Raw genomic sequence first — 57671 nt, forward strand, 5'->3', positions numbered from 1 at the left:
CAGGAACAGGGCAGGGACTTGCGGCGTGGCCGCCCACGTCGGACAGCAGCAGCACCTGGTGGAAGGCGCCGGCGCCGCCGGCAGCAGCTGCAGCGTTGACGGTAGCGCACCACACCGTGCCGGTGGCGCGATACGTCTATCAATCCGGTTGACAGCGTCGTCCGCTCGTCCTATTGTTGATATTGAATTTGCTCGCACCTGAGCAACCGCGGTGGGTCAAACTCTTGCAACCCACACGTCCTGGCAGCCTTACCAGGATCAGAGTCTCTGTAGTGCTTCTACCACCCCGATCGGGAAGACTTCTTCTCGATCCCCTGGGGCTCGGATGGTCTTCCTTTCGCTTTTTTTAACGGAGATCATCATGGAAATGAATGCAAACACCCAGCTGTATGACAACAACATTTGTCCTATTGGAGCAGTGCTGGTGACTGATGTCGACGAAAGAATGGAATGCCTGCCCAACGTGGCGGGCATGCGGTGCGTGCTGTTGGAATTCACCGTTTACAGCATGCTCGGTCGCATGAGCCAAGACTACGCGGGCGGATATTGGGATTTCTACAAGTTGTCGAACGGCGGTTTCTACATGGCACCGCAAACCGACGGTACCTTTCGGATGCGCTGCGAAAATATGTTCGAAGCGGAAGTGAACGCCCAGACGGCGGGTCTCATTGCGTGCGCCATGGCCTATAGCCATCTGTCTTTTTCCGAGGAAGCCGGTTGCTTCGGAGAGGCATATATGTTGCTGTGGCAATACCTGGCCCAGCAACCGAACGCAGCGACAATTTTCGCGGCTTTGGACTAACTGGCGCCATGGCCAAGGATATGTTCCCGACCATCGCCTCCAGTCCCATACCTGCCGCATGATCTAGCCTGATTGCAATCGAGGAAGCTGGCTTTGATTCTCAAGAATCAAATGCCAGCTTCTTCAATGTTTTTACCGGATTCGAGCCATTCTTTTACCCATTTCGGCTGGCGGCCACGGCCGCTCCACTGCAGCGCCGGATCAGTTGGATGGCGGTATTTGACAGCAACTGTTTGCTTCACCTTCGCAGGAGCACCATTCCCGACAAGGTCTCTGAGCGATACACCTGCTCGTTGTGCAATTTCCAGAATTTGCGCGCGAGCATCGTTGATGTCTTTCTGTTCCTTTATCTTCAATTGTTTCTTGACCTGATCTTGCAGTTCGCGAAGTTGGGAAATAGAGAAATTTTCAAGATTCATATGTCATTTTCCTGACGTTAATATAGTCACTAAGTTACCACATGTCCCAATCAGCCATGCTTCATTTTTGGATCTACGAGCACGGATAGCACCGTTCCAAGCGCGGGTAGGCACGATTTCTCGCCAGCATGGATGAGTAATGGGGGCTAAACAAGGCATAATTACTAAAGTCTGCACAGTTGCAGGTGTACGGCTATGGCAAGCTTACACACTAGAGGTAATCAATGCCACGACCAAAGCGGAGAATGAGTGCGATCGAGTTTGACGCGACCCAGGTATTGCTGCCTGGTATCAGCAAAAAGCGCCGTGCGGCCGCCAGGGCGGCATTGGTCGATGGCGAGACGCTGGCCGTCGTTGGTATCAGATTCAACTGCTCACGCCAAGCAGTCAACACGTTGGTCAATATTTTTTGCGACGGCCTGGCTCGATTTCATGAGGCTCAGCGGGTGATCAATGCCGGTGAGTTAGTGTCGCCCGGGTGGGAAAGGGCCACGCTTATCGCTCCAAATCATCTGATCAAAAAATTGCGCGCGGATCTCAATGAACTGCAAAACACCAGTTAACCGGCTCTACCGAAGCAGCACTGGGCTAAAGGACATTCTGGAACTGGAACGGGGTAGCACGGTACCGGCGGCCACGAGGATATACAGATGCAAGGTAGGAGCTGGTCGCAGGTGTGGACGAACAATAAGCTTTGACATAACTGCAGCGACTGCTGAGGGGCGTGACCGAACGCTTCCGCCTCAAAGCGAACTGTCACGATTCCTCTGAGATGCCCCAAACATAATATGAAGATAGGTAGGCTGCATTGAATAGCTTTCTGCCATTTTGCTGAGCAGATGGCAATCGGCCAGAAGTAATTTTTCAGCGGATGCCTAAGATTCAGAAGTTTTCACAACTATCCAGCTGATTACGGAAAATCTGAGAGTACGCCACGCTCAAGAAAATCCATCACATCGGGATCCTCTAATAACGAGCGATATACGACAGCGTCCCAGCTGTTAATACCTTTGCAGGCTTCCAGCGAATACGCGCTTTGAATGGCTGTAGTCACTGTGATAATACCAGCCGCTCGAGTGTCGCTCGCTATACGGATAATATTTTGGTAGCTATTCTCAAAGTACTCCTTGAATCGCTCCCAAAAATCGATCCCTTTCAAATGAGAGGCTACGAGTTCTTTCAGCTCTTCTGGAAGGTTGTTTCGTATTTCAAAAGAGATAACTGGAGTGAGGTAGGGTGCTTGTAGTAGTATTGTATAGAGAGCCTGATTGACCTCATCGTAGTACGGATGCAAGAAGCTCCTCGCACCCGCCGCGTTTTTGTAGTCCGTAAGTTTCTCACCTTGGCACCAATCACACGCGGGTACGAGGTTAAGTAGGTGTATGGCGAACTCCGGGTATGTTGTTTTCGGCAGGCAATGATCGAGTGTTCGAGGTCTTCCGAGCTCACCGCATACAGGGCAGGCTAGAAGTTTATTTTTTTTTCTCAGCTTCTCTAGCTCATTGAATGGGTATTTATCGGTCTCTGGATTGTACAATCCGATTAATGATTTTTTTCGGTCAATGGCTTCGTTATCAGTATCGGCGTAATTTCTTAGCACCAAGGGGGGCATACCGGTTGGGCAACCTTTTTGGACATCGTACTGGAGGTATCGTGCATTCAAATCTTTTGTGATTCGACCATAGAACTTTTTGAACTTGACTCGCTCACCTAGCACAAGATTCAAGATATCGATACTGTCATCATCCGGCTTCGGAATTTTAGTGACCATTAGATACGCTCGAGTTAAGAATTTTAATGGTCATTTCTTCGTTTAGCTCATCTTTGAGCTTCGTCAAGAGTTTTTGAGGCCCGCCAACTTCTTCAATAGCGCTTTCTATCCACTGCGCAAAAGGCTTCGTTACTTTACTGTCTCCGAAGACATAGGATGAAATTCGCTGCATGTTACCACCGAATGTCTCAAATGGCGGATGATCAATCTCTACGCCGTACTGCCCAATACGATAAACATGCATGCAATTCGCTGGAATTTCACGTGCGACGGCAAGAGAGTGCGTCGCAAGAATTGCTTTGGAATTAAAGGCGGCCAAGACTTTTTTGAGGAGCGCGATGAATTCGACCTCAAATGTTGGGTGAAGGAAGAGCTCTGGTTCGTCTACGACGATCAAGCTCTCAGCTTTAATCTGTCCGACAATATTGATTACCATATAGACAAAGAGACGCTGGCCGGAGCTTAGGTCGAGCTTTTCATTTCCTACAAGAAATACAACACCGGCCTTAACATTAATTACATTAAAAAGATCTTCTTTAAGCTTGAGGAATTTTGGATGTGTAGTTGGCGTCAGCTCGATATATTTTTTTCCGTCGGCACCTTCGATCACAAGAGATTCAAGTGAAGAAGTAAGGTCTGCCTTGGGGATGATCTCAACTACAAGCTTTTCAAATTTTAGCGCTGGCCGCAATACATCCAAAATGGTATCCGCCTTAGATGTCCAACTACCAAGGAATTCGTACGCATCGTCGTCAGCCAAAGCTTTGAACATTGACTCGACTGAATCGCTCGCGGGCTGGTTGCGGCTGATGGAACTTTGCCGCCTTCCCGATGCGGACATTGACCCTCTCCTGAAACCGAAGTACCTATAGGCAGTTTTATCCTTCAGTTTGGTACCAGATAGGTCTAATACAAAATCTTCGAATGGGCTATAAGACATCAAAATCAGGCGTGAAATATTCGGGTGAATATCAAACGGCTGGTGCTTGGATTTATTAAGCTGCGTTTGCGATCCAATATCCATCCCTAACCAGTAAGCGACCAAGCTTTTCAGTGTGTGGGATTTACCGACGCCATTCGGCCCGATCAGAACGTTGATATCGTACGGAAGAGTATCGGAGTTGAATCTGAACCTAATTGAAGTCACCCCCTCCGCGCCGCGACCTGGCAAATTCAATGTAAAATCTCCGATTGACTGAGAATTTCCAGAGAAAGCTTTCCAGCCATCAGAGAAAGATTTTCGTGCACCGGCTTCCCGCAGTGGCGATATAGAGAAATTTTCCCTTTCCGTAAGTTCTTTTGCAGCCTGGTCCTGAGCAATGTTTACAAGATAGCCTGCGTCTCGAATCAACACCAAGGCTTCCCTAGCGTCCTGGATACCCAGTTTAGTAATGAGTACGTCATAAAATCCAATGTCACTTGGGACAGAAACGTAGTTTGTCGTTGGTATCGGGAAATAGCCGTCCCAGCCTTCTTCGCGAAGTTGGTTGAGTTTAACTGGTGAGTTATTATCATTCTCAATTAAAAGCTTGAGATTGAAATCAAAAATTTGCTTCCCTTCGAAATAAAATACCGCATTCAGAGTTGTGCGTACTGAATAGTCATCCCAGTTATTATAAGAGAGGGCTAGTAACGTTTTTTCTGTTTTTTTCGCCTGCGGAATTTTGTTCCAATCATTACCAGCGTGAAAAAATACTTTCAAGAGTTACCTTTCGTGTAGTTAATTTTGAGATGATATTGGTGTAGCGCTTACCCGCAAGGGCGGCTCGCCTTCTAGCGCCGAAAATTTGACAGTTTTCTACTTACGATGCTCCATTGAGGATAGTTTGATCTGACGGCGACCGCCATACCGGCGCTATCACTTACGAAAACCTGGACGGCCGCTCATGCCGATTGCTGTCCATCGCTGTCGATTGTACGCGACGAAAAAACTGGCGCCTGCCAACCTAGCGGTTATCGCCTCATTTCGGACACTGCCAATCGAATAAATTAGGAAGGAGTGCTGGGCGCTAACAGATTCGAAACTTTACTCTCAGCAAAAAGCGCTAAGAGCAACCGCGCCATTCTTGAGCCTGCGTCAGCGGAAACAATTTGGCGAGATGCTTCGAGAAAATTGCTTCCTGCACTGCCAAAGTGTTTTTCGTACATCTGGTTGTGCTCAAGGATATCTAGACTTTTCAACATGAATATTTTGAAGTTATGTCCATTCAATGCTCCCATCGCTGCGAGAAAGTCCTGGACCGTGGCCGTTTTTAAGATGGCTTCATCTTTATGCCCCCAGCCATCTCTCACCGCGAGGCTTAACATGACCTCCTCTAGAGTACCACTTTGCATATGTTCGCTTCGAACGGCGTCTAGTGCTGTTTTCAGACGAGGGTGTAGTTGTAGGAAGGAGGTTGGTATGCGAGACTCTCTAGATTCTAATGTTTCTTTGACTTCTGCGAGGTGGTCAATCCAAGCGTCGAGCATTCTTTCTGCGATTGAATGACCATCTTGTAGTTCGCCCACTACCTTGTATAGCGAGGTGACTGTACTCGCGTCGAGCACGCGGGCATGCGGAATACACCGCTCGGCTTCTAACAGAAGTTCGGCTTCAGTAGCATTCATGTCCCATTGAATCCTTTCACGAAGCAGATTTGCTGCAGTTTGAGCTTCAAGGAGAGTTTGATCTGCACGGTAGCCTTCAATGACCCGCTCGACAGCCTGTGCGTCATGGCGGCCTTCACGAACGTAAGCAACCACAAGTTCTTCGAACTTGTTTGCAGAGTAAATTTGAAGTGAGGACATCAACAACTTCCAGCTAGCTGGATTTGCATGTTCCGAAGGTTCGTCGGGCTGCGAGTTACTGTTTGAAAAGTGACGATTTAGCCAAGCCTGCTGGTCGCGGTTGAAGCTAGCAATGAAATCGACATCTGGTCCGTCTTTAATAGCTTTGTTGTGAGCCGCTACGATTAGCACTATGGAGGGAACTGTTCGGGCTTGAATGGCTACCGCTAGTTCCGAAGTCGTGCCAAGCAACCGAGTTACCAAGCGATATGCGAGTCGAATTACCCTAATGTTCGTCAGGTTGCATACTTCTACTGCGTTTTGGACTGCAGTGCGATACGGGACATTGGAATCAGGAATCGCGATGTCAAAAGCTTCAATTGCAGTTGGTGTTAAGCGTAGTTCTTCGTCAACAACCTTCTCACGGAATGATGCCCACAGGGCGTTGTCCTGAACTTCGGATAGCTTTTCAGAATTCAGAATCAAAAGAAAGCGAGTGCCAAAGCGTTCAACATACTCATCTACGAAACCCAATACCTCATCTACGGTAAGCGCAGAATGTTTTCGTTCAAGATCATCGATCACGACAAACTGATTTCTGAGAGCCGCTGGCACGGCAACAAGTGCCAACTCGTCCACCGCGGTAAACGCTGGATGCACTTTTTTTAGCGCTTCCTTTCCTGCACTCCATAATTTTCCAATGCTCTCTGTCACAAAGTTGCCATGGGCGATATTCGGAAGCATGCTTTGCACGATTTTTAATTTTAGCTGCCCGATATCACGAACCCCAAAGAGTGATACGTAGCGAGAAGCGCTAATTGTAGTGTTAGCTGACTCTCGCCGAATCTCATTCCATAGATGGGTTTTTCCGGTGCCCCACGCGCCGGAGAGCGCAATAACCTTGAGGTCTGGCTGAGAAACTAGTTTGGTTAATTGTGCTTTAGTATGTTCAAGCGTCATGTTTGTGATATGTACTTTTTTATGGGGCTTATGTCGATGGCCGCTTTTGGCCCGATAACGGGCATTCCTGGAAGCATCGTCGCAAGGACGCCCTGTGTCAAACTATATTTGTCTCTGACTAACTTTTTTGCTCGTCGACTGCAGGTAGCCATTGGTACAGATCCCAATATTTGGTGACATCGAATAATGCGGCGATGTGGCCGTGCCGAAACCGATTACTGCTCTTCGTCGTCATGCAATTTGTAGCCACATGCCGGGCAGGAAATTCCGCTATGTTGATTGATGGCCCCCGATTCTGCACTTTCCCATATGCGGTACCGTGCATGCTCATAGGCACAAACCGGACAAATATCTTCGAAATGCATATCCTCCAGCTCCATGCCACCAGGTTCAATGCCTTTGCCGAATACAATCGTTGCCATGATAATCTCCCGGACACACTGCTTGTCTGTACCTGACGGCAGAAGCGGTGCCGATATAACCTGCGGAATTCGAGCTGGAACTCACGATCATGGCAGCGGTCCCGAAGGATCGCTTTTTGCGCTGATAAATGGGTTCGGAGGGGGCACTGGCATTACCCAGAGCCTCGGATCTTTCAGCACGACTGCCGCCAACTTGTTTGCCGCCTGTCCTCCTTTTTTTGAAACGTAGAGAGTCCAGACATTTTTCCCACCAGGCGCAGTGGCATGCCACTGCGCCCGCAGGAGCTCCCGCTGAACACGCATCGCGAAATCGCCGTCATCTTCGGATGCAGCACTTGCTTTTTGGCCTCCGTTTGCTGCCGCATACAGCCGGAAAATCAGCGGAGATACCAGTGCCATACCGTATTCGATGAAATGAACCGGCGCGCCAGCTTCGTTGTGCTTCATCGAACCGTCCGCCAGATTTTGCTGCACCCACTTCATGAAGTCGACCGCGAGCGCCGATGGTTCCTTGTTTCCTTTTTGTTTCAAAGCAGGTAGCTTTTCGATAGGCAACGGAACCGGAAAAGGATGAGCAGACGTTGCGTCAGCCATGTCCTGTTGTCTCGGGGCCTGCTCCGGGTTGGCTTCCTCGGCATCGTTCTGATGGGCAGGACCTGTTTCAGTCTCACTACCTGCTTCCTGCTGTCGTCGGTCTTTGTCGCGGCGTGCATTCCGTGCTTCCGCTTCGGCCGTGTCCCGTTCGTCCAAAAGATCGTCGGTGTCTGCTGTAGTCTTTTTTTTGCTAGTCCTGTTATCCCTGGTGACAAACTTAGGCGCTGGTACCTTCTTCCAGTCAACAGGTTCCGGGGAATCACCCGGCATGGGTACCGCATCACAATCTTCCAACGGGCGCTGGGATTGATGATCTCGACTGGTTTTTCCTTGCGATGCGGCGGGCAACACCTCGATCGTGCCCGACATCGCTTCTGGAATTTGGGAAAGATCAGTCCATACTTTTGCGACGGGAAAGCACAAAACACTGAGTTCATGACTATAGGCGATCTCACCGGCCTGGTTTGTCCCAGTCACGACTACACGCCATATCGCTTGACCAGTCGCTGGATTGATACGGATGTAGCCATATTCTTGCCATGCATCGAAAAGTCGATCATTTTTTGCGTCGCCCGGAAAACCGGCTTCCTCATTCTCTTCTTGGCGCAAGACAAATTCACGCACGCTGTCGGCCAACCGCTTCGCCACCAACCACACGCAGTCGTCGTACACCCAGCCCGCCGCCCCGTCACGATTGAGCGGCAGATGGCTACCTTCCACGAACATTGAGGTCATGGCCCCCATGAGTCGTTCGATCAGGGGCACAGCCCTGGCAGAGCTGAACCTTGCGCGCGAGCCGGTGGCCAGGTTGCGGCGTGTTGATTCCTGGTCGGCTTTTTGAACAATCTCATGCAGTGCGCCCCTGCGTTCGCCGCCCAGGTATTGGTTCAACTCTTGAAGCCCTGCTGGCACGTGCGCCATCGATGCGAGCGTGGGGCCAGGAACTAACCGCTGGAGCAGCATGGCGCCAAGTTTTGCATGGGAGTCGTAGTTGCGCTCACTCTTCTTTTTGAAACCAACGAAATATTCGGTGGCTGCACAGTCGTTCAACGAGCCGGCGGTTGCTGACCAGAGCACAGGTTCGCTGGTTTTTCCACGCTTCCATTGAATTTTGAGATCCGTCATTGGCTTACCGACGTCGTGCAACAGGGCCGCGAGAAACACGGCATAGGTCCAGAAATCCCTTTGAGCGGCAATAACTTCGGCGCTGGCGCCAAGCGGTAGCAAGTAGCCGGTGCGGATAGTCAGCGCGTGCAAAACAGTTTCAAGCGTGTGAGCCAGTAGGCCGCCTGGATTGGCGTGATGGTGGGACTCGGATGCCGGCAGCAATTGGACGAACTCCGCAAAGTGCAATAAAGTCGGATGAAGATCGTGCGCAAAGATGTCTGGTGCAACGCGGGAGGCGCGGATGATTTTCTTTATAACCTCATCGCCTTCGATGCAGGAGATGAGAGCGTTCGCGGGAAGCACGTTGTACCATCCAGCTTCGGATCCGCGATAGGCTATGCGCACGTGGTTCAAAGCCGGGGCGCTGTGATGAATAGTACCGGGAATTGGGATGTTGTCCAGGGGACGCTTGTCACTGGCATCGTCTCTGTGATGCGCTGGCGCTCCGCCGTCCATGTATTGGGAAATGTCTCGGAGCATTTGCGCTAATCTTCGCAGTAAAGTCTGTTTGCTGGCCCAGCGAATCTCGATGACTCCGAGCGCTGCTGCAGCACAGATTACCGTGGCGATCGCAAAGGAAATTATCCATCCTGACACAACACCCCCGAGTTGGGATACCGTCACACGAAGCCATTTACCTTGACATAATTTGCCAAAAGATGCCTTCTCACCTCGTCCAGGCTAGGATTGACCACTGAGTCTTTCCAGGCTTTCCAATTGCCATGAGGCCCCTGCAGCGCCTTAAATCGCCTGAACGTCATCTGGAGCGGGTTCCAGGTTAGTACAGGAATTGCTGAGCCAGGTGTAAACCAGGCTGCGCCATAAAGCAAGATTTGGAGGCTGCACAAATCATCTGCGAAGTTCCCTCCCCGGGGGGGGCTGCCGTTCAGGCTATATCGTTGCAACAAAGACCGGACTGCTGGTAGTGGATCATCATTCGGAGCGAACACTTCGATTTCTGCATAGGAATCAAGCAAGATCAGCAGTGGGTGCATCCACGTGGCAAGGCCAGTCTCCCCCAATAATTCAGCGATCTCAAAAATTTGAATTGATCGACTGTCCGAGACGACTGGAGCGGTACTGCGCGATCCTTGTGCGATGGGTAATCGAGGGGTAGATGGCTCGAATTGCATGTTTCACCAGTATGACGATATAGGGACACAGCGTTGACTTCATCGTGAAACGAGACTTCGAAAGGTTCCCTTTTTAGTTGTGACGCAAACCAAAGCATGGTAACGCGTGCATGGCCGGGGAGCGCCTTCGATTTTTCCTTCTGCGCCTTGCTTTGCTCCCGCCCGCGGGAGAAAAGCGTACCCGTATGTCGGGTACCGGTAGATCCCTTTGCCGCACGCTGCGGGGTTAAAGCAGCGTGCGGCACCCTTTTAGATCAGGCCCTTAACCAGTCATGCCCTTTCCCGTAATCCATACGACGTTCCATTTGACGCCTTCCCCCCGCTTTGCCATTACAGGATAGCACCACCTTGACAACTAATAAATAGAGGTATGGCGTCCCGTGGGTGCCACAGCAGCGCCAGATATTCGGATTTGCCTCGCGTGGAGGTTCAATCTGGCGCTTTCCAACGAAAGGCATTGCCAGCGGGAGCGCGTATCACATTCAGCCCACCATGCCAACTATTTAATGGCACAACGTGGAACCGATTTGCCGGGGACGGTACTGGCGATATTTCCTATGCTGCGACGATCAGATACCCGCTCGGCGTCGAGGAACTTTGTAGGACTCAGCGTTTGGAGCATGGGCAGCGCTCGATGTTTGATGCGCGTGAACACACTGCAGTTACTTTCGGGAGACGTATATGCATCAGCGTCCGGGCTTGCTCAGTCCCGTTCTCATCGCACTGTTACTGGCGGCCGGGAACGCGCTGGCTGATACGCCGATGGTATCGGCGGTTGCAAATGCAGAAATCTCGCTGCCAGGCAGGATGGCCGGGCGCTCCAGTGACGACGAAACGTTGGTGAATCGATATACAGCGATATCGCTGCAGCCTAGTGCAGCCGACATTGATCCCATGCGTATCGTCGCTCAAGTGAATTTTCCCAGGATGAATACCAAGACAGTTGGCGAGGCAATCCGCTATCTCCTCATTCGTACTGGATATGACTTGGTCGAGGAAAGGCTGCTGGATCCACAGGTGGTTTCATTGTTCGCCAAGCGGTTGCCGGACTCACAACGAACGCTGGGACCTTACCACGTGGACACAATGCTAAAAATCTTGATAGGCCCCGCTTTTAAGTTGAGCACCGATCACGCCAGCAGGCGTATTTCCTTTCATCCTGCGGTGCCAACCGAGGCCGCAGTCACGGCACTAGGAACCGTCGGGGAGCGAAGCAAGCCGGATGCGTCAGTCACATCCGTTAAAGCTGCGGACTGATTCCCATGCAGGCAACTATGGAAGAGGATATGCCATGACCCAGCCGAACACTACAGCCAACACTGCGGGACCAGCGGCTCCTGTGGGCAGTTCTGTCGCTCCAGAAGCACCTGTCACAGGGCGTTGGAAAAAGCCGCTGCTGTGGGCCGCCACGGCATGCTGTGGCTTAGTGGCTGTGCACCTAGCGATGAACGGGCGCGCGCCGCAAGTGCCTGCAAAGCTTCCCGATCCGGTCGCCAGTTCTCAGGTGGTGCCGGTACCCAGAAAGGCTGAGGTTAATCGTGCACACGCATCTACCCCAAGTGCAACAAACGTGATGCCAGCTGCGTCAGCCGTAGAAAATTCCGCCTCTGTGGATACCGCTGTGTCGCCCCCAGTTGCCGAAAACGATGGTGCGCGATACCAACAGGGTAATCCGGTTGATCATGACGGCTCGAAGGAGATTCTGGACGCCTTGCAACGCAATGCCGACACGCTTGCCAACCTCGAGCAAGGTGTCGTCGAGTTGAAGGAACAGATAGCAAAACTGGCTCATGTGCCTAAGCGGCCGGCCAAAGCCATTTCGGCTGCTGCGCCAACGCGCACAGTGCCTGCGCCTCTACGCGCGGATCCTGACTCGGCCCAATTACTATCCATCGATCTGTGGGGCGGAAAACCTTCCGTGGTGGTGGGCCGCAAACGTGGCGACGGCGCGGAGGTGACATTTTTGAACGAAGGCGAAAAGCAAGGGCGGGTAACTGTCAAGCGCGCCGATGTAGACAGTCAACGCGCAATCTTGGCGACCGACCGTGGCGATGTGGTGTTGAGCAGAGAAGAATAACCTCCGACGAGTTGGCTATGAAAACTGCAATTTTCCCGTTGCTGTTGATGGTTGCAAATGTGGACGCCCAACCATCGTCGAACACGACTATCGCTATGCGCTCGCAGCAGCCGACAGCGGTGGCTCAGATGGAAGCACAAGCGACCTCAATACAGGCTTCGGACCAGATCGCGCGGCAAGTTTGGGGACTCACTGCTGATGAGCTTGAGCGCGCAAAAATACTGCTAAAAGGCCCACGTGCGAGTTTCTCCGTACCGAATCTCTCGCCGGTCGAAGCGCTGGGGATTCACGCCCGTAGCGACGCCGAACGGCGAAAGTATGCGGAAATGTTTGCCAAGGCGATGCATGAGGACACCGAACGTGTACTGGCCTGGGCAGCGGCTTACCAAGTTGCGATTCAACGCCTGTATCCAAATGAGAAGGTCATCGACTTCTCGGGCCTGCAAGCCGGCGACGTGTCCAACGGTAAAGCTGATGCTGCCAACCTGCCACGTCAAACCACGCGACCGACCCGACCTACAGGTGGGGGGAGGCCATGATTACCAGGCGCAACTTCCTGGCGTTGGGCGTCGCCCCTGTCTTGGGCGGCGTATGGGCCAACGACGTAATCGCGAAGAGCAAATCTCTCCGTCCCGCTCCGATACCACCTGGATATCTGCATGTGGCCAGGATGAAGCGTGTTCCTGCACCAGTACTGTATGCCGTTGCGTTGCAAGAATCGCAAATGCGCTTCGGAAATAACGTTCTGCCTTACCCGTGGACACTCAACATTCAAGGCATGCCGAAGCGGTTCGACAGCTATCGCGCGGCTCTCGCTGCGCTGGTCGACTGTTTGCGGATGGGGACCTTGCTCGTCGATATCGGCCTGCTCCAAATATGCTGGTTATATCACCGTTCGAAGCTGCGCAGTCCGGCCCGGGCGCTGAACCCCTATCGCAATATGGAAGTAGCCGCAGAGTTGCTGCATGATCATTTCAAGAAGTCCGGAAGCTGGTTTCGTGCGGTAGCCAATTACCATAATGCCGAACCCGCCATCGGAGTTCCTTATGCCACTTCGGTATTCCGGCATCTTGGTCGGATCCCGTCGATTGCGAGGGGCTATGATGGCTAGGATCTCTTGCGGCGTACTACTCGCCTCATTCTTTACCTGTTTTGGAACCACGATTGCTGGCCCACAGGTGCTGTTTGATACGGGGCGTACAGTAAGCTCCGTCCAGTACCTGGTGCACGCGCTGGACAGTTCAGAAAGCGACACTGAAACACCTCTCGTCTCTTTCCCAGTGCGCGCCGAAGGAATGTCACCGGGCAGTTTTGAAGACATCAAACACGTTGTCGACATGCCCAAATGGCTCACGCGGCCTATCTTTATCGTAGGGAGCGATCCGCTCTCTTCACAATGGCTCACCGAAAACCATGCTGCGCTGGTGCGCTATGGTGCCGCCGGCATTGTGGTCTCCGTCGGAGATGTTTCAACATTCAAAGCGATGCGTCGCACCAATTCGCTGCCGATGGTGCCGCATCCAGTACCGCACCTGATGCGGCTATTGCAGGCCAATGGTATCCACCGCTATCCGTTGCTGCTCCTCGAGCACGGAGACGTGCTGCAGGACTTGCGTGGCCTGGTTCCAGCTGGCCAGTACGTTGGGAGTGGACGATGACCAACCCATCGTACGTGTTGGAGCCTTTGCTCCGTCCCAAGGTCGAGTACCAAAGCGCCGCTGTGGCGGCAGCGTGTGGCATCTTGGCATTGTGCGCGCCGTGGGCGTTGATGTTGCCGCCACGGCTGGGCTACGCGGCCGGCACCATCGCGCTCGGCTTTGCTGCGGTGAGATTCCAACAGGCGCGAAATATCGCCAAGTACCAATATGGCTTGAAACACTACAAGATTACGTACACGAAGTTGCACCGCATTGCGCGCAGCAAAGACATGCTGTACCTGGGCGAAGGGTTTCTGTGGACCCAGAAGCACACCCAGCGCAAACTCGACGCGAATCGCCCGGAAGCTGATCCATTCGTCAATCTGTCGCGCAAACGCCTACTGCTGGATCAAGCCATGCGACGGTACGAGCGCTGGATGCTCTCGACCGGCGGCGGCCGAAGCTCGCCATCAATGTTCCAGAAGGTTGCGACGCTCACCAAGAGCGATGCGCCGTGGAATCCAGTACGGCCACTGATCGATCTCGGCGGTTCTCGCGTGTTACATGGTGTGGAACCGAACGAAAAGCCAGTGTTACTGCGGCAAGGGGCGCGAACAGGCCACGTCCTGGTCAAAGGGACGACTAGGGTCGGGAAGACGCGGCTGCTCGAATTGCTGGCCACTCAGGACATCCATGACTGCTATGTCGTCATTATCATCGATCCCAAAGGTGACGCCGAGCTGATGATGCGTGTGTACGCCGAAGCATCAAGGGCCCGGCGGCTCGATCACTTATACCTGTTCCATCTCGGTTATCCGGACTTTTCGGCACGCTACAATGGAATAGGCAACTTCGCCAGGATCACCGAAATCGCCACCCGAACGACAAACGGGTTGCCTTCCAGTGGAAATTCGGCCGCGTTCAAGGAATTCTCCTGGCGGTTTACCAATCTGGTAGCGCAAGCCCAAGTTGCGCTGGGCCAAGTTCCCACCTACAACGGCATACTGCGCAATATCACCGACATCGAACCGCTCTTCATAGCATATGCCAAACTGTCGCTGGATCGCGCGGAAAAAGACGGGAGGATCCATGGCTGGGAACATGTAGTCGACAACTGCGCGACCGAGATATCGAAAAGAAAAATTCCTGTACCACGTTCGCTCCAGGACCGCCAGCCGATCCTTGCGGCCACAATTATCGTGGCCCGAAGGTTCCAACAACAAATCGAGGACCCAATTCTCGATGGTCTGTCGACTGCGGTCAGCTACGAAAAATCGTTCTTCGAAAAGATCATTGCCTCTTTAGGACCGTTCCTGGAGAAGCTCACGACGGGCGCCATTGGCAAGTTGATCAGTCCAGACTATTTCAATATGGAGGATCCTCGACCGATCTTCGATTGGATGCAGGTGATCCGCCAAGGAGGTATTGTCTATGCTGGCCTCGATGCGCTATCCGATCCTGTCATCGCGGGCGCCGTAGGCAATTCAATGCTCGCAGATCTCGTCTCGATTGGCGGCAAAATCTACAAACATGGCATTGATCCGGACAGAGCCGACGGCAGGATACTACTTCCGCAAATTTGCGGCCATTTCGATGAGGTCGAATCAATACTCGGAGACGAGTTCATCCCCATGGTGAACCGAATGGGCGGCGCTGGCATGCGCGTGACCGCCTACACTCAGACCGTCTCGGATCTGCAAGCGAAATTGAAAGATTCTGCGAAAGCCAAACAGCTGCTGGGGAACTTCAATCACGTTATCACTTTGCGCACCAAAGACCTCGACAGCGCTAAATTCATCGCCGACCAAGTACCGAAGGTAGAAGTCGCCACCCTCACGCTGGTGTCAGGAGTTACCGACAAGGCTGCAGAAGGGGACGGCATCGACTTCATCTCCAACAACCAAGACCGTGTGGCGACCAAGGAAGTCCCACTGATCGATGCCGCCGACATCATGCAGTTGCCTACCGGGCAGGCTTTTGCGCTTCTTGAGGGCAACCGCCTCTACAAGCTGCGAATCCCGTTGGCCGATCCGACCGACGACATGCATATACCTGCCTCGTTGAAAGCAGTCTGTGAAGATATGCGTAGCCGCTATCGGACCTCAGAGCAATGGTGGAAAGAAAATGACTGGTTTGCCGATGCGGATGTCACGCTTCCGATTGCAACACCTATTTTCGTGCCGACTGAATTAGATGCCCAAATGGCGCAGCGGCAGGAGACTGTGGAACCTGAAGTAGATATGCCTGTGCTGGCATCGCTGCGCGATGTCGGCATCACCGGGGCCGCTGGCACGACTGCGTCTGGTGAGGTGCTGGATGATGCTGACGGAGATCAGACATGACAGCCCACGCAGCGAGCGCCAGGACCACTGCCGCCACGGTGGGGCCGGTCAGCAGAGGGCCAATAGGCATTGTCATCGAGATCGTTTTTGGTGGCGCGCTGGCGACGATTTTTGCTTGGGGGATAGGGGTCATGATTGCTTACGGGGGCATGCAGACCTCGTGGCTATGGGCCGACAAGGGGATTGATCACGCCCGTGGGCTTGTCGAGGAAAATCTTCGTTTTATCGCCGAGTATCCGCGGTCGGTCTTGATCCAAGATACCTTGGCATTCGAACATAAAGTCATCAAGGCTGTGTCCCGCCCATTCATCACGATGGGAGCCTTGAAATATTACGAAGCCAGTTTAAAACCGATACCTGACTCAGCCGACAGTCTCGGCAAAACCCTGGCGTTGCTCAAACGGGAACTTGCCAAGGTTTTCATGGTGGCGATGTACATCGCCATGGATACAGCGATGCGACTGTTCGTCGTCCTGTTCGCGCTGCCTTCGTTCCTGCTTGCATGCTTGCTGGGGATCGTCGATGGCCTGGTGCGCCGTGATCTACGCCGCTGGGGCGGTGGGCGTGAGTCGAGCTTTGTCTACCATCGGGCAAAAAAAGCAACGGCCTGGTCGATATCGGGTGGCTTCGGAATATACCTGGCGTGGCCTTTTGGCGGGTTCAACCCGGCGTACATGGTGCTGGTATTTACGGTGCTGGTAGCAGCTTCGCTGTCCATGTATGTCAGCACGTTCAAAAAATACTTGTGAGGGGGAGGTGTGATGAATTTTCCATCCATGGTGCTGATAAAGAGGTTCCGATCGGCCGCGTTGCTGATCATATCGATTGCAATAACCGCCGCCCCTGTCTCGCATGCCGACGAAGATGCTGAGCGGGAGAATCTGACGAGGATCAGCTATGAGCTGAGCCAGCTGCAAAGAATGATCAGCGATGCCGCTAAAGAAACGGAAGCCAGTGGCGGGGCGCGCTTCCGGTATGACTTGCTCGCGCGTGATTTGCGGCTGGTTCGTGCTGGTGTGGATGACCACTTACAACGGCCACGCCAGCCGCAACGTGTGCAGCCGCTGGCGGGCGACTACAGAAACTAGAACGTAGATGGAGAGGCCTTCGCCATGACCGCGACTATGCGCATTGCCTTTGACGCCGCATCAGGCGGCACCGCGGCAGGCGTGGCCTTGGTCATCGGTCTCGCATTGGCCGCTTTTCTTGTTGTGTGGGGGGCGAACGCCGTCCGCATGCTGCTCATCGAAGTCATGCATCACCCCAATCTATTTGCCCGCAATGGCTGGCTGGTGATGCGGGTCGTAACAATATTAATGGTGTTTTTCTATCTTTTGAAGTGAACGTGCTGAGCCAATAGGGGACCCAGTCGCGACTATCCGATTGGTGCTAAACGCGGTGGCGCCGATGTTTTTGATGACCGCGAAATCTTTGATGTCAATCCGGGCCAAAGGCAAAAGACGGTTCGACGCCTGGCGCTTACTTGGTCCCTAATAGGGGGTTATATGTCGTACTTGAAAAAAAAGAGGGTGGTATCAACCGATGTTCGCCCAGTTTCCAGCGTGAATCGCCGTGGCATAACCGCCGTGTTGTTATTGCTTGCTGCGGCGTCCGTGGCAGCGCCGGCAATGGCGGATCTCCCTGCTGCCGTACAGCCCGCAGGCGGTGCCGCAGCCGGGGACTACACGCTGCTGCTGCGTCAATACTGGAAGTCAGGCGTTGCCGTCCTTGTTCTCTTGGTGGGTACCTGGGCGTTTATCGAAGTCGGCGGGGGAGGCATCGCAAAATTTAACGAGTGGCGAAGAGGCAAGGTTGAGTTGAGCGAGCTGAAATGGTTCTTCTTCATCGGTGTCGTGATGTTGGTCTTGGTGATTTACCTGCTGACGACTGCAAACGGCATTCTCTGACTTCGTTAACAACGCAATCCTGGGCTTGATCATGGACGATATTTCCGACGGCGCACAAACGGACACCAACCGTGTCCATGCACCATTGACCGACAGAGCAAATCGGGAACCAGCCATCTTGCGCGGATTGACGTCTTCCGAGGCACAGATGGCCATTTTTATCGTGATGCCGATTTATGCGGTGATAGGCCTGGCGGTCGCATTTGCGACGAAGATATGGGCGCTGGGGGTGCTGATCGCATCGCTGGCGCCCATGCTCACTGTGTGGGCAGTGGCAGGCTGGATGGCAAGGGTGAAGCGCAACAAGCCCGACTATTATTATCAGCACCGCTTCAAACTGTGGCTCGCGGAGAACGGCCTGATCAAAAGTCGTTTCATCGACCATGATGGCTACTGGGAGACTGGACGTGGCGTGCCCTTTCCACGTCGTTCGGCGAAGGGAAATCGTTCTAATCAACCCGTCAAAAAGGTCGGAGTCTAGTCATGGCACGCTACACGGACGCCCTGGCGCAGGCCAACTGGTACATCAAGTGCCTCCTCGGGGTGGTCGCCGCATCCATTACGGTGGCGGTGATGGCCTTGTTTGGTTGGCGCAGCGCTGAGCGGGATGTAACGGTGCATATCCCGCCGGATCTGACGACGGGGGCACAGATCAAAGTAGGTCGGAAGGAGGTACCTGCCTCGAATGTGTACCTGTTCGCCTTCTATATATGGCAGCAGCTCAATCGCTGGAGTTCGAACGGGCAACAGGATTATGGCAGCCAAATCTACAAACTGCAGGCGTTCTTCACGCCAGCATGCCAGCAACAGCTGATTAGCGATATGACCACTCGTGCGGGGCAAGGTGAACTCGATCAGCGCACGCGCTCCGTCATGGAGATTCCTGGGCTGGGATATCGCGATGGCCGCGTTCTGGCTCATGCCGACGGTTCGTGGAACGTGCTAATCGACACCCAGATCATCGAGTCCTCGCGCGGCGTCCCTGTAAAGGACGCGTATGTGCGTTACCCGCTCCATGTGGTGCGCTATGACGTCGACCGAGAACTCAATCCATGGCAACTGGCGATCGATTGCTATTCTGCGCAAAAGAAACCGGAGCGGCTGGATCCTGACGCGGTGGCTGTGGCAATCAAGGGCAATCGTGCTGTGGTGCAGAACAGCGACGAGTATGCGAATCGCAGCTTCGCGGAAGGTGGCGTGTCGCAAACGCAGGGGGCGACGACAGGCCCGACTTCGCCACCCTCCGGCACTTCCGGTGGGCAGCGTAAGCCGACTCCTCAGGATCTGGCCCCGGCGACATTGCCGCGCGTGCCCCGCTAATTGAAGGAGAGAATGGCATGAACGGTCGACTTTTTTCAACGATTGGGGTGCTGCTGGTGTCCCAACTATCCGCGGCCGATTTGGTACATGCGCAGTCCGCCACTGTCGTTCCCCCTACGTTGGAGTTGGGAGAAGTGCACACGCAACCGGTCGCACCTAACGCTGCAATAAATGCCTCTTCTAGCCCGGTCGTAAGGCCCAGCGGCGGCGACCTAACGTCAGAATCGCGCCCAAGTATCCCGGCGCCAGAAAAGCGCGCCGGTGCAAACTCCAATCCTGCCCCCCGCAAAGCAAAGGAGGCTCGACAACGTCAAGTGACAGAGCGTAGCGTCAACGCAAAGCCAGAACGCATCGAATTCAAGCGTCACCCATTGAAGATATCGTTGGGAAATACCGAAAGGCTGGTCACGTTCCCGAATCCCGTGGCGGTGTCGCTGCCATCCGGTGCGGAAGCTGACGTTGATATGCAGATTATCGGGCGGACTGCGTACTTTACGATGTTGGCACCACGCAGCGCGCCCATCCGGGTGCTGGTGGATGATCTTGTCACCGGACAAACAATTCCTATGGATTTGCTGGGTGTGGGTGCTGTCGACGGGCTCAGCTCGGAAGTCGAGGTCCATTATGAGGACCAGCTGCCGGCAGACCAGCAGCAGGTGGATCGCGCGGAAGAGCAATCACCTGTACTCGATATGGTTCAACTGACGCGGTATGCGGCGCAGACTGTGTATGCGCCGCGGCGTCTCAAACCCTTGTCCGACGGCGTACGCAGCATACCGATGGACAGCAAAAGCATCGAGGGACTGTTTCGGGGTGTGCGCACTAGAAGTCGCCCGATCGGGCAATGGCGCTCGGGTGATCTATATGTCACCGCCGTTCAGGTAGTCAACTTGGAGGGCCGTTCCGTCTCGTTGGACCTTGAGCAGATCAGGGGCCGCTGGATCGCTGCGGCCTTGCAGCATCATCACGTCCTGGCATCAGGATCCGATTATGACAGCACCACGCTGTACCTGGTCTGTGGCCAGCCGTTCCATTCATGCAGATGAGGTGATACTGTGCCAGCGATAACCCAGAACAAGCTCACACCGATCTTCAGCGTATGCGCGGTGCTGATCGTGGCATACGTCCTGTTTGCCCGATATGGTGGCGGACAAACAGCACCTGTCAAAGCAGCGGATCCGCTACCGGCGGTACCCGTGGCACCTGGTGATGAGGCGCCCGCGCGTTCGGGTGGGCTATTTGGCGTGGGGGCGCTGTCAGCGGCACCACGCCGTGCGGATGCGGATAGCCCCAGCGAAACCTTGAAGACTGTTACAGCAAGCAACAACGATCTGCGCGACAAGGTGCAAAAGGTCATTGAAGCCAACGATCTGTTGAAGCAGGAAAACGCAAGGCTACAGAACAGCCAGGCTACTATTGTTGCGCAGGTGACCGAGCGGGTCTTGGCCGAACAGCGATTGCACGCTAATGCGGTGCCGGAATCGGGAGATACCGAGCAACCAGGACAATCGAAGGCAGGGAAGCAATCGCCAACGGCGCTAGGCGGCATTGTGGACGCGGCCACTGGCGGCTATTCGACGATGGTCAACTCGCTTGGTACAGCCAATCCCAAGGGCATCCCAAACGGTTTGGGCTACGATGATTCCCGCATGGCGGACGTAAGTACTGCCTCCAACGGTAGAGCCATTACTACTTACACCAGGCACCTACCAGTAGGCTATAAGGAAGCGAAGGCGGGCGACGGTACGGTCGCTATCATGGATTCGGTGGGGCGCCCAGTGCGCCAGGCGGTATCAACTCAGGCGGCCGTCGACCCCGGTGCAGGCACAAATCGGGCTGCCTCCAGCAATCAAGAGAAGCATACACCGCGTCCCTTTTACACCATCCCCGAAAATGCCACCATGACCAAGGCGACGCTCATGACCGCACTGGTGGGACGTGTGCCGATCGACGGCAAGGTACATGACCCCATGCAATTCAAACTCCTGATCGGAAGGGATAATTTGGCCGCCAATGGTCATCATGTGCCGGATGCGGTGGCTGGCATCGTGATGTCGGGTATCGCGATTGGCGATATGGCGTTGAGCTGCTCGGAAGGGCTGATCCAGTCTCTCACCTTTGTGTTCGATGACGGCACCGTTAAAACTGTGTCGATGAAAAGAGATGGGGCGACTCCAACTCTTGGAGGGTCGGGTGGCGGTCAGGCAACTCAGTCGGTCACGCAATCGAACAAGTTGGCGTGGATATCCGATGAATATGGCAACCCCTGTGTCAACGGAAAATTTGTTACCAATGCCCCGTCCTATCTTGCCGACATGGTAACTATGAAGACGCTGAGCATCGCCGCCCAGGCGACTGCATTGGCACAGACCACGACGGCGGAAAATCCGTTTGGATCAAGCACAGCTGTGACGGGAAACAAAGGCACTTATGTACTTGGCCAGGCAGCCGGTTCCGGTATCAATGAAGTGAGCAACTGGATCATGCGGAGGCTGAACAATTCGTTCGACGCGGTTGTGACGCCGGCTGGTGGCCGCCTGGTGGTGCACTTCGAGCAGGAGATAGCGATCGATAAGGCGCCGGATGGGCGCAAGCTTGATTACGGTAACAGCGAGGCGCCCGCCGGCGCCCTTCAATTGTTAGATTGACCGGGAGGGTCCACCATGAAGCTCACTTCTATTCTGGCCCTGCCGGCTATCGCGGGACTTGTATCGCTGCAGGGCTGTTCGGTATCTGGACCGCGAGAGAGCCCATTGCCGAAAAACGGACCCAGAATGATCGACATCTATGAGCGGCACATCGAGGAGAATGGGGGCAATGCCCCATCTGGCCAGTCCGAGTTGCCACGCCGTCCGTATGACGAACCTGCGCGCTCAACTGGTTCCAGCGACGGCCTGATCAGTGCAATGAATAGCCGCTTTGTCCGGCTACCGAACCCGGATCTCGAGATGTACGTGTTTCCGCATCTAGCAAAGGGGAAATACCCTATTCCCGGGTATGTAACGGTCTTTCCGATGTTCGAGTCTGTCCAGTACGCCTTGCCTGGGGAAGTTGCGCCCAGTGCACTTGGAGCATCGCGCTCGCTGGGTGGCACCGTTCCTGCTGGGCAGATTCCAAACTCACACTGAGGTTGATCGGTCTTTTGGCGGAGGCTATATGTTTGGACGGCGAGAAGCGAAGGCTACCTGTTTGGTGGAGAACCACACGGATGTGCGGAGCGGGAGTGCGCACGACGGCGCTGGGGAACAGCTCTTGACGACCGCGAAGCGCAGGCATATGGCAAACCGATCGCCCTCGTTTACAGAACTGTTGCCATGGCGCGACTACGAGCCATCGACACAAGTGTTCGAATTGAACGACGGCGTGAGCGTAGGCGCGCTTTTCGAACTGACCCCGATACCGACCGAGGCGCAGGCCGAGACGATGCTCAAGGAGTATTGCCGCAAGGTCCAGGCTGCATTGCAAACTCTGCCGGAATCCGGGACGCCAGACTGGATCGTTCAATTCTTCGTCAACGACGACCGCAATATTGAGCAACTCAAGGACGACCTGGAGGCATATATTGATGAGGTTCATGCGGCCAACCCCGATCGTGGGAAGGCTATTAAAAACTCAAAGCTGACCCAGGCCGTGCTACATGAGTATGCCCTGCACGTTGCCAACGTCTCCCAGGATGGCGGCTTATTCGAGGACACCCAAGTATCCGGCCATAGCTGGCGTGGCCAGATCAGGCGGGTGAGGTGCTGCCTATACCGAGTCTACCCGACGGGCTATATGGCTGTTCCGGGCGTCGAGTCGCCGTCCGATGTGCTCAACCGAGCAGCCGACAGTCTCGTAGCCAACCTCGAGGAGGCTGGCGCGCGGATCCGTCGATGCGGGGGAATCGATCTGTATGAATGGCTGCTTCCTTTCTTTAACCGCAGCGGCAGATATGGCACGACTGCCGAACTATTGAGGGCATTTCCCTATCCCGGCGACGCGCCATCCCAAGCTGACGGTGAAGCGCCAGTCTTCGGACGCGACTTCGCAACCTTTCTCAATCTCAGCTTGCCTGAATCGGACCCGGTTTGGGGGGGCTTCAAGTTCGACGGCGTGTTGATGAAGGCACTCACGCTGCAGCAGATCACCTCCAATCCCGAGGTGGGCCACCTGACGGCCGAAAGGAAGCACGCAAAGCATCTGTTCGCCCGCTTTGATCGGATGCCCGAGAATGCCATGCTGTCGATGACGATCGTGGTGACTCCACAGGACGTGGTTCGAGACCAGGTGGAACGGATCCGAGATCGCTCTAAAGCCAAGAGTCCCGATGCCGAAAAGACGTCGGATGAATGCAAACAAATTTTACGGCACATGCAAACGGGTGACTGGCTTTTGCCCACTTTTACGGTGCTATACCTATCAGGTACCAGCGAGAAAGCGCTGCGCAAGGATATTGCGGCAGTCAACGCCCGGATGGGGACCTCGGGTTTTCGCTTCATCGAACCGGCACATGACTTGACTTCACTCGATGCCTTTGTGCGGGGCTTGCCTATGTGCTTTGACCCGCAATTCGACGCGAAGAATATGAAGCGTACACGGTACCTCTTTGCATCGCAGATCGCGGCCATGTTGCCGGTGTATGGACGGCAAAGGGGGACCGGCCATCCCGGCTTTCCTTTCTGGAATCGGGGGGGCGAACCTCTATGGATAGACCCGCTGAATCCACGAGACCGGAAAAAAAATGCTCACATGCTCACCCTGGGGCCGACGGGCGCCGGGAAATCAGCCACGTTGAATTTTCTGGCACTGTTCCAAATGGCTATCCACCGACCACGGCTCACTATCGCGGATGCGGGAAAATCATTCCAGTTGCTCAAGGACTACTTTGCATCGATGGGCTTGACCACGCACTCCGTCGAGCTTACGCCCAATAACGATGTCTCGCTTCCACCGTTTGCCATGGGCGCCAAGCTGGTCAGAGATCCCGAAACCATCGCCGCTTACGCCGCCGCGAGGACATCGGCGCATGTCGCCAAGCAGCTCGAAGAAAAGATCGAACAAAGCTTGATGGAAGGCGCACTGGACCCGGGTGAGGATGCTGCCGGGCGTGACTCCATGGACCATGATGACGAGAAGCGCGACTTTCTCGGAGAGATGACCATCGCCGCGATCATGATGATCACCGGCGGCGAGCAGAGGGAGGTCGAGCGCATGACGCGTGCAGACCGATACGTGGTGAGCCGCGCGATCATCACCGCCTCGATTGAGGCACAGAAGGGCGGTAAACCGCATCCTCTCACGCAAGACGTGGCCAAGGCGCTCATGGACATGAACCAGGATGGGACGCTGCCGCACGAGCGCCGCGAGCGTGCTTACCACATGGGCGAGTCGATGATGGTCTACACGATGGACCTGAGAGGCAAGCTCTTCAATAGATACGGCCAACAATGGCCGGATGCTGACGTCACCCTGGTGGAACTAGGCACGCTGGTCAAGGACGGATACGAAGACGCACTGGCTGTCGCTTACACGGGCCTGCTCGACCATGTGCACGCCAACGGCGAGGCCCATCAGCATGAGGGGCGGCCCCATATTTTCCTGACAGACGAAGGCCATCTGATCACTACCAATCCGCTGCTGGGGCCGAAAATCGTGAAGGGTACCAAGATGTGGCGAAAGCTGGACCTTTGGTTTTGGCTCGCCACGCAAGATATGAAGGACTTCCCGGAATCGATGAGCCGGGTGTTGAACATGTGCGAATTCTGGTTGCTCTTGACCATGGAAGCGGAAGAAGTGAAGCAGGTATCGCGGTTCAAGTCGCTCACTGAAGAGGAGCGGCTGTTGATGCTGTCGACGCGGAAGGAGCCACCCAAGTACACCGAAGGAGTGTTGCTCAGTAGTACACACAAGGCGCTGTTCCGGAACGTTCCGCCGCCCTTGGCTATAGCACTGGCGATGACGGAAGGGCACGAGAAAGCGTGGCGCCAGCGGATTATGAATGAATTTGGGATCACGGAGATGGAGGCGGCAATACGTATCGCGCGTGAGCTTGCCGTACGTGCAACGTGAGCATGTCGCGCGGCGATACGTAAAGGACGACGAGATGGACAGGAACAGGTCTGATCTGTGGACCGGCATTGGCAGTGCAATTGTGCGAACCGAAGGACACTCACCGATTGTTATCGTGGAGCGGGAAGAGTCGAGGTTCAGGGCGGCATTGGCGGCACATTTCATCGGCAAGGCGCTGGCCGGGCACGACACCCGGCGTGCATGTCAGTCCTACGTGAGCATGTTTGGGCACCCACATCTCCCAGCCGCCATTGTCAGCGGTGGTAGACGAAGTTCGTTAGCTGATCTGGCCAGCGTTCCGCTTGGAGCGCTGTATGGGGTAGAGCTGATCGCCATCGACGGGCCGGAAAGTATGTTGGTCACCATGCCGACGAGGCTTAAACGCTTCATCAACTGCTGTGCGCAGCGGGCGGATGCGGTGGTGGTACTAACGGAAAGCGCAAAGCGTCTTGTCGAAGCCGGGATCGATGGCACGCTGATGATTGTTGGGGCAAGTACCGATCAGAGACTCCTTTCCCGGTCACAAAATAGCAGTGGAGAGGGGGCGGAGATCCAGATGGCAACGCTTATACGGCTATGTCATAAGCGGAAAGGGGACAGAGATGATGACCAATAGTCTGATAGCGGTTCTATTTGCGGCTGCGGCCAGCACGCAAGTGGTGCCAGGAACGGAACTCACGAACACGCAGCCCGCGAAGGTGGCGATTGAGGGCCCGTCGATTGGTACGGGGAGTACACGTTCAGTAGAAACCGTGGAAGTTTTTTCGAACTCGGCAATCTATCTCACCAATATCCGCGACGCGCGCGTGTTTGTTCTGGACGCGATGGAAGTGCTCGACAGCGAGCTTTCCGCTCGATTGCCAGCGAACGAGCTCGAGGCGCTGGCCATTTTGCGCCAGCGCCTGCATGCCATAGGTGCTGCAGAGCTTGCACGCCGAACCAAGCCGGCGGCTGAGGGGATCGTTCAAGCCGCACGGTACGGTGTTGACCGCATTCCCGCGGTCGTTATCAATGGCGAGGCGGTGATCTATGGGGTGACCGATATCGATGCGGCGCGATCAATATTTCAGCGTAGTCATCTGCAATAGTTTGATGGGGGGAGCAAGTGAATACTCTACTACCGGTATTGCTGACGGCTTTAGCGCTGCCCGGGACGGTGGCTTGGGCGCAAACCAATACCGCGGAAATCGTGGCTAATACCCTGAAAGCGGTGCCCGCGTGCAGTAACTACAGGGTGGCGGGCGCGTGCTTTTGGCTAAAGTGTGAAGCATTTCCACCGCATTGCCGCGTGATCAGCAATGTGAGAATCTCCCATTTTTCCCCCGAGGTCGTTGTCAGCACCTGGCATGATGGGGCTAACCATCCCTGGGCCGACTATGGGCGCGTCGTCACCAAAACGGTAGGCGGCGCCGCGTCCGGCCTCGTTGGTATGGCCATTGATTCTGCAGGCACTAGGTTTGCGGGTGAGCGAACAGATCGCAATATCCTCTATAGAGATACCGATGCCATCGGCAATCCTGCATCGTTGGTCAGCCTGGGCGCATCGGCAAGCCCGGACAGTGCCGGCCGTGCAGTGCCAGCAATACCCGGCGTGGACGAGTTGAGAAAGTTTTTGCGGAGTCCACCTCCCTTAAGCAATCGCGGTGATGTCGGTACCGCGACAGCATTGGCGGATATCGCGGCCCTTCGGCACGGCGCGGACATTTACACACGCGGTGCTGCGGCAGTGGCGCAGGTACGTCAAACATTGGCATCTGGCGCTTCGACTGCCACCGCTCCTGCCGGCGGCTTTGTGCGTGCTGCAGGGTTTGCTGCACCTGCCGCCGCAAGCGGTTTGATGTGCCCGTCAACGTCAAAAGGTCTGATGGTGCACTTCCATTCCTATCTTGATGCGTTGGTTTGGCGCGGCATCGTGCCGGCCGAGCTGTTGTATCCGCAGACATATCTGCCCGGGGTGCAAGAAGTTGGCATCTCGGGGCTCAACACATGGGGGAGCCTGTATCCCAGGGTGGGTTCGGTGACGCAGCAAGTACCAATGAAGGGTGCCGCGGTACTCGCTCAACGGGTGGCAAACATCATTTCGCAATCGGCACAACCGCATGTTTACGCGGCGCTCTCACCGGACTCGGGCTACCGGTACTTCGGACTTGGGCCGGTGCTTCCCAATGATTCCAAAAACTCGAAGTGGCAGCGCCTGTATCCGCATGCTTCCGCGACATGCGAAGTGCTCGGCAGCAATGACACTATGTCGCTGACCACTTGGGGCGATGGTCAAAGTTCGCCCGAAGAGGCCTATAGCTGGAATCTGTGGCGGCGCCTGGAGTGCTGCAAGGTAGAAGGCATATTTATCGGATCAATCGCATTTTGAAGAGGGGGAGGCAATGAACTCATTTTGCCAATATCGCATGTTCATCGTGGTGGTTGCTGCATGTGCAGGGTCAACACCTGCGATGGCTCAAACGCAGGATGTACCAAGATCGCAGTCCCAGCTTTATTACCGCATTGGTGGCAGTGCGCCTGCCGGTAAATCGCCGAATCCGAACGCCTTGGCGGTCAAGATGGGATTTGGCCTCAAGCTCAACGCCAACTACACCTGCGGCAAGTTCGACGTCGGACTTAGTTGGGCCAATCTGATGAACGGATTCAGTAGCCTCGGCACCCAAATCACGGGTGCTGTCAAAGCTGGGATCAGCGCCCTTCCGCTGTACGTTCTACAGCGCGCTCAACCGGGCTTGTATGAGCTTTTTCAGACGTATGCCAAAAAGGCCGAGATCAGCGTGAATGCGGCGCTAGACAGCTGCGAACAGATGGAAGCGCAGATCAAGCAGGGGAAGGATCCCTATGCGAAGTGGGTAGGCCTGGCCAAGGGCGAGGGTTGGAGCGGGGAAGCCGGCACGAATGGGGATGTTGTATCTGCGAAAAGCAAAGTCGAAGCGGACAACGGCCGAAAGGGGGTCACTTGGATCGGCAATAAGGTTGCTGGCGGCTTTACGCAACCGGCTATTCGTCCCGTGAACGATATCGTTATCGCTGGCTACAACCTGACGATGATGCAGCCTGTCACCGCCTCCAATACGGCGAACTACTCGACAGGCGGCACGCCACTGGGGAAGGCATTTCCACGCCCGCAGGACGCTGCGGATTTCGCCGTCTCTGTGCTTGGTGACCATTTGATTGCCACGTGCGACGAACCGTCCTGTGCCCAAAAAGGTGTTTTTACGGCAATCGGCCTGCAACCGAAATATGACGCCGAGATCCCGACCGCGCTTAACCAGGTGAAGCTTGCAATCAGTAGCAGTAGCCCAACGTATGCGGCCCTGGCTGCATCTGGCGCGCCTGATGTCTCGATCACAACGGATGTAGTGCGCGCGATTCGTGAGCTTCCGGCCGATATGCAGGCGATTAGTTCCGAACGCATCGCCAAGGAGATAGCACTTGCCCGCACCATCGAAAAGGCACTGGCAGTGCGCGCGGTGCTGATATCGGGAATGAGCCTGCCAGAGGTGCAAAAGCATGAGCCGGCCGTGGCGATTGCGAAGGAGAAGGTTGATCAGTTGACCCAGTTCATCCAGGACCTGTTGTTCGAGAGCCGTGTTCGACGCGAGATGGTCTCGGATACTGCCGGCTCCTTGCTGCAAGCGTATCAAGGGCGGCGGGCCATAGCTGCGCCTTTACCGACCCAGCAACCGGCGGATAAAAACATCATGAGCAACGGTCGAGTGAAGTGAGGCTGACATGTTCAACAATATCCATTTACTCAAACAGGCAAATGTTCGGCTGAGGAACACGCCGTATTTTACGGTCCTGTGTCTCGCGGGCGCATTGCTGATGGCGATGCTAGCCATGGTCGTTCTGGGCGGATCGGGAATGGTGCTAGGGTGGCTAGCAGACGAAGCCTGGGCAGTTTTTGAATCCTTTGCCGTCCAATTCGTCCGGCAGTTGAGGTGGTGAGGCTGAAATGTCCGACAAGATCCACTCCATTAAAGCTGCACAGCCCCGGCCGAAAAAATCGTTATTTCGCGGCTTTCTGCGCGCTGCGGGCATGTTACTTGTGACGATGCTGGCCATGGCCGTGCTGGTTGTATTGGCTGTGCTTCTCATGCTGGTATCAGACGAGGCCCGCTCGTTGTTCCAATTCATAGCTCGTTACCGCATAGTTGCCTACTGTATGCATCTGGTTGTCACGGTATGCCTATGGCTGGCATGGGCAAAGATCGTTGCGTGGTTGGTGAAGCGCAGCTTGGTGCCGGAACCCGCGCGCCAGGTCCTGATCGAACGCAAGGGTAGGTGGTTTGCCGCGTTGGTGACGCTTCAACTCATTTTGCTGGCATCTGCGTTTGGCCAGATTGCGTAGCGGAGGAAATATGGGTGTCGATAGTTACCTTGAGTTGTACACCACGCTCTACGGCTGGTTCTTCAGCGGCGTAATCTGGAGCGTCCTGTCGGCAAGCGGGATCATCTACATTCCGTTTCTGGTGACAATTGTGCAAGTCTGGCGCGAGGGGCACGAGATGGACGACGATGCGCAAGGTACGGCCTGGATGATCAGACGGATGGAAGTCGAGTTGTTTTCGGCGATTATCGTGTTTGCACTTTGTCTCGTTCCCTCGTCCATTACATCGCTGTCGAGCATGAAACTGTATTACGCGCCCACGGCCACTTCGCTTGAGCCGGCCCCGGCAAAGGCCACGCCCACTGCATCGGATAGCAGCTACGGCCGCCCCGAGGTATTCGGCAACACTGTGCCAGGCATTTCGGCAATTCCTCCGTGGTGGTATACGGTGCTCGGTATCAGTAGCGGTATTAACGCCGCCACTCGCGCCGGAATCCAAGGGGGTATTCGGGATTTCCGCCAGCTGCAGGATCTGGCCCACATCGCCACCGTCCAGGATCCCCAACTTCGCTCCGCAGTGCAACGTTTTTATAGTGAGTGTTTTGTGCCGGCCAGATCCCGATTCCTGACCGCCGGAACCCCGTCGGCTGTCGCAGCTGCGCAGATCGCGAAGTACGGGCAGGCGGATACTGACTGGATCGGAAGTCACGCGTTTCGTGATGATCCCATGTTGTATGCCGATTTGTATGCAAGAAGCGAAGTGGCCGGCTTCCCATTTAACCCTTCTCGCGATGTGGATGTCAATACGTCCGCAGGCAGCCCGGCTTTGGGACGGCCGAGCTGCAAGGAATGGTGGGAGGCAAGTACTCACGGACTGCGGGACCAGTTGAGTTCAACTATTGGCGGGCTTCAGGGGCTGGGTGCGGCGGTTCGGTCCCTGACGCCTGGTATCTCGGAAGAAGATCACAGGGACTGGGAGGCTCGGCTGGCGTACCAGAAGACCGCGCCTACATACGTCGACAGCGAATCGATGACAAACGGGATCGGCGGAGAGGCGGGGGGAATCGGATGGCTTATGCATCTGCCAGCCAACATCGCTGGCGCGGCCGGTACCGGCTGGCAGGCGTTCCAGGCGTCGGCATCGATGAAGCCTTTGATCTATTTCATGACAATTGCGCAACCGCTTATTCTGATGGCGATGTACATTTTTCTGCCCATCATCTTGGTGTTCAGTCGGTACAACCTGGCCGTCATGTTCGTCGGCGCCATTGGCATTTTTTCAGTGAAGTTCTGGACCGTGATGTGGTACGTCGCGCGGTGGATGGATGACAACCTGATCGCTTCGATGTATCCCGGCATGAGCGGCAACGCGTTGCTGGAGTTTGCACTCGACAATCCCACGACCGAAAACACCTACAAGCGTATTGTGCTCAACATGGCACTGATGCTGATGTTCATCGGCTTGCCGATTCTTTTCAGCGGCATGATGGCGTGGATAGGCATCAACGTCGGCCATGGAGTGCAACGGATGCTTGGCGATGCCGTCACTGCCGGACGTGACTCTGGCCGATCAGGAGCCAACATCGGGGCCGGTGCGGCAAAAAGGTTCACAAAATGAATGCTACTTCATTTCGTCCGGGCGCCCTTCCCAGCTATAGCCGTCGTTATCCCACGAGTGACGCCGTTCGCGTGCATCCCTTTGCGGGCGCTCGGCGTTGTCCGCCGCACAGAGCGCCAGTAGCTGAATCAGAATCCTGCCGGCCCAAACCAGCGCGAGCACCAAAGTGCCTGCGAACCAAAATAGTAGTCGAGAAATTTTCTTCGTTTTCATCACGATGCACCTCCCTCGTTCTCAAGCATACATCTTCCGTCGAGGATGTAAACCCGAGGTTGATAACTCACGTGGAGCCAACATGGACGACCAGACCGAACCTGTTGTGATCGAACCACCCTTCGCTAGCGCCCCAGCGATGCAGCCGGAGAGCGCTCCTATTTGGAAAGCAACAGAGGGACAGATTGTCAACGCCAGATGGATATTCTTTTCACTGATCGGATTCTGGCTTCTGCTCCCAGTACTGTGGACGGCATGGCGAATGATTCGGACGGCCTGCCATACCTACTCGCTGACCACTCAACGCCTCAGGGAGCGTTCTGGTGTACTGGCGGTCCAGGTAGATGAACTTGAGTTGTACCGGGTCAAAGATATTACGGTCTTCAACCCCTGGTGCAGCGATTCCTGGGGCGTGGGCAGATAGTATTACTGACCTCGGACCGATCGACGCCCCGTATCGTGCTCAATGCGATCCCTGCCCCGGCGAAGGTGGCCGATCTTATTCGGGCACATGTGGAGCAGTGCCGTGTGCAAAAAGGCGTGAGAGAAATTGACTGATACAGATCAAAAGATCACCACATTGGAGGTTCTATGCTGCGATCATTTATTCCGCTTTTCGTACTTGGCTTAGGCTTGCTACCCGGCCCGGCGGGTGCCGAATCGAATGGTTCCGTGATACCGGACACGGGTTCTATTAAGGGCGCGATTGAGCGGCGCACGGACATGGGCGTTGTGATCGATAGAATCACTCCGACACCTATCGCTGGACTGTATGAAGTGGTCGCCGGTTCGGATATTTTTTATACCGACGCCCAAGGACGCTACGTCATTTTGGACGGCCGGTTAATGGACCTGACAACCAAGGAAGATCTCACCCAAAAGAAGATCGATGCACTGAGTAGCGTCGATTTCGGCGCCCTGCCCTTCCACCTTGCGCTGAAGCGGACTCAAGGATCGGGTAAACGCGCCATCGCAATTTTCGAGGACCCGACATGTCCCGCTTGCAAGGTGGTGCACAAATTCCTTGCACAGCTGCCGGATTTGACAGTGTACACATTCCCGCTGCCGATCGCCTCCCCAGGGGCATTGCCGCTTGTGCGATCGATATGGTGCCAGGCTGACCGCTCCAAGGCCTGGGAGGCCGCGATGGCCGGTCGACATCCAGCAGTGGCCGACGCATGCGATGCGTCGGCGCTTGACGAAGTAATTGAGCTTGCCGCTCGGCTCAAGATTGCTGGCACGCCGACTATTGTCTTGTCCGACGGGCGTCGAATTGTCGGCGCGCTGCCGCCTGGCCAGCTGGTGGAGATGATCGATCAGCTAGGGGCAGCGACGCGCTGAATGGAGGGCGTGATGAGATTTATAATTCGCTTGCTGCTCGGTGTGCCTTTTACGGTGTACGCACTGAACAGCTTTGCCAGGCCATTGGATGCCACCGGTACCTGTCCCTCTGGGGGAGCGCTGTTGAAGGCCGAAATGCATGTCGATCCGCGATTGACGGCCGAGATCCTGCGCCGCGCGGCGCAGCTGCCTCCTTGGTTTTCGAGCGTTGACCTGTCAAAGAGCACCGCTCGCGTGTTCAGGACGGCGAACTCCGACGTTTTTGTGCTCACCCATTGCAACCCGAGGAACTGCGAGGCGGAGCGGGCCTACATTGGTTTCGCGCCACGCTCGGTTGGCTGGGGCGCGAGCCTTTATCTGGAGAGGGGGGTAGTCGAGTTGGGGCGCCCAGTTGTTCCTGGTGCTGCGCAGGAGATCATGCCGGACGAGGTCGCACCGGCCGTTATTTGTGCTCAAAACTTGGATTGGGGGAATTGATCATGCGACTCCTATTGTGGCCCAGTTTCAACCTTGGCCGGCAAACCTGGCGCTCCGGCGTATTAAGCTGGCTGATATTCGGGATGATCGGCTTGGCCGTGGCCGCCACTGGCTTCGCTGACTTTCTAAAAGCAATTGCTCAACGCGAATCCAGCCTCAACCCCGGTATTGTCAATAGTCAAGGTTATGCGGGTCTATTCCAAATGGGCACCCTGGCGATGACGGATGCCGGTTACTATCGATCGAACGGGACCGCGGTCAACAGCTGGGGCGGGACATTCACTGGTAAGAACGGCGTGACGTCGCTGAACACTTTTCTTGCCAATCCTGACCTACAGGTCAAGGCAATCACGGCTTACTATGGAAAGCTCCAAGGCTATATCGATTATTACGGTTTATCCCAATACGTTGGTCGAACGCTCAATGGTACCCAGATCACAGCCTCGGGTTTGATCGCAGGGGCCCACCTGGTAGGAATCGGCTCGCTCAAGCACTATCTCGACAGTGGTGGTTCCGTTATTCCCCGGGACGGCAACAATGTGCCCGTGACTCAATACATTGCACAGTTTGGTGGCTATGCGATTGCTGCGGTTGCGCCGACGTTTGCGGAGGTACTCGCTGCGAGCCCTACCGGCGGTACTGGTTCTACTCCACTGCCGACGACGCCAGGGGGAGGATCGCCGTCGGCACCCAAACCGATATTTCCAACAGCGCCCTCCTTCTCAAATCCTGATGCAGCGTTCGCTGCTGGAAGCGGCTATTCCTTGGCTGAGTTTGCTGAACTGTTCAGGCTGCTGTTCGGAGCCGTGCTCTTTCTATGGGTAGCTTACATGTTTGTCGGTGCATATCGCGGATATGCATCAGGAAAGCGTACTCCCGTTTTTGTCGGCAAGACACAGATCAAAGTGGTCATTGTGTTACTCGTGTTTATGGCACTGTTGCGGTGATGATCAACAGTCCTCTTTTGATGAATTATTAGTAGGCCGGTCGTGAAAACCCTGACTCATTGCCGTGTTGAAGATGGCATAGACCATCTGATGATCGAAGTTGAAGTACCAATCAACCAATCAACCAACCTGCCGTCGTGTTCTGTCGAGGCTGGCGGAATATCATTTTTTTAGAGGAGCCTCAACCATGGAAAAGTATATTTACGCAATAATTCTTATTCTGTCTGCTTCACAAGTTCACTCAAAAGCGTCGCGTGCGGAAGCTCCGTTGACGAACCGTGAAGTGATTGAGAAAGTGTCTCCGGTTGCTGCGGAGGCTTTGCGTCGCCTGGAGGTTCGTCGTGGTGTTTCATACAAAGATGACCAGCTAAATTCCGTTATGCAGAATTCTGAATTTAAACGCGAACATGTCGCAGTTCACCACGAATTTTGTGACAAGAAGGAAAACGCCACCAACCTTTCGTGCACTCCCTAAAAATGGTCATCGAGGCCGACTAGCATGAACACTCAGAACTCTGCAGTCTGGGTGTAAAAGGGATGCGCTTTCAGGCGAACCCTCTTTAAGAGACGCAGTCGCTTTTCCGGGGAAATTTCATCTTTTGATCTACAACACGACATAGTCGAAATAACATTGGAATATCAAATTAAAGATTGTGATTTGCAAAGGTCGTTGATACTATAAATGATGAATGAAACGGATCTGATGTCGGTATTGAGAGTTAGTTTTCCTTAGCTGAGACATTCACGTGGGAGTTCACAATCGAAACCAGGAACCTTCCTATGCCGTGCCCAGCTTGCGGTTCGTTGACACAGCTGGAGAACCAGCTCGTTGATCCGGAAGAACTCCGCTTCCTTCGCGGTCGGAACGTAGCGGCATATGTAATCGTCACGATGTGTGCCGATTGCGGTTTGATTCGCAGGTTCCTGCCCCCGCACCTCCTACAACTGCTTAAAGAACAGTTTAAAACAACTTCAAAGTCCGTCTAGTTTGTGACCGTTTCCGGCTGCTGGAAGGAGTACAGATGTTCAGTTACCGACGTAAGGTTCGTACCACCCAAACGACCACCATCTGGGGCTCCGGTAGCGGAGCAACCCGAGCCGATGCGTGCAATCGCATCACGCTGTGCGTCCAGGTGGAGGAGTTTGGCGACGCTGTCGTCCTTTGCGTCTACGAAACTAGGTTCCTGTTCTTTACCAGGTCTCGTCATATCCAGTTGCAGCCGGAAGATGTATTTTCGATCGACTTGGCTTGCGTCTTCAAAGTCACCGCTACTAGCACTCAAGCGGGCGACACCTTCCTCAATTGCGCGCTGTTGCCTTCCAAATAGCAGACCATATGAACCCAGCGAAACTACGCTCCCTGTCGGTACGGCCGCATATGTCGGCCGATCTCACTTTCCCCGTGCCGGGGATACTTGCTCTGCAAGGACCTGCTGCTGCGCTTGGGAAAACAGTCAGCACGATGGCCGGTCGCTTGGATGCTATGCGCGATAAACTAAGTGAGCGCGTGCTTAGCGGTAGCGCCAAAGGCCGCGTGGTCGCCAACTCGGCCTGGATCGAAGCGCAGTTGGCCCAAGAAAGCTTGTTCACGCTTCGCAACGGCAAGCTGGCAGCCGAACTAGATCAGACGATTGCCAATCATCATGGCGAATACCTTGAGCGTTTTGCCGATTCGGCCGCTGCCGGCCCCATCCTGCGTGCGGAAAACCTGCGTCGCACGCATGACTTAGGCGAGCTGACTTTGCTGTTCGAAAAGCGCCATCAGGAACTGGTCGAATCATATGCCTGCCTACACAACACGGTGGTAAGTTCGACCTCCTCGCACAGCAGGCACGAAGACGACACGCCTGCGGTAGTGCGTACCTACTCGGCGCCAACTCAGCTACAAACACCTAGCTACAGCATCAGCATTCAGGGTGGTGGGATCCCGAGCCCACCGATGACGCATAAGGTCGATGAAGTGCTGGTCAACCCACGCACGTTCAGGGGCGGCTCTTTTCAGCCTGTAGACAAGGAGCTGACCGTCACTTTCGGTGCCAGCCATCATCCTAATATCGTCGGCATTTTGACTCAAGTGAGTGAGACGGCCCAGAAACCGGTGATAACAGTGACCGACATTCCGGAGCACGCCCATCCATCCATTGACGAGCGCATCGGCTCGGTGACTGCGCTGGGCGAGATCGACGCCTCGCACCAGAGCCGTATCGTGCGCGATATGCGGCTGGTCCACTACGAAACCGTCATCGATAACGAGGATGAAGTCTTGCTGCTGGATGTACGCAAACGGCAACTGGCATATTTGGACACCTTCCTGGTTGCGCCATTCCGTGGCCGCATCGCGGCAATCTACAAAGACATGGGTGAATATGTGCAAGCGGGCGAGCCTGTCCTGCGGATCGAGAACGACGAGCGCCTCCGGCTGGTCGGGCGCATCCAGTTCAGGGGCTTGGTCAGCGTTGGCGACAAGGTGACCCTTAAGGTGCGAAATCTGTTCGAGGGCAGTGACGAACTTGCAATGGCGGGCGCCATTGTCTCGGTCAGGGGGCACGACGCCGACGATGACGAGTGGGACGTGATCATCGATGTTGACAACAGGGATGGCCAGCAAATCACGCGTAAGGATCGCTCGGTGGATCGCATCTTTCTTCCGATTAACCTGCAGTTCGATCGCTTCGAAACCGAGATCTCGATCGGGAGACCGTGATGCCGGTTGAGATCCCCGCCAATGTGAGCAACGATCCCGTGGCTGGTCGCGCGCTAGACTCACTTACTTTCAGTTGGGATCCGGTGCTGGATGTTTCGTCCTACCAAGCAAGACTCACCGGCGCGGGCGCAGCGATCATGCTAACTTCGCTGTCGAACCACATCACGTTTTCCGGCCTAGTGGCGAACCGGGACTATGTATTTCAGGTACAGGCACTAAAGGATGCGGACTCGTCGGATTACACCGAGCCGATAGATATCTGTACGCGCATGCCCACGCCGCCCGCACCTGGTGTCAGTCCACTACCGGGCATGGCGGCAGGTGTGATCGTCCACTGGGACTGGTCTGGGTTGACAATCGATGAGAGCGATCCGGTGCAGACAGAAATCCTGCGCGAGATCGGTTCGTACCAACAGACTATTCACACTGAATTGACGCGCGCTGGATACCTGGTCGACACCGCAAGCACCGGTAGCTGCACATATATTATCGCATTGGTATCGCACAAGCGCGGTGCGCCAAACGGCATCAATCGTGCGCATGGCATCCCGCAGACCGCAGTGCTGGTGCCGATGGCGGACCACCCGGCATCGAATGGCTTGCCGCATGAAATGCTGATGAAATTGGCATGCTGGCGGGTCTGAATACGATGCCAAATCCTACGACATCCTCCAGACCTGAGCCGGGAAATAATCCGATTGTGGCAGACAAGAGGTCGGGAGATACCTCCGTCGGTGACAAAGGCAAGCAGGAAAAAAACGAACGGAATACCAAGCCGGAGCGAGTTGATTCCAAATCTCGCGACCATGAGAAGAGCGAGAAGTCGCGCGCAGATCGCCAACGTGCCGAGCAGGACCGCAAGGTAAGGGAGACCCAACAGCGGGTAAAGGATACTGGTGCGAGCGCAAAAGGCCATGTCCAACGCAGAGAGAATACGTCGGGCATGCAGGACAAGCAGAAGCAGGCCAACCGCAAATATGCCAAGGAGTCTGGGGAAGCCGCGCAGCAGAAGTCAGATAGCAAACGCGCTGGACACCAGCCAGAAAAGGCTGCAACGTCATCTAATCTGCCGAATAAGGCCGGCAAACAAAATGGCAGATCCATCAACAAAAAGCAGCAGGAACTCGAAAATCTCGCCAAGAATCCTGAAACACATCCTGAACTCGTGCGTAGCAGGATTGGCGGCTCGCGGCCTAGAGTGAGTCCTCCCAGTCGCAAAACGGACGGCACAACCAGCATCCGCGTTACGCATCAAAGTGGCGACGGTGAAGTCACAATGGTCGAGGTTACACGCGACCTGGCCGGTAACGCTGAAACAATGGGTGTGACGATCCACAAAGATGGATCGTACTCGGGGTGGGCGAGCGTTGAATCGCGCGGCAGGAAAGTCTCCGAAATCCAGTTCGATAAAGGGCGAGGGACCTATGGACGTAGCCAACTCGGTGGCATCGAAAATACCCGCTTGTATACTGGCCAGGAAACTGATCATGGTGGTGTAACTAAGGAAAACCAGGTACGCCGACCGGAAAGGGCGCCCCAGACGAGCCCTCCGCGTCAATCGCCGGCACAGCCCCGCCCGAACGCCTCAGACGATAAGGCGCCGCGCTCAAGACCCGAATATCGTCATCCGCCGGATACCGTCTCCAACGACGCTATCGATCCCAGCAAGCGCTACTTTGGCAAGGTGCCGGTCGACTACGTGGAGCGTCCTCAGGACTACGAGGTGCAGGCCACCTTCGAACGAGTATCCGGCGTGGAAGGCGGCACTCTGTACGTCGAGCGGGGCATGTTATCTGTGACGGCTCTTGTTCACAGCGGCATCACCAGAGTCGATACAGCATTTGGCAGCATTCCTATTCCCCTCCTGAACGCAGCGCCGGAGGGGAATTACGACCTACTAAGTGGTGGAGAGATCCGCTCTGACCGGCCGGTGGACAGGTTCCGGCTCGAGAAGCACGATTCCATCTACGGTAACGATGAAGCGGACTCGGACCAGCTGTTTCCTGCGAGCGGTTGGTTCGGCTTTAAGGATTTGAATAAACTCAGGCTGCACGGACCTGGTCTAAGTGGGGAGAGTCTGGGTTGCGTGACTGGGGGACGGTGGAACGGCGACCACAGCGACGAGGCCCATCAGGCGTGGACCCAGGTTCTTCGTATCGTTGGTATGGCGCCAGTTGGAAAGAGAGCCGTCTGGAAGTACGACCGCTTTACAAAATCTACGATGCTGGGGTTCTTCCGCCGCGAAGAGGTTGACTATTTCGGCACACTGACTATCAGAGAAAAACGTTCTAAGAAAGTCGAACCAGACGACGAATAGTCATGTCGGTAGGCGTACGCTCAGGGAAGTCTTGAGTACAATGGCATTTGGTAACAGCAGCAACATGGGGCCGGAACTCGGTGCAAGCATGCTGCCAGTCCAACGAATGCGCCGAAATCGTCTCCGCTATGGACATCAACAGTGAGCCACCGTCAGCATAGCGTGCGTCTCGCGGTCAATATGGGCCGCTAGACCGATTGATCTTCGCCGGGTCCCGGAAATAGTTCATTAAATACTGCTCGACTCGGCCAGGAGCTAGATTGACATACACTCTAGACTGGCCTAACATAATTAGGTGATGATCTTTTCAGATCACCAAGTGCAAGTTGCTCCCGCTTCCTTGCACGTGCCCAGCGCACGGGAGTTTCCCTCAATCTCAAGAGCATTCCGCTCTTAGCGTTCCCTTCTCATTTGCACACTGCTGCCCATCCTGGCGGATGCGTGGTTTCGTGCGTCGTTTGTTCAATCTGGTCACTTCCCGTGGCCATTTTTTTTGGGAGTTCAACATGAAAAAAGGATCAAACTATTGCGATGATGTCGCAAAACAATTAATCACCCTCCTTGAGAGGGGGACTGCTCCATGGCAAAAGCCTTGGGCTCCATCCTCGCGTGGCACAACACCGTACAACATTGCCTCCGGGCGAAGATACAAGGGTATCAATTCCTTGAATCTGATGGCCCAGCCATATGAAGATCCGAGGTGGATGACGTTCAAGCAGGCTAATTTCAAAGGAGCGCGCATTAGGAAAAACGAGCGTGGAACCGCTATTCGACGGTGGATATTCTCCGAGGCTACCGCGTCCGAAGATTCCGACGATTTCCCTGCATCCGATAGTACGCAGCCGGCAGGCCAGAAGCCTAAGATGTACTTCACAACGGTTTTTAATGCTGAACAGGTCAGTGGGTTAGATCCCCTTCAGCCAGCTCAGCTTGAATTTGATCCAATCGAGAGGGCTGAGCGGATACTGTGGCAATCCGGTGCTACCATTAAACATGACCAGCGCGATCAAGCCTACTATGATGTGGTCGATGATGAAATGCATCTACCGCCGCGTCGTCAGTTCAATTCCGCCGTAGAGTATTACGCCGTCGCGATGCATGAACTGGGGCACTGGTCCGGGCACTCGTCCAGGCTCAATCGCGACCTTTTTCATCCATTTGGTAGCCAGGAATATGCATACGAGGAATTGTGTGCCGAAATCGCGAGCATGATGCTTGGTGACGAGCTCGCGTTAGGCCATGATCCGAGCCAGCATGCAGCTTATGTTGGTAGCTGGATCAAGGTCATCCGCGACGATTCAAAAGCCATTTTTCGCGCATGTAACGCTGCAGAGAAGATCCGCACATTTGTGCTTGAACTGGGCAATAGCGAGGGCGAAATCGCCGACGAGCGTTCTCTCTCAGGCATTGAAATTAACGATCTGTCCTACCAAAAAAGCAGTGGGCGGCAGTCTGCGCGATAAGCGTAAAATCGGGTTGACAGCGTCCTCCTCTCGTCCTATTGTTGATATTGAATTTGCTCGCACCTGAGCAACCGCGGTGGGTCAAACTCTTGCAACCCACACGTCCTGGCCAGCCTTGCCAGGATCAGAGTCTCTGTAGCGCTTCTACCACCCCCGATCGGGAAGACCTCTTCTCGATCCCCTGGGGCTCGGATGGTCTTCCTTTCGCTATTATCGACTGGAGATCATCATGATGACCAATAACAACCGCAACAATTCTTCGAAAACGCCTGGTTCGCTGCGTCAAGCCGAGCAGGGAAAAGCTCCTGATCCTTCAGGGTACTTTGATTTGCACACCAAAGGTTGCGGCTATATGAACCGGATCCGTTGGGTAACTCCCAAGGGTAGCGGCCGTAAAGCAGAAAAGTTCCTGGCGTGTGCCATAAATGCCTTACATGGGAAAATCGTCGATCCGCAATACAGTTATATGGATCTGCGGGTCAGCGGACAAGAAGCGATCAATCTCGTTTCTGAGCTGATGGCCGATTGCGAAGCTGGTCGTAAGATATTCGTCGCCTTCACCGTTGGTGACATCTATGCACATACGTACCTTCGCGATATTAAGGAGCAGGGTAGAAAAACTGGTGAGCAGGAAGCGGCCGCCGTCATCAAAGGGCGTCTGCTACTTATTACCCATATTGCGATCGATGACGTCGTGGTCTATCACCTCGAGCATGACGGGCATGCGGATGCTTCGTCCGCCAGCCAGCAAAGTGGTGAACAAGCCGGCGGCGGCGATGACCATGAACCGATGGATGAGGATCATGGTTCGCAGGAAGGCGCCACGGAAGACGGCCCAGCTGGTCGTGTTAGCCACTTTCCTCCACGCATAGGCGGGGGGCTAAGGCAGCCGGTCAGGGATCCCCGTAGCGTCGCGGAATCAGCGTTCCGCGGCAGCTTCCGTGGAGGCGCCTGAGCTTGAACGAGAGGCCTTTCGAACCTTAGCAAGTCTTATTTTGCTTTCAACCGAGTCCCCTCAATATGAGGGGATTCTTTTCATTGCAGACTTGATGGGAGTCTGCTATGGAAAGAATCGCACCGATTTCACCACGTGTTTTCCAGTTTTTGACGCATAAAAAAACTGGGTTTTTGCAACGCGTCAACTCCTGGAACGCGTACGGTCTTCGGACCTGGAGTCCTTGTGTAATGAGCGATCCGCTCCGGCCAACCCCGCAAGTTGACGGCATGGATCGTGAGCTCCGAGTTTGGAATCTCGAAGCAAAGTCCAATCTGCAGCCAGTCTGGAACTGGCTGCTTTCGCATTGGAAACAGGGTCCATTCACGGTCCCCACTCCTTCGTCCAGCCAAAAGCAATCACGACGTCCCCGCGGCTTTCGAATGGCGGCGGCGCAAGCGGTAACACGCTCGCCATTCGAAAGCCGCGGGTTCCGCTGGAAGCTGAAAACTGGGCAGCAGCCGCCCCCAGAGCTGTAGCCTTTGCTGCTAGGATTTCGCTAGCGCAACCCTGTTGCCACCCTTGGCCTTCGCGTTCGGGTGACCCGAGAAGCACCGTCGCATAATGTCGATCACCGCCAGATCTTCATTGGCACTGGCCGCTGCGGAGAAGGCAAATTCCAAACTGCATCATTCCCAGATGGGTTCCTGGAAGAGGCATTCGTCTCTTCCAGGGAAGCACATGGCAATCTTCTCACTCATCTTCCCGGCACGGTCCTGGCGCGCCAAGCGCCCCCTCATTTTTTCTTACTGCGAGCGGCTCAGTTGAAGGTGATTTATTAAATCCATTCGCTACCAGATGCTCGCGTCGATCGCAAGCGCATAACAGTTCCTTGTATGCCATTTTTTCCAAGGACCTGATGCCTACCTCACGCTAAGTTAGAAGTGTGCGGCAGGGCAATCCACAAACGATTTTTCTGCAGCAGCGTCAAGAAGTTTTCTCGACGCGAAACCGGTCATGGTGTTCCGATTTTTTGTGATGAAAGGAGATTATCGATATGGATACGTTTTCAAGTCGGCATCCCGTTTTAGTGATCCGGCCGACGAAGGAGCAGGTACGGCGCTGGATGGAGGATCGGCGGTGTTCTTCGTTGCCGCCGCCATCACAGAGCGAAATTCGGCGTCAGCTCGGATGGGAGCTCGTCCATCCAGAAACATGGGTGACGCGTTAGAAAGGTAATTTTTACAGGAGGTTATGATGAAAATACTCGCTAAGGACTTTCATGGCGCGGCCGTCACGCCAAATACCAGCTGCGGTTCGACAAAACGTGCTGGACAGCGGGAGAGGAATGACTATGTCCATTATCGCGTTGCGAAACGCGTCGAGGATTTGATCGTGGCTGCGGGTCAGATCACAGGCAAAGATCTGGCGGCCGAGATGAAAATGTCCATGGACCAGCTGCGAAAGTACACCAGATATCTGCAAGCCGGCGGCCGTGCGCACAAAATGCGCGGCCTGCAGTATCCGACCGGCGTGTGGATTCCTGGTCCTGAAACTGCCCACGAACATGAGCGGGGCCAAGTGCCGGTGCACTTGCGTGTGAAGCACTGGCAGCGCTCCGCCTGTCGAATTGAACTGGCTGAAGCGCTTTTGTTCAACCGCTTTCCTGCACTGACGGCTGCCCTGCTCGACGACAAGAAAAGGATGGCGACCACCATTCGCTTTCCCAAAGCCGAGTAGGATTGAATTTGCCAATGTTTCTTGCTGGATTTTTCTAAACGTAGCATGTCATTGTAGTGGACGATTTTGGCCTCTGCGACTACACTGACTTTCGAGGTACGCTGAATTTCGATTCGGCGCAAGCTAGTCAACCCCTGAAACTAGCGCAGCTTTTTGCTCGGGGTACATGTCCACCATCACCGCTCCTTAGGCAAGCCCTAAGGGCGACGCTCCGGGAGTTTCTCTGACCAAAGGAGCTTTTATGTCGAGCTTTCAATTTGATTCGTTAGGGTATTCCGAGCGTCTTCAAGAGGCCGGCGTATCCGCCGCACAAGCTGCTGTTCACGCAAAGGTCATGGCCGAAGTTCTGTCCAGATCTGTTGCATTTCCGGAGGATATGATGAGACTTGAATCCTCACTATTGCAGAAGATCGAAACCTCGCAGTTGAAAATGACAGCCGAGCTTGAGAAGCTTCGTAGCGATACGACGTTGCTCAAGGCAATGGTGGTTTTCCTGATCAGCTTGCAGCTTCCGGTTCTCTTTAAACTTTACTTCGGCTAGTCGCCGACGTAATTCCCGCGTAGGAAGCCTTCTACGTCTTGCATGGCCGATACCGGTGTTTTTTGGTATGTGAGCCTCTTTTGACCTTCCTTGTTCAATGATTTTCCAGCGCATTATTGCGTGTGGTTAATCACTTGCGCACTATTTTTAACAAGTTTTTAGCTGACGTATGTGCCCGGCCGGGAAGAACTCCTTCCCATCCGGGACTGCGTTCTCCCGGCCATTTTTTTACCTTCAGGAGAATGCTATGTCATCGATGACCCGTGAACAAATATCCGTAGTGGAAAACGAAAGCATGTTGCTTGCAGTCGATGCGTTTGCCGGCACAGGCAAGACCACTACTCTCGTTGAGTATTCGAAGTGCAGGCCGGATAAACGCATCCTGTACATTGCCTTTAACAAATCGGTCGCATCGGAGGCCTGCGCGCGGTTTCCGGAAAATGTGCAATGCCGAACCACCCACTCCCTGGCATATACGCGGGTGGGAAAACGTTATCAGGACAAGCTTGGCAGCCCAAAGGCTTGGGAAATTGCGCAGACATTTCAGTGCAATACCACACGGGCCAAGGATGCACTGCAGACCTTGTCCAACTGGTTTTGTTCTGCCGATTCTATGGTCGCGGAGGACCACCTGGATGTGGAGCTGCAGGGTGATCCGGCCGCCGCGGCCGACATCGTGCAACTCGCCGGAAAAGTGTTCGCTGCAATGAAGGATAAGCGGTCACCGATCAAGATGCCGCACGACGGGTATCTGAAAATATGGGCCCTCGAACTTCCGCTCTTGGCATTCGACATTATTTTGCTCGATGAGGCCCAGGATACGAATCCGGTGACGTTGGACGTGGTGATGCGGCAGGACTGTCAAAAAGTGTTGGTGGGCGATCGGCACCAAGGGATCTATGGCTTTCGCCGTGCGGTCAACGCGATGGAGAGGGTGCAGGCCAAATCTCGCGTTGCGTTGACGCAGTCGTTCCGATTCAGTGAGCAGATCGCGGATATCGCCAGTGCACTGCTCGCTGACTTTAAAGGGGAAGACAAGACCATCGTAGGACGTGCAGATATGACCAATGCCTGGAGCGTCGATCGGTCGCAACCATTTACGATCATCGGCAGAACAAACGCTGGCTTGTTCAGCAGTGCGGCGGAGCTGGTACTGGGCAACGACGTGAAGCTGCATTTTATTGGCGGCTTCGACAGTTATGTCTTCGGGAAGGTACTCGATGCCTATTTTCTATGGGCGGACGAACGATCAAGGATCACAAGTCCAAGCATCGGCAGGTTCAATTGTTTCGGGGATTTCCAGCAATACGGGGTGGAGGCTGGGGACCTTGAGATTGCGGCACTGGTGAAAACCGTCGAGCAGTACCAGAGCCAGGTTCCACGCATCTACGAAGCCATGAAAGCATCGCAGGTTAGCCTGCAAGAGAAGGCGGACGTCACTTTGACGACCGCTCATCGAGCAAAAGGCCTGGAGTTCGACCAAGTGCATATGCAGGATGACTTTATCGAGCTGCCACCGGAAAAGCAATACGATCCGGAGGAAATCAACCTCCTGTATGTGGCTTTAACCCGCGCAATCCACGCAGTGCGGTTGCCCGATAGCCTTACCCGTTGGCTAAGGGACCGGGCGCAACGGACGAATTCGGTGAATGCCACCGAAACGGTCGATGGCACCGAACGGTGGTATTCCCTGCAGGGCGAGATGTCCGAACGGGAGGCGTGGGTACGAGAAAACGTTGAGGCGTTTGATCGTACGTCGGCCGACGTCATCCGGTTTCTCCTTCAGAAAGTCGACATTCTGAGGGATGCGCTGGATTGATGTTGCATGGAAGACGCTTCTTTCGAGGCGTCTTCCCTTTTTATGTTGTTTTTAATGAAACTATTTGAGCTGGGAGGCTGTGGATATTCGAGCAAAATCGACATCTGTGCAATATTTTGCTTGTAAACCTAGAAAAGTTATATACGTTTTTAACTGTAAACGTTAAGATCCGGTCGCGTCATCGCTTTTTGATTTTTTTTGCAAAAAGCGGCGACGGTGACACAAACCACCAACCATTGAGGTAAGCGCATGTCCGCCAAACGAATTCTGCCTGCACGAAACATCGTCGATATCGACGGGTTGATCCGCATCGCTGATCGCGCGGAGGCCACGCTGCTGCAGCTGCGTGACGATCTGTTGGCACCCTGGCCAAGGAAAACGTCACCGATGATATCTGGCACGCGATTGGCTCAAATGTGCCATATCGAGCGCACGAAGCTCAATCATCTCTGCAGCAAGGGCATCATACCAGCTGGTCAGCTGAAGGGTAACGGCCGTAGCCGCATGTTCACCCTGGCCGAGGCGCGCGCCATCGTGCAGCAGATCGGCCCGCACAAGCGGCGTCCTGCCGGCACTCTCGGCCTTGTCGTCTGTTGTGGAAACTTTAAGGGCGGCGTGGGCAAGACCACCACTACAGTTGCGGTGGCCCAGGGGTTGACCTTGATGGGACACAGCGTCTGCCTGGTCGATCTGGATCCTCAGGCATCCACCACCACGTTGATGGGATTTGTGCCGGATGCGGAAGTGACCGAGGATATGACGGTGATGCCGGTGGTCTACGGCGACAAGGAAGATCTTCTGTATGCTGCACTGCCCAGCTACTGGGACGGTATTGACCTTATTCCATCGTCGCCTGACCTGTTTGGCGCCGACTATTACTTGCCCAACAAGCAGGCCAGTGACCCGACGTTCCAGTTTTGGGACGTCCTGAACAAAGCCATGCAGCCGTTGCGCGAAAAATATGATGTGATCATTATCGACACGCCTCCTACCTTGTCGTATTTGGCGCTGGCCAGCTTCATGGCATCCGACGGCATGATCATCCCCCTGCCCCCGGAAACCTTGGACTACGCTTCGTCGACGCAATTTTTCCGACAGTTTTCCGAGCTGTTCAATTCGATGCGACACGGAAAGCAGATCGACAAGGAATTCGAGTTCATCAAGATCGTGTTGTCGAAGGTGAAGTCGTCGGTCTCGATGACCGATATCGTCAAGACGTGGATCAAGCAGACCTACCCGGAGCTGCTGGGAACGGCCGAAATTCCGGAGACCGATCTGGTAAAAAACGCCTACGCGGAGTTCAAGACCATTTACGATCTCGAGAGCTATGACGGCAGCCAGCGCACTTACAACCGTGCGATCGAGGCGTTCAACGCCGTCGTGGCGGAACTCGACGTGTCCCTGCAGACCTGCTGGGCACACCGCGAAATGAAGGAAGCAGCATGAGTAACAAAGACGACAAGCGCCCACCGCGCGTCAATAAGTTGGCGGCGCGGCTGCTCGGCCAGACCGCCAACCTGGAACGCAATGTCAGCGAGAACCCTCCAACTCCGATCGCCAGCCAGCGCAATGTGACCATGCCCGGCCAGCTCGGCGCCTTCCGCATTGAGGCCCAGAAGTACCAAGCCAAGATTGACGAGCTGCAACGGCAGCTGGACGAGGCGGTGGCCAAGCAGGCTGACGGCGGCTCGGACGTGGAGTCCGCGGAACTGCGTGCGCGCCTTGAGCAATTGCAGGAAGCGAGCCGGGCCGAAGTTGAGGCGCTTAAAGCTGCGCTCGATGAGGCAGCTTTAAGTGCGGGTGTGCCCTTCGAGGCACCTGTAGCCCGTATCCGCAAAATTCCTGGGCGCCAGCGGCAACTGACCAATGCTGAGAGGGACGCGCTGTACGCTAACCTCGATAGCAACAAGCTGGTCACGCCTGTGACGCTCCGCCCTACCCCGGATGGCTGGTATGAGGTGGTATCCGGACATAACCGATTTGATTTTTACGTCGATCGTGGCCGTGCAACCATCCCTGCCGTACTCGATCTATCGGACGATGTGCACGCGGACCGTGATGCCTTTTACGCAAATTTGCTGCACAACAGCCTGACAGATTATGCGAAGTATGTGGGTTTCAAGAAACTGCTGGCCGAAGATCAAACGCTGACCGTTGCCGATGTCGCAAAACATGCCGGTTTGCCTCGTACTACCGTTGCCAATCTGATGGTGTTTGATGAATTGCCAGCCGCCGCAGCCCCCCTGCTTGATGCGCATCCAGATAAGCTCGGTCGCAATGCCGCCGCCGAATTGGCTGCGCTCAATGCCAAAGGCCATACCGAAGGGGTCATGGAGGCCATTCAAGCGATCATCAGCGGCACGTCCTCCCAGGCCGAGGCCGTGGCAATGGCGACCAGGTCATCTCGGCGTGCAGCTGCGCCGCGCGTAGCGCCGGCACCAGTGACCGTACGCTCTGGACGTAGCACGTACTGCAAGGTCCATCAAGCCAAAAAAGTGCTGCGTCTTGAATTTACCAGTGATGTCGATGCGGAACTGGCGATGAATGAAGTTACCAAGGCGCTACAAGTCCTGGCCGATCGCAGCAAGAAATGAGTGTTCGATGAACGAATTATGAGGACTGCGATGAAGAGCTAATCTGAAACGCTGACAATTTGATGCCCTAAAAAGCAAAGGGCCCGGCGGGAACCGGGCCTCTGCTAATGCTCTGGCAGTGCCAAAACATGAATCACGTACTCTTCAACCGTGATTCTAGTTGGGTGCTCAAGCCAGTGCAAGGGATTTTTTACGCCTGTCACTAGGCAACTGGAGCTCCCATGAAGAATCATGGCCGAGGTGAGTACGTGCTCGCCCAAAAAATTGAGCGTTGTACCGTGCTTGCGCTACACGCTGGCACCGTCTTGCTGCCCCCTGGGAGCAAGTGGTGAATAGCGTCGCTGAGCCCGATGTTCGATACTTCGAGCACGGTACCGCCCTGCACCGGGTGCTTCAAGAGGCGCCCTATATTCCGCGCTGCAGCGACAACAAAACGGCCACCCGCACTCGCCCGCGTGAGTACGCGGTGCGCTATCCGTACATGCAAATCAATCGGCCAGGCCTTGTCAGCTGGCTGATCTTTGACCTCGACCATGCAAATTCCATGGTCTGGGAAGATGTGGGCCTGCCGGCGCCAAATTTGATCGTACGCAATCGCGTCTCGGGCAATAGCCACCTTTATTATGCGATTACCCCGGTGTGCACGACCGAGGCCGCGCGCGACAAGCCTATCGCCTTCATGAAGGCAGTCTATGCGGCATTTTCGATAGCGCTGCGCGCAGATCCCAATTTTCACTCAGGACCGGTGGCCAAGACGCCAGGACATCCATGGTGGTCGACCGAAGAACTACATAGCTCCGTGTACGAACTGGGCGCCCTCGCCGATTACGTCGACCTGGCCGTGGCTGCCCCTTGGGCCAAGAGAGTCAAGGTAGACGACATTGCACACTCTCGCCATTGCCTGCTGTTCGAACATTTGCGTCACTACGCATACTCCATCGTCAACCGCGAGCGGCAGAGTGGGAACTACGACAGTTTCGTGCGTTGGCTCGATGCCAAAGCCCATGATTTGAATAGATTCACGCAGCAAGGCTTTGCCCAAGACTTGCCTGTATCGTCGCTGAGGGCAACGATTCGCTCGATCGCGCGCTGGACGTGGACCAATTACACGGGCAGCGGCCGCTGCAAACGCGGCATCATGCAGCTTGATCCGGATATGCCGCTTCCGGCACGCCAAAGCCTGGCTGCAGAACGCACGCACAGCGAACGGCAAAAGAGTACAGCGGACAGAATCCGTGCCGCCTGCAGGCTTTTACTACAACGTGGAGAGAGTCTTACCCAGATCGCGATCGGACGCATCGCCGGCGTAACCCGGCAGACGGTGGCCACCTACAAAACGCTTGTTGAACAAGCCCGCCAGGCTTTGAAAAACCCGGCCGCACCGAGCGCCGGCGCAGCCCCGACGGATGTTAAGTTTGCTACACATCAGGTACCTGCAGTGGGGGTTGCTTTTTTGCAACTTGTTCCGCTTGTGGGTATTGATGGCGCGGCTGGTCCGATTGCTGTTGTTTCCGATAGTGGGCAGCAAGTCGAGGACGGATAATTTTCGCGGCATCGTTATCTTTGGGTTGGTGTTGGTGGCAGCAAGTAGTCGGTTGCGTGCTGTTTGTGTTGGTTTTTAGGATGTTGAATTTATGGGTTTCCAAGTTAACCGGGCGTGGCGACGGGGGTTCCGTCGGGGCGCAAGCAAGCGGGGACGCCCGCGCGCGAAGGCATACTTATTACTTTTTTTGTTTTGTGGTTGTTTTGGTGCAGGCGGTAGATTGTGGCCGAGTACCTAAATCGTTTTGATTAGTTGCGACAGGATTGTGCTAATCAGGGTTCGTCTGTTGATCTCATATTAGCTAAATAGCCACTTTAATTGGGTGTATTTGATAAGGACGATATCGTCTTGAGCTGGTTATTTCTCAGGGCGTTTCTGACCTAAGCCTCTTGAACCTGATATTCGCAAAATGTTTCATGCTGACGTCAGGCTTCACTTGTAGCCGGTGGACAGCGTCTGTCCTCTGTCTGCTGCAGTTTCTTTCCAATCAACAAAAATCATTTGTCGCGGGAATGCAATCCGCCTACAGTTCACGTCAGCAAAACAATACGACGTGACTGACATGATGACCAATCCTTCTTTATCAGACGAACAAACAGACCCTCTGCAACTGCTGATGGCAGTACAGCGCCGCGCCCTGGCAGAAAACATGTTGGCTGCGATGGATGTGGCAGGCGCGCGGACGCGTGATGGCCAGCCAGGCAAACTCAATCAGAGCGATCTTGCGGCCGCCACTGGTATTTCCCGCAGCACTCTGTCGCGCTTTGTGACCGAAAACATTGACAAGCCTCCCAATCCCGATCTCGATACTTTGTGTCGTATCGCTCAGGCACTCAACATTCCTCCTTTTTTTCTGCTGATTGGCAAGTCAGATTGGGAAAAGATGGCCGAGGCCGTGAAAGCCTATTTGCTGGTCATGAATGACGAGGAATTGAGCGAAGCAATGAATAACTATACGCAGAAACATAAGGTACTGGCAGGTATTGAATTGGCGCATCGATTCGACCTGTACCAGCCAGACGAAAACGTGGTCGCCGCGAGCGACCGCCACGAAGAGATCCAAGCAGATCTCGCCCGACGTAGCGACAGTACCCGGCGTGCCATCCTCAGTGCGACGGCTGTGTCTCAGCTGTCTTCGCGCGAGAAGAACCGCGTGCTGTTGACGACGATCGGCGCCATCTTTGGCGCCATGCACAAGTAAGGAATCACATGAACACCTCCCTCCAGGACGCAGATTTATCGCCGCTTCTTCGCACCGGCGACCAAGATGACATCGCCATTCTGATCGATTTTTTGACAGATAACGGCAAGGGCCGCATCTCCATGGGCCGCGACGTGCGTGCTTTGCTTGTGACGGCGCGCGATGCCGCTGCCGTGGGGCACGCAGCCCAGGATGCTATCGTCAGTGAACTGCAGCGTTTCGGCGGCAACTCGCTGCTGAACATGTTGCGGGGCGGCAAAGGCGTGTCTTACCGGGAAATTGTCCGTGACGTCGCTGATCACCTGGATGTCGATTGCCCAAACGGGCAAGATATTGCCGGTATCGAAAGTGCCATCCTGTTGCAGGTGGTGGCGAAGTCGCTGGAAAAAATGTCGGATGATGAAAAGCAGCGTTTCTTTGCCCAGTTCAGCATGGTGTACGACGGTGCCATTGCGGGCGCTACGCTGGCCGCACTGGCACGGCTGGTGGCTGGTGGCGGCGTCGCTTCCTACCAACTGGCGCTCGTGGCGGCCAACGCCGTGGCCCGCGCCCTGGCAGGCCGCGGCGTAACACTGGGGGCCAATGCTGCTTTCGCGCGAGGAATTGGCGCCTTTGCCGGGCCGATCGGCTGGGCACTGACTGCCATCTGGACCGCTTATGATCTGGCTAGTCCGGCATACCGCGTCACCGTCCCCTGCGTCGTGCAGATCGCTTACATGCGTCAGAAAAACATGTTTCCCCGCTTGCAGCGCGATGCGCTTTAATAAGGATAATAGTATGTTTCATCATCAGTCACCGTTGAAAACCCTAGCGACGTTTGCTATCTCGTTTAGTGCCGGTGCGATTGCCCCGACGGCAGTCGTACTGTACTGCCGTTGGATGCAGTGCCGCGGTGTATGCCAAGCCTTACGGCAGCGGGGAGTTTGAATGGAAACCTGGCAAAAAGTGGTGGGCGGTGCGGCCTGCGGCATTGTTTGTATGGTAGCGCTGCCGGTGATCGCGCCGTGCGGCGCCATCACGGCAATCGGCGCACTGATCGGCGCCTCGCTTGGTGGCGGCGCCGCTTACGCTGCCAGCGAAGACGATGCGCCAGTGACCGAAACGGGCGGCTACTGCAGGGCCAAGGCGGAATATGACGTCAAGTTGCAGGAATTCATTGCGGCCCTGCAGCGCAGCACCGGCCACACCCTAGCGCAAACGCATTACTTTGATGTAATGCTGGCCTTGATAGGCGTCGGCATGGCTTGTGCGGGTGCACGTGCCCCCGACAGCGCAATGGCGATGTCAGTGAAAGAGTTTGCCGCTGGCCAGGCGCTGGCGTTTTTACCATCACCGATCCTGCATATGATAGATACCACGGTCGCCAGTCCTCCAACGCTGAAAACGGCTTACCTGCGCGCGCTTAAAGTTGCGGCGGGTGACTTGGCGCTCTTCGACGAAATGGTGTACCTGGTCGAGATGCTAGATGCGTCCACGAAGTCGTCGAACCAGTCCGTCCCTTCCGTGATATGGCGTCAACTGCGAGCCGCTTAAGGAGAACAGTATGTCAGAACGTTTACAGCGTTACCAAGCTCTGTTGCGCGCGCGCGCAGCAGTTCCTGTGGTGAGCTTATTACCTGCTCCTGCTGCTGTGCGCGGCTTGCACGAGCAGGACGTCGACCTCGACTATGTCAATGCACCTCGTTTCGGCGAGCAGTTCGAGCTGCATGCGTTGCCGGCGGCAGCGGCGTCGGTTGACGCGCTGCTGGCCGACCTATCAGCACAACTTGATGGGCAGCGCTGGACCAGCACCGTCGATGGCCTCAGGCGCAGCGTACTGCAGACCATCGGTGGCCAGTTTGGCGTCGGCAAGCTGGTCAGCGCGTTCGATCAGACTGGCGGCCGCGTCGATACCATCCACAACGTCCGCGCCGGAGTGTATTCCAGTGTGGACGAAGCGCAGCGTTACGCTGAGAGAGGCACTTACGACAGTGGAGCGTATCATCGGGATCCAGATTACATTGCTGCCAATCGACAGATGGCGGCCAGTTTAAAGGACGGCACACTTACCGATGCTTACACGGGCGAATCGTTTGCGCCATCGGATCGCCATGATCGCCAACGCAAGCCGCACCTGGATCATGTCGTCGCGGGCCGCAAAGTACACGACGACCCCGGTCGCGTCCTGGCGGAGCTGGGCGGCGCGAACCTGGCTGCCACCCGCGAAAACCTGAAGCCAACTGCGGCGAGCATCAACTGCGCGTTAGGCGACCGCAGCGCCACGCTCAACCTGCAGCGGCTGGCCGCTACCCGGACTGTGCGTGCCGAACGCATCGCCGCACTGCAAGGGGCCGCCACGCCACTCAACGACCGCCAACGTAAGCAGCTTACTAAGCTGCAAGCCTTGAGCCAGGTTGACGCCGCACGGGTGAAAGATGCGGAAGCGCAAGCCCATTTCTCCATTGATGGCCAGCTCAATCGCGCCTATTACGGTGGCGGGAAGTTTGCGCGAAGTGCGGCTGCCGCCAGTGCCACCGAGGGTGCCTCGATGGGCATGCAGCAAGCGCTTGGCGTGGTGCTGGTGGAGTTCTTTGCGGCGCTGTTCGACGAAATCGGAGGTCTGTACCGCCACGGCATGCAGGAACAGCGCTACATTGAAGAGGCGGCGGTGCGCCTGCGCCGAATCTCCGCACGCATCGCTGGCAAGTGGGAAACCGTACTGACCGCGTTTAAGGAAGGTTTCATTACCGGATTACTGTCCAGTTTGGTAACAACGGTGGTGAACGCCTTTCTTACTACCGGTAAGCGGGCGGTTCGTCTGATCCGCGAAGGTGGCTTGTCCCTGCTGCAAGCGGTACGCCTGCTGGTGTTTCGCCCGGAAGGTATGTCTGGTGCCGACGCAATGCATGCGGCCTCCAAGCTGATGACGGGCGCACTGGTGGTGGCGGGCGGGATTATGCTGGAAGAAGTCGTCGGCAAGTATCTGATTGTGCTGGGGCCGCTGGCTGCGGGCGCCACTGCGATTGTCGTCGGCTCGCTGACAGCGATCGTGGCGGCGCTGGCGGTCTACCTAATAGACCGGCTCGATCTGTTCGGCGCCGAACAGCAAGTGCGTGAGCGCCGTATCGACAGCATGATTGATGCGCGGATCGCGGCGTTCGAACTGTGCCTCGATGAATGGCCAGCGAAGGCGACGTGAAGGAATCAGGACGTAATGGGCAGCGAAGCAACTTGAGCGAAAGCGTCTTGCATGAGACGTCTTGGATTGAACGTGGCGTTACGAAATGATGGCCTCACAGTGCTTCGAATCAGTGTGAGGCCACGTACGCTTGTCCCAAGTCTTTTTTGCAATCGTTGCTTTGTTTATTCATGAGGCCCTGCAAAATGAACTGATGAGGCATGGCCGCATACCGAGCAGTTCTCAAACTTGGTGTAAGCACATTTGGTTATATCGCCGTTGGCAGTACAGGGCGAACAACAGCGCTGGTTGCACTCGGCGCAGATCGTGTCATATTGCCCGGCAAATTCGATAAAGGCTTCATTCATGTTGCCAACGTTTTCGATAGTTGTCTTGGAACTCATCACTTATTCCCTGGAAATTTATCGCGAATGATGTTTACTATTTTACGCACAAAAACACACCAGATACAGAGCGGCCTAGTCGATCTGCATCGGTGGCACAGGTAAGATTGGTGGCAATAATGTTCACGTTGTATGGACTGCAGTACTGTCTCGCATTGACCATCCAGTTGTTTTTCATACGTGCGCAGTCATTTGCATCCATGGGACCGGCTTCGCGGGTAACGTGTTCTTTTTGCGGAGGTACGGGAACTGAAGGCGGCGTTGGTATTAGCGGAGTTGGCTTGCTTGGCCCACTTGGAGGATTTGGAACAGGAGGAACAGGGGGAACAGCATCGTTCAAGATGCACACTTCTGCTGATATTGTGACTATCGCCGGGCGACTGTGATGTCTAAATGTATAGGAAATATTGGTTGGAGATGTAACGCCGATGGGGGGGAACGATCCAAAACCACACGTTCCGCCAGAGCATGCTACTTGTGGATTCTTGAAGAACGCCGATTTTTGTTTGAATGAGTCCGGCATTTCAAGCTGAATCGTTTGTGGTGGAACTCGTTCAGCCCACGTACTGCAATGTTTTACGCAATGGTTGTCTTTCGTCGTTAGCTGAGCTGAAATGCGGGTGAAACACTCGACCCCTGCGTTAGCAACGTTTGACAGGGCAATTGAAGTTGCGAAAATAGAAAACTTAATAATCGATTTCATGTCGACTCCGATAATTGTTGTTGTGTCATTCATGCTACTAGTGGGTTTTCAATTTAGCAAGATTATTGTGACGCACTGTTGTGATAAGGCTGACGCGGCTGCTGACAGATATTTGGAAAGTAGATTATTTGGTGCGGTTCCCATGTTAGAGGCGTCAACAGCTACTACGGTATTCGATCTGTGCCTTCGCACTGATACCGGAGAGAAGAAATGTGTGCTTGGCCGTGACCTCGGCCTCGACGTGGAGACCCTGTGAAGGTGGCGGCCATTCCTTGACCTATCTTTCCGTTCCGCTGCACCTCCCCTCCCCGCTTCCCCGTTTCAGCTGAAGCTGCCTCTTGCACAATCAAACAATCACGCATACACTGTATATATATACAGTATTATGTTGATAACGATTGTGCTCTCTCATGGCTTTGCTCTGCTCTCAAGTTTGCTCTGAATTCTCTGTGGAGGTCACTGATCCTCTGGTGATTTCACACGTCTGGCGGGCAAGTGAACTGGCAGTGTCACACGATGTCAGCTGTTCGTCCGGATATGCGTTGCTGGATGGAGAATTGCCTGGTGCTGGCTGGCCTCGTTCGTCGCTTATCGAGTTGCTGGTTCAGCAATCGGGTATCGGAGAGTTGCAGCTGCTTAAGCCATTGCTTGCCAAGTTGTCGGATAAGCAAAGAATTGTGTTGGTCCAGCCTCCTTATATCCCGCATTCGCTTGCATTCAAGATATGGGGCATTGATGTCGGTCGATTGCTATGGGTTCGGGCCCCCAGTACCGGGGACGCTCTTTGGACGACGGAACAAATACTTAAAAATGGTAGTTGCGGTGCTGTCGTGTTTTGGCAGAACCATATCCGTTCCGATTCATTGCGTCGCTTGAATTTGGCGGCCCAGGGCGCGGAAACCTTGTTCTGGCTGATTCGTCCTATGGCGTGCGCGAGTGAAGCTTCGCCCGCGTCTCTTCGGCTGGGAGTTCGACCAGCGATGGGTGGTGTCCACGTTGAAGTCTTAAAGCGACGTGGTCCTGTCTCCGATAAAACCCTATTTATTCCGCTTGTTGATATGCCTACTGGCCGTCACCCCGTGCATCATGAAAACGCCCCTGCTGTTAACTTTATACCTGCCGCTGTTACCGCTCGAAACGCTCCGCCCGTCTTGGTCTGATGCAGGCTCGTATGTGGTTGTGGATGGTGGGAAAGTGGTGGTCGCTTCGACAGAAGCGGTCGATGCCGGCGTGCGAGTCGGCATGCGGTCTGGTGGCGTGGCAACCATTTCACCTGGTACGATCATCTTGGATCGAGATATAGAAAAGGAATCGCGTGCGCTTGATTCCATTGCCATGGCCATGTTGCAGTTCACGCCCGAGGTTGCATTTACTGATGATTTCAGCTTGTTGCTTGATGTCGGTGCGAGTCTTGCGTTGTTTGGCGGTCCACTTTCATTGTGTCGGCGGGTACGCGACAGCATCCGCCGCCTCGGATTTACCGGGCGGCTGGGTGCGGCGCCGACGGCGGAAGGTGCCTGGCTGCTTGCCCACGTAAAGAGTGGACGGCATTCTCCGCGTAGAAGGTGTCTGCAATCTGCAACTCTAGCTTTCCGCCTTGACGGCTTACCCTGTTCACTTGTTCCATCCGCCGCGCCATTCCTTACCTGGTTCGATGGTATCGGCGCCAGTACGCTGAGCGATGTGCGGAAATTGCCGAGGACTGGACTGCTACGGCGGACGAGCAAACAGCTCTTGCATGCGCTTGATCGTGCGTATGGTGATATCGAAGAAATGCATCGTTGGATATCGGTGCCGGCGCAATTCTCCGCCCATATCGAAACCTTCGATCGAATCGAGCATGCGGAAGCGTTGATGCATGGCGCCACGACATTGATCCTGCAGCTCATAGGCTGGCTTGCTGCACGCCAGCTGGCCGTGATCACATTCAAACTGCAGCTGGAGCACGAGCGTGGTCGTTCAGCGGTGCCGCCGACACCTGTTGAAATTACGTTGGCCGAGCCGGCGTGGAAAGAAACGCATTTGTTGCGGCTGTTGAAGGAGCGCCTGGCCAAGACAGAATTGAGCGCGCCGGTTATCGGTTTACGGCTGGAAGTGGTACAGCTGGAACCGAGGCGGCCGCTGTCCGATCAATTATTTCCGGAGCCTAGCGGGTCGCCGGCTGATTTCACACGTCTGCTGGAACTATTGTCCGCCAGATTAGGTCCGGACAACGTTCTGGTCCCGGTACCGTCGCCCGATCATCGGCCCGAGCAGT

Annotated in this window: 58 protein-coding genes (1 of these 58 running past the window's edge); 48 read left to right on the forward strand and 10 right to left on the reverse strand. The window is 55.0% G+C overall.

All coding sequences use genetic code 11. The features are described 5' to 3' along the window. Window positions 1-361: 361 nt before the first annotated feature. Window positions 362-802: an antirestriction protein gene (locus CSQ95_RS21685; protein WP_180279129.1), complete on the forward strand. Its 441-nt coding sequence runs from the start codon at window positions 362-364 to the stop codon at window positions 800-802. A 107-nt stretch (window positions 803-909) separates the two neighbouring features. Here CSQ95_RS21685 and CSQ95_RS21690 read toward each other — a convergent pair whose 3' ends face one another. Then, window positions 910-1221: an H-NS family nucleoid-associated regulatory protein gene (locus CSQ95_RS21690; protein WP_099411003.1), complete on the reverse strand. Its 312-nt coding sequence runs from the start codon at window positions 1219-1221 to the stop codon at window positions 910-912. 245 nt (window positions 1222-1466) lie between these two features. On the opposite strand from CSQ95_RS21690, the gene CSQ95_RS21695 reads away from it, so the two are divergent. Then, entirely contained in the window at window positions 1467-1784 is a 318-nt protein-coding gene (locus tag CSQ95_RS21695; RefSeq protein WP_099411004.1) for a hypothetical protein, read from the forward strand. 347 nt (window positions 1785-2131) lie between these two features. Here CSQ95_RS21695 and CSQ95_RS21700 read toward each other — a convergent pair whose 3' ends face one another. The 6 genes from CSQ95_RS21700 to CSQ95_RS29270 all read right to left on the reverse strand — a co-directional run bounded on the left by CSQ95_RS21700 (window position 2132) and on the right by CSQ95_RS29270 (window position 10034). Next, window positions 2132-2992 (reverse strand): hypothetical protein, encoded by an 861-nt coding sequence (locus CSQ95_RS21700; RefSeq protein WP_099411005.1) that lies wholly within the window; start codon window positions 2990-2992, stop codon window positions 2132-2134. Continuing rightward, on the reverse strand, window positions 2982-4694 hold the full coding sequence (locus tag CSQ95_RS21705) for an AAA family ATPase (RefSeq protein ID WP_180279130.1): 1713 nt from the start codon (window positions 4692-4694) through the stop codon (window positions 2982-2984). The genes CSQ95_RS21700 and CSQ95_RS21705 overlap by 11 nt, the downstream gene beginning before the upstream one ends. Window positions 4695-4981: 287 nt before the next feature. Continuing rightward, on the reverse strand, window positions 4982-6718 hold the full coding sequence (locus tag CSQ95_RS29260) for a P-loop NTPase fold protein (protein WP_143450028.1): 1737 nt from the start codon (window positions 6716-6718) through the stop codon (window positions 4982-4984). Between the two features lie 215 nt (window positions 6719-6933). Beyond that, window positions 6934-7140 (reverse strand): hypothetical protein, encoded by a 207-nt coding sequence (locus CSQ95_RS29265; RefSeq protein WP_143450029.1) that lies wholly within the window; start codon window positions 7138-7140, stop codon window positions 6934-6936. An 87-nt stretch (window positions 7141-7227) separates the two neighbouring features. Continuing rightward, the gene (gene mobH, locus CSQ95_RS21715; RefSeq protein WP_099411007.1) at window positions 7228-9381 is read right to left on the reverse strand and encodes a MobH family relaxase; all 2154 of its coding nucleotides are present in this window, start codon (window positions 9379-9381) and stop codon (window positions 7228-7230) included. A 140-nt stretch (window positions 9382-9521) separates the two neighbouring features. Further along, window positions 9522-10034 (reverse strand): hypothetical protein, encoded by a 513-nt coding sequence (locus CSQ95_RS29270; protein ID WP_143450030.1) that lies wholly within the window; start codon window positions 10032-10034, stop codon window positions 9522-9524. Window positions 10035-10715: 681 nt separating this feature from the next. Here CSQ95_RS29270 and CSQ95_RS21720 point away from each other — a divergent pair. From CSQ95_RS21720 to CSQ95_RS21830, 23 genes are all read left to right on the forward strand, one after another. Then, entirely contained in the window at window positions 10716-11291 is a 576-nt protein-coding gene (locus CSQ95_RS21720; RefSeq protein ID WP_099411008.1) for a hypothetical protein, read from the forward strand. A gap of 34 nt (window positions 11292-11325) precedes the next feature. Continuing rightward, window positions 11326-12111, forward strand: a complete 786-nt coding sequence (locus tag CSQ95_RS29275) for a hypothetical protein (protein WP_143450031.1) — start codon at window positions 11326-11328, stop codon at window positions 12109-12111. A 17-nt stretch (window positions 12112-12128) separates the two neighbouring features. Then, window positions 12129-12650: an integrating conjugative element protein gene (locus CSQ95_RS21730; RefSeq protein WP_099411010.1), complete on the forward strand. Its 522-nt coding sequence runs from the start codon at window positions 12129-12131 to the stop codon at window positions 12648-12650. Further along, window positions 12647-13222 (forward strand): transglycosylase SLT domain-containing protein, encoded by a 576-nt coding sequence (locus CSQ95_RS21735; protein WP_099411011.1) that lies wholly within the window; start codon window positions 12647-12649, stop codon window positions 13220-13222. The genes CSQ95_RS21730 and CSQ95_RS21735 overlap by 4 nt, the downstream gene beginning before the upstream one ends. Beyond that, the gene (locus tag CSQ95_RS21740; protein WP_180279131.1) at window positions 13212-13769 is read left to right on the forward strand and encodes a PFL_4695 family integrating conjugative element protein; all 558 of its coding nucleotides are present in this window, start codon (window positions 13212-13214) and stop codon (window positions 13767-13769) included. Before CSQ95_RS21735 ends, CSQ95_RS21740 begins: the two co-directional genes overlap by 11 nt. Beyond that, window positions 13766-16090 (forward strand): type IV conjugative transfer system coupling protein TraD, encoded by a 2325-nt coding sequence (gene traD, locus CSQ95_RS21745; RefSeq protein WP_099411013.1) that lies wholly within the window; start codon window positions 13766-13768, stop codon window positions 16088-16090. Before CSQ95_RS21740 ends, traD begins: the two co-directional genes overlap by 4 nt. Continuing rightward, complete coding sequence (locus CSQ95_RS21750; RefSeq protein WP_099411014.1) at window positions 16087-16839, forward strand: TIGR03747 family integrating conjugative element membrane protein; 753 nt, start codon at window positions 16087-16089, stop codon at window positions 16837-16839. Before traD ends, CSQ95_RS21750 begins: the two co-directional genes overlap by 4 nt. A gap of 12 nt (window positions 16840-16851) precedes the next feature. After that, on the forward strand, window positions 16852-17178 hold the full coding sequence (locus CSQ95_RS21755) for an RAQPRD family integrative conjugative element protein (protein WP_099411015.1): 327 nt from the start codon (window positions 16852-16854) through the stop codon (window positions 17176-17178). Window positions 17179-17202: 24 nt separating this feature from the next. Continuing rightward, window positions 17203-17433 (forward strand): hypothetical protein, encoded by a 231-nt coding sequence (locus CSQ95_RS21760; protein WP_099411016.1) that lies wholly within the window; start codon window positions 17203-17205, stop codon window positions 17431-17433. Window positions 17434-17595: 162 nt separating this feature from the next. Next, window positions 17596-17997: a TIGR03745 family integrating conjugative element membrane protein gene (locus CSQ95_RS21765; protein ID WP_099411017.1), complete on the forward strand. Its 402-nt coding sequence runs from the start codon at window positions 17596-17598 to the stop codon at window positions 17995-17997. Window positions 17998-18028: 31 nt separating this feature from the next. Then, window positions 18029-18478 carry a TIGR03750 family conjugal transfer protein gene (locus tag CSQ95_RS21770; RefSeq protein WP_143450032.1) on the forward strand — a complete coding sequence of 150 codons (450 nt, stop codon included), beginning with the start codon at window positions 18029-18031 and terminating at the stop codon, window positions 18476-18478. 2 nt (window positions 18479-18480) lie between these two features. Next, a complete protein-coding gene (locus CSQ95_RS21775) occupies window positions 18481-19317 on the forward strand; it encodes a PFL_4703 family integrating conjugative element protein (RefSeq protein WP_099411019.1) in 837 nt (278 codons plus the stop codon). A gap of 17 nt (window positions 19318-19334) precedes the next feature. After that, entirely contained in the window at window positions 19335-20363 is a 1029-nt protein-coding gene (locus CSQ95_RS21780; protein ID WP_099411020.1) for a TIGR03749 family integrating conjugative element protein, read from the forward strand. Between the two features lie 9 nt (window positions 20364-20372). Continuing rightward, window positions 20373-21965 carry a TIGR03752 family integrating conjugative element protein gene (locus CSQ95_RS21785; RefSeq protein WP_099411021.1) on the forward strand — a complete coding sequence of 531 codons (1593 nt, stop codon included), beginning with the start codon at window positions 20373-20375 and terminating at the stop codon, window positions 21963-21965. Window positions 21966-21980: 15 nt separating this feature from the next. After that, window positions 21981-22445: a TIGR03751 family conjugal transfer lipoprotein gene (locus CSQ95_RS21790; RefSeq protein WP_099411022.1), complete on the forward strand. Its 465-nt coding sequence runs from the start codon at window positions 21981-21983 to the stop codon at window positions 22443-22445. 124 nt (window positions 22446-22569) lie between these two features. Next, complete coding sequence (locus CSQ95_RS21795; protein WP_257218140.1) at window positions 22570-25365, forward strand: conjugative transfer ATPase; 2796 nt, start codon at window positions 22570-22572, stop codon at window positions 25363-25365. Between the two features lie 34 nt (window positions 25366-25399). Further along, window positions 25400-25981, forward strand: a complete 582-nt coding sequence (locus tag CSQ95_RS21800; protein WP_143450033.1) for a hypothetical protein — start codon at window positions 25400-25402, stop codon at window positions 25979-25981. Continuing rightward, the gene (locus tag CSQ95_RS21805; protein ID WP_099411025.1) at window positions 25968-26453 is read left to right on the forward strand and encodes a TIGR03757 family integrating conjugative element protein; all 486 of its coding nucleotides are present in this window, start codon (window positions 25968-25970) and stop codon (window positions 26451-26453) included. The genes CSQ95_RS21800 and CSQ95_RS21805 overlap by 14 nt, the downstream gene beginning before the upstream one ends. Before the next feature lie 17 nt (window positions 26454-26470). Then, entirely contained in the window at window positions 26471-27733 is a 1263-nt protein-coding gene (locus tag CSQ95_RS21810) for a TraU family protein (protein ID WP_143450034.1), read from the forward strand. A 13-nt stretch (window positions 27734-27746) separates the two neighbouring features. Further along, window positions 27747-29093, forward strand: coding sequence for an integrating conjugative element protein (locus CSQ95_RS21815; protein WP_099411027.1), 1347 nt, complete (start codon window positions 27747-27749; stop codon window positions 29091-29093). 7 nt (window positions 29094-29100) lie between these two features. Then, the gene (locus tag CSQ95_RS21820) at window positions 29101-29316 is read left to right on the forward strand and encodes a hypothetical protein (RefSeq protein ID WP_099411028.1); all 216 of its coding nucleotides are present in this window, start codon (window positions 29101-29103) and stop codon (window positions 29314-29316) included. A gap of 7 nt (window positions 29317-29323) precedes the next feature. Further along, window positions 29324-29719: a hypothetical protein gene (locus tag CSQ95_RS21825; protein ID WP_099411029.1), complete on the forward strand. Its 396-nt coding sequence runs from the start codon at window positions 29324-29326 to the stop codon at window positions 29717-29719. Between the two features lie 10 nt (window positions 29720-29729). Further along, complete coding sequence (locus CSQ95_RS21830; protein WP_099411030.1) at window positions 29730-31316, forward strand: conjugal transfer protein TraG N-terminal domain-containing protein; 1587 nt, start codon at window positions 29730-29732, stop codon at window positions 31314-31316. Window positions 31317-31319: 3 nt separating this feature from the next. On the opposite strand, the gene CSQ95_RS21835 is transcribed toward CSQ95_RS21830, so the two are convergent. Continuing rightward, window positions 31320-31529, reverse strand: a complete 210-nt coding sequence (locus CSQ95_RS21835; protein ID WP_099411031.1) for a hypothetical protein — start codon at window positions 31527-31529, stop codon at window positions 31320-31322. 82 nt (window positions 31530-31611) lie between these two features. Between CSQ95_RS21835 and CSQ95_RS21840 the strand changes: the two genes are divergently transcribed. The 21 genes from CSQ95_RS21840 (at window position 31612) to CSQ95_RS21935 (ending at window position 54328) form a co-directional block, all read left to right on the forward strand. Beyond that, window positions 31612-31953 (forward strand): hypothetical protein, encoded by a 342-nt coding sequence (locus tag CSQ95_RS21840; protein WP_099411032.1) that lies wholly within the window; start codon window positions 31612-31614, stop codon window positions 31951-31953. A gap of 167 nt (window positions 31954-32120) precedes the next feature. Further along, a complete protein-coding gene (locus CSQ95_RS21845) occupies window positions 32121-32870 on the forward strand; it encodes a DsbC family protein (protein WP_099411033.1) in 750 nt (249 codons plus the stop codon). Between the two features lie 12 nt (window positions 32871-32882). After that, window positions 32883-33347: a hypothetical protein gene (locus tag CSQ95_RS21850; protein WP_143450035.1), complete on the forward strand. Its 465-nt coding sequence runs from the start codon at window positions 32883-32885 to the stop codon at window positions 33345-33347. A gap of 2 nt (window positions 33348-33349) precedes the next feature. Continuing rightward, the gene (locus tag CSQ95_RS21855; protein ID WP_099411035.1) at window positions 33350-34294 is read left to right on the forward strand and encodes a DUF3262 family protein; all 945 of its coding nucleotides are present in this window, start codon (window positions 33350-33352) and stop codon (window positions 34292-34294) included. 187 nt (window positions 34295-34481) lie between these two features. Then, window positions 34482-34769, forward strand: coding sequence for a hypothetical protein (locus CSQ95_RS29280; protein ID WP_143450036.1), 288 nt, complete (start codon window positions 34482-34484; stop codon window positions 34767-34769). 547 nt (window positions 34770-35316) lie between these two features. Continuing rightward, the gene (locus CSQ95_RS21860; RefSeq protein WP_099411036.1) at window positions 35317-35622 is read left to right on the forward strand and encodes a hypothetical protein; all 306 of its coding nucleotides are present in this window, start codon (window positions 35317-35319) and stop codon (window positions 35620-35622) included. A gap of 8 nt (window positions 35623-35630) precedes the next feature. Then, entirely contained in the window at window positions 35631-36998 is a 1368-nt protein-coding gene (locus tag CSQ95_RS21865; RefSeq protein ID WP_099411037.1) for an HlyD family secretion protein, read from the forward strand. Continuing rightward, window positions 36998-37642, forward strand: a complete 645-nt coding sequence (locus tag CSQ95_RS21870; RefSeq protein ID WP_099411038.1) for a fibronectin type III domain-containing protein — start codon at window positions 36998-37000, stop codon at window positions 37640-37642. Before CSQ95_RS21865 ends, CSQ95_RS21870 begins: the two co-directional genes overlap by 1 nt. Next, window positions 37627-39315, forward strand: a complete 1689-nt coding sequence (locus CSQ95_RS21875) for a hypothetical protein (RefSeq protein ID WP_099411039.1) — start codon at window positions 37627-37629, stop codon at window positions 39313-39315. Before CSQ95_RS21870 ends, CSQ95_RS21875 begins: the two co-directional genes overlap by 16 nt. Before the next feature lie 506 nt (window positions 39316-39821). After that, the gene (locus CSQ95_RS21880) at window positions 39822-40778 is read left to right on the forward strand and encodes an ArdC family protein (RefSeq protein WP_180279132.1); all 957 of its coding nucleotides are present in this window, start codon (window positions 39822-39824) and stop codon (window positions 40776-40778) included. A 229-nt stretch (window positions 40779-41007) separates the two neighbouring features. Beyond that, window positions 41008-41733, forward strand: a complete 726-nt coding sequence (locus tag CSQ95_RS21885) for a DUF3577 domain-containing protein (protein ID WP_099411041.1) — start codon at window positions 41008-41010, stop codon at window positions 41731-41733. A 1233-nt stretch (window positions 41734-42966) separates the two neighbouring features. Beyond that, the gene (locus CSQ95_RS21890; RefSeq protein WP_099411042.1) at window positions 42967-43452 is read left to right on the forward strand and encodes a hypothetical protein; all 486 of its coding nucleotides are present in this window, start codon (window positions 42967-42969) and stop codon (window positions 43450-43452) included. A 241-nt stretch (window positions 43453-43693) separates the two neighbouring features. Then, on the forward strand, window positions 43694-43993 hold the full coding sequence (locus CSQ95_RS21895; protein ID WP_099411043.1) for a hypothetical protein: 300 nt from the start codon (window positions 43694-43696) through the stop codon (window positions 43991-43993). 247 nt (window positions 43994-44240) lie between these two features. Then, entirely contained in the window at window positions 44241-45812 is a 1572-nt protein-coding gene (locus CSQ95_RS21900; protein WP_180279133.1) for a UvrD-helicase domain-containing protein, read from the forward strand. Window positions 45813-46061: 249 nt separating this feature from the next. Further along, on the forward strand, window positions 46062-47258 hold the full coding sequence (locus CSQ95_RS21905; RefSeq protein WP_099411045.1) for a ParA family protein: 1197 nt from the start codon (window positions 46062-46064) through the stop codon (window positions 47256-47258). Further along, window positions 47255-48406: a ParB N-terminal domain-containing protein gene (locus CSQ95_RS21910; RefSeq protein WP_099411046.1), complete on the forward strand. Its 1152-nt coding sequence runs from the start codon at window positions 47255-47257 to the stop codon at window positions 48404-48406. The genes CSQ95_RS21905 and CSQ95_RS21910 overlap by 4 nt, the downstream gene beginning before the upstream one ends. Window positions 48407-48734: 328 nt before the next feature. Beyond that, window positions 48735-49949 carry a replication initiation protein gene (locus tag CSQ95_RS21915; protein ID WP_257218141.1) on the forward strand — a complete coding sequence of 405 codons (1215 nt, stop codon included), beginning with the start codon at window positions 48735-48737 and terminating at the stop codon, window positions 49947-49949. A gap of 562 nt (window positions 49950-50511) precedes the next feature. After that, window positions 50512-51150 (forward strand): helix-turn-helix transcriptional regulator, encoded by a 639-nt coding sequence (locus CSQ95_RS21920; protein WP_099411048.1) that lies wholly within the window; start codon window positions 50512-50514, stop codon window positions 51148-51150. An 8-nt stretch (window positions 51151-51158) separates the two neighbouring features. Then, the gene (locus CSQ95_RS21925; RefSeq protein ID WP_099411049.1) at window positions 51159-51914 is read left to right on the forward strand and encodes a YaaW family protein; all 756 of its coding nucleotides are present in this window, start codon (window positions 51159-51161) and stop codon (window positions 51912-51914) included. Between the two features lie 163 nt (window positions 51915-52077). Further along, the gene (locus CSQ95_RS21930) at window positions 52078-52683 is read left to right on the forward strand and encodes a hypothetical protein (protein WP_099411050.1); all 606 of its coding nucleotides are present in this window, start codon (window positions 52078-52080) and stop codon (window positions 52681-52683) included. Window positions 52684-52693: 10 nt separating this feature from the next. Further along, a complete protein-coding gene (locus CSQ95_RS21935) occupies window positions 52694-54328 on the forward strand; it encodes a lactate permease (protein ID WP_099411051.1) in 1635 nt (544 codons plus the stop codon). A 164-nt stretch (window positions 54329-54492) separates the two neighbouring features. Here the strand turns inward: CSQ95_RS21935 and CSQ95_RS29285 are convergent, their stop codons facing one another. After that, entirely contained in the window at window positions 54493-54711 is a 219-nt protein-coding gene (locus CSQ95_RS29285; protein ID WP_143450037.1) for a hypothetical protein, read from the reverse strand. A gap of 37 nt (window positions 54712-54748) precedes the next feature. Next, entirely contained in the window at window positions 54749-55414 is a 666-nt protein-coding gene (locus CSQ95_RS29290; RefSeq protein WP_143450038.1) for a hypothetical protein, read from the reverse strand. A 410-nt stretch (window positions 55415-55824) separates the two neighbouring features. On the opposite strand from CSQ95_RS29290, the gene imuA reads away from it, so the two are divergent. Both imuA and CSQ95_RS21950 read left to right on the forward strand, forming a co-directional pair. Further along, window positions 55825-56574 (forward strand): translesion DNA synthesis-associated protein ImuA, encoded by a 750-nt coding sequence (gene imuA / locus CSQ95_RS21945; protein WP_099411053.1) that lies wholly within the window; start codon window positions 55825-55827, stop codon window positions 56572-56574. After that, a protein-coding gene (locus CSQ95_RS21950) for a DNA polymerase Y family protein (RefSeq protein ID WP_099411054.1) crosses the window boundary here: on the forward strand, window positions 56501-57671 show its 5' portion. 302 nt of this gene lie beyond the right edge of the window; the window shows 1171 of its 1473 coding nt (coding positions 1-1171); its start codon is at window positions 56501-56503; its stop codon lies off the right edge, out of view. The genes imuA and CSQ95_RS21950 overlap by 74 nt, the downstream gene beginning before the upstream one ends.

The sequence above is a fragment of the Janthinobacterium sp. BJB304 genome (assembly GCF_002735765.1).
Lineage (GTDB): Bacteria > Pseudomonadota > Gammaproteobacteria > Burkholderiales > Burkholderiaceae_D > Janthinobacterium.

Bases quoted from the DNA above. Each gene is read 5' to 3' on its own strand.
- CSQ95_RS21765 (WP_099411017.1), top strand. From the start codon at position 17,596: ATGTCGTACTTGAAAAAAAAGAGGGTGGTATCAACCGATGTTCGCCCA.
- CSQ95_RS21695 (WP_099411004.1), top strand. From the start codon at position 1,467: ATGAGTGCGATCGAGTTTGACGCGACCCAGGTATTGCTGCCTGGTATC.
- CSQ95_RS21790 (WP_099411022.1), top strand. From the start codon at position 21,981: ATGAAGCTCACTTCTATTCTGGCCCTGCCGGCTATCGCGGGACTTGTA.
- CSQ95_RS21820 (WP_099411028.1), top strand. From the start codon at position 29,101: ATGTTCAACAATATCCATTTACTCAAACAGGCAAATGTTCGGCTGAGG.
- CSQ95_RS21805 (WP_099411025.1), top strand. From the start codon at position 25,968: ATGATGACCAATAGTCTGATAGCGGTTCTATTTGCGGCTGCGGCCAGC.
- CSQ95_RS21910 (WP_099411046.1), top strand. From the start codon at position 47,255: ATGAGTAACAAAGACGACAAGCGCCCACCGCGCGTCAATAAGTTGGCG.
- traD (WP_099411013.1), top strand. From the start codon at position 13,766: ATGACCAACCCATCGTACGTGTTGGAGCCTTTGCTCCGTCCCAAGGTC.
- CSQ95_RS29260 (WP_143450028.1), bottom strand. From the start codon at position 6,718: ATGACGCTTGAACATACTAAAGCACAATTAACCAAACTAGTTTCTCAG.
- CSQ95_RS21730 (WP_099411010.1), top strand. From the start codon at position 12,129: ATGAAAACTGCAATTTTCCCGTTGCTGTTGATGGTTGCAAATGTGGAC.
- CSQ95_RS21835 (WP_099411031.1), bottom strand. From the start codon at position 31,529: ATGAAAACGAAGAAAATTTCTCGACTACTATTTTGGTTCGCAGGCACT.
- CSQ95_RS21700 (WP_099411005.1), bottom strand. From the start codon at position 2,992: ATGGTCACTAAAATTCCGAAGCCGGATGATGACAGTATCGATATCTTG.
- CSQ95_RS21815 (WP_099411027.1), top strand. From the start codon at position 27,747: ATGAACTCATTTTGCCAATATCGCATGTTCATCGTGGTGGTTGCTGCA.
- CSQ95_RS21865 (WP_099411037.1), top strand. From the start codon at position 35,631: ATGAACCCAGCGAAACTACGCTCCCTGTCGGTACGGCCGCATATGTCG.
- CSQ95_RS21895 (WP_099411043.1), top strand. From the start codon at position 43,694: ATGTCGAGCTTTCAATTTGATTCGTTAGGGTATTCCGAGCGTCTTCAA.
- CSQ95_RS21870 (WP_099411038.1), top strand. From the start codon at position 36,998: ATGCCGGTTGAGATCCCCGCCAATGTGAGCAACGATCCCGTGGCTGGT.
- CSQ95_RS21875 (WP_099411039.1), top strand. From the start codon at position 37,627: ATGCTGGCGGGTCTGAATACGATGCCAAATCCTACGACATCCTCCAGA.
- imuA (WP_099411053.1), top strand. From the start codon at position 55,825: ATGGCTTTGCTCTGCTCTCAAGTTTGCTCTGAATTCTCTGTGGAGGTC.
- CSQ95_RS21885 (WP_099411041.1), top strand. From the start codon at position 41,008: ATGATGACCAATAACAACCGCAACAATTCTTCGAAAACGCCTGGTTCG.
- CSQ95_RS21770 (WP_143450032.1), top strand. From the start codon at position 18,029: ATGGACGATATTTCCGACGGCGCACAAACGGACACCAACCGTGTCCAT.
- CSQ95_RS21925 (WP_099411049.1), top strand. From the start codon at position 51,159: ATGAACACCTCCCTCCAGGACGCAGATTTATCGCCGCTTCTTCGCACC.
- mobH (WP_099411007.1), bottom strand. From the start codon at position 9,381: ATGCTCCGAGACATTTCCCAATACATGGACGGCGGAGCGCCAGCGCAT.
- CSQ95_RS29265 (WP_143450029.1), bottom strand. From the start codon at position 7,140: ATGGCAACGATTGTATTCGGCAAAGGCATTGAACCTGGTGGCATGGAG.
- CSQ95_RS29290 (WP_143450038.1), bottom strand. From the start codon at position 55,414: ATGAAATCGATTATTAAGTTTTCTATTTTCGCAACTTCAATTGCCCTG.
- CSQ95_RS21750 (WP_099411014.1), top strand. From the start codon at position 16,087: ATGACAGCCCACGCAGCGAGCGCCAGGACCACTGCCGCCACGGTGGGG.
- CSQ95_RS29280 (WP_143450036.1), top strand. From the start codon at position 34,482: ATGGAAAAGTATATTTACGCAATAATTCTTATTCTGTCTGCTTCACAA.
- CSQ95_RS21845 (WP_099411033.1), top strand. From the start codon at position 32,121: ATGCTGCGATCATTTATTCCGCTTTTCGTACTTGGCTTAGGCTTGCTA.
- CSQ95_RS21740 (WP_180279131.1), top strand. From the start codon at position 13,212: ATGATGGCTAGGATCTCTTGCGGCGTACTACTCGCCTCATTCTTTACC.
- CSQ95_RS21760 (WP_099411016.1), top strand. From the start codon at position 17,203: ATGACCGCGACTATGCGCATTGCCTTTGACGCCGCATCAGGCGGCACC.
- CSQ95_RS21930 (WP_099411050.1), top strand. From the start codon at position 52,078: ATGGAAACCTGGCAAAAAGTGGTGGGCGGTGCGGCCTGCGGCATTGTT.
- CSQ95_RS21690 (WP_099411003.1), bottom strand. From the start codon at position 1,221: ATGAATCTTGAAAATTTCTCTATTTCCCAACTTCGCGAACTGCAAGAT.
- CSQ95_RS21860 (WP_099411036.1), top strand. From the start codon at position 35,317: ATGTTCAGTTACCGACGTAAGGTTCGTACCACCCAAACGACCACCATC.
- CSQ95_RS21900 (WP_180279133.1), top strand. From the start codon at position 44,241: ATGTCATCGATGACCCGTGAACAAATATCCGTAGTGGAAAACGAAAGC.
- CSQ95_RS21850 (WP_143450035.1), top strand. From the start codon at position 32,883: ATGAGATTTATAATTCGCTTGCTGCTCGGTGTGCCTTTTACGGTGTAC.
- CSQ95_RS29270 (WP_143450030.1), bottom strand. From the start codon at position 10,034: ATGCAATTCGAGCCATCTACCCCTCGATTACCCATCGCACAAGGATCG.
- CSQ95_RS21775 (WP_099411019.1), top strand. From the start codon at position 18,481: ATGGCACGCTACACGGACGCCCTGGCGCAGGCCAACTGGTACATCAAG.
- CSQ95_RS21685 (WP_180279129.1), top strand. From the start codon at position 362: ATGGAAATGAATGCAAACACCCAGCTGTATGACAACAACATTTGTCCT.
- CSQ95_RS29285 (WP_143450037.1), bottom strand. From the start codon at position 54,711: ATGAGTTCCAAGACAACTATCGAAAACGTTGGCAACATGAATGAAGCC.
- CSQ95_RS21755 (WP_099411015.1), top strand. From the start codon at position 16,852: ATGAATTTTCCATCCATGGTGCTGATAAAGAGGTTCCGATCGGCCGCG.
- CSQ95_RS21935 (WP_099411051.1), top strand. From the start codon at position 52,694: ATGTCAGAACGTTTACAGCGTTACCAAGCTCTGTTGCGCGCGCGCGCA.
- CSQ95_RS21920 (WP_099411048.1), top strand. From the start codon at position 50,512: ATGATGACCAATCCTTCTTTATCAGACGAACAAACAGACCCTCTGCAA.
- CSQ95_RS21880 (WP_180279132.1), top strand. From the start codon at position 39,822: ATGAAAAAAGGATCAAACTATTGCGATGATGTCGCAAAACAATTAATC.
- CSQ95_RS21735 (WP_099411011.1), top strand. From the start codon at position 12,647: ATGATTACCAGGCGCAACTTCCTGGCGTTGGGCGTCGCCCCTGTCTTG.
- CSQ95_RS21890 (WP_099411042.1), top strand. From the start codon at position 42,967: ATGATGAAAATACTCGCTAAGGACTTTCATGGCGCGGCCGTCACGCCA.
- CSQ95_RS21780 (WP_099411020.1), top strand. From the start codon at position 19,335: ATGAACGGTCGACTTTTTTCAACGATTGGGGTGCTGCTGGTGTCCCAA.
- CSQ95_RS21830 (WP_099411030.1), top strand. From the start codon at position 29,730: ATGGGTGTCGATAGTTACCTTGAGTTGTACACCACGCTCTACGGCTGG.
- CSQ95_RS21800 (WP_143450033.1), top strand. From the start codon at position 25,400: ATGGACAGGAACAGGTCTGATCTGTGGACCGGCATTGGCAGTGCAATT.
- CSQ95_RS21905 (WP_099411045.1), top strand. From the start codon at position 46,062: ATGTCCGCCAAACGAATTCTGCCTGCACGAAACATCGTCGATATCGAC.
- CSQ95_RS21855 (WP_099411035.1), top strand. From the start codon at position 33,350: ATGCGACTCCTATTGTGGCCCAGTTTCAACCTTGGCCGGCAAACCTGG.
- CSQ95_RS21720 (WP_099411008.1), top strand. From the start codon at position 10,716: ATGCATCAGCGTCCGGGCTTGCTCAGTCCCGTTCTCATCGCACTGTTA.
- CSQ95_RS21825 (WP_099411029.1), top strand. From the start codon at position 29,324: ATGTCCGACAAGATCCACTCCATTAAAGCTGCACAGCCCCGGCCGAAA.
- CSQ95_RS29275 (WP_143450031.1), top strand. From the start codon at position 11,326: ATGACCCAGCCGAACACTACAGCCAACACTGCGGGACCAGCGGCTCCT.
- CSQ95_RS21840 (WP_099411032.1), top strand. From the start codon at position 31,612: ATGGACGACCAGACCGAACCTGTTGTGATCGAACCACCCTTCGCTAGC.